The organism is Bradyrhizobium iriomotense (assembly GCF_018130765.1).
Taxonomy (GTDB): Bacteria; Pseudomonadota; Alphaproteobacteria; order Rhizobiales; family Xanthobacteraceae; genus Bradyrhizobium; species Bradyrhizobium iriomotense_A.
Map to the genome: position 1 here is coordinate 52,279 of NZ_JAFCJZ010000003.1, position 54,667 is coordinate 106,945.

The following is a 54,667-nucleotide window of genomic DNA, read 5'->3' on the forward strand; positions in this document are numbered from 1 at the left end:
CCGCTCCGCCCATCCGCTGGTGAAGGACGCGGTGCTGTCGATGATCTCGCTCGACTATGACGACACCATCATGGCCGCCGCCGGTCACCAGGCCGAGGCGATCCTCGAGGAGACCCGGGCCAAGTACAAGGGACAATATGTTCTCGCGGTCGAAGGCAATCCGCCGCTGAACGAGGGCGGCATGTTCTGCATCGACGGCGGCAAGCCGTTCGTCGAGAAGCTGAAGGTGATGGCCGAGGACGCCATGGCGATCATCGCCTGGGGCGCCTGCGCCTCCTGGGGCTGCGTGCAGGCAGCCAAGCCCAATCCGACCCAGGCGACCCCGATCGACAAGGTCATCACCAACAAGCCGATCATCAAGGTGCCGGGCTGTCCGCCGATCGCGGAAGTCATGACCGGCGTCGTCACCTACATCACCACCTTCGGCAAGCTGCCCGAGCTCGACCGGCAGGGCCGGCCGAAGATGTTCTACTCGCAGCGGATCCACGACAAGTGCTACCGGCGCCCGCATTTCGATGCCGGCCAGTTCGTCGAGGAGTGGGACGACGAGGCCGCGCGCAAGGGCTATTGCCTCTACAAGATGGGCTGCAAGGGGCCGACCACCTACAACGCCTGCTCGACGGTGCGCTGGAACGGCGGCGTATCGTTCCCGATCCAGTCGGGCCATGGCTGCATCGGCTGCTCGGAGGACGGCTTCTGGGACAAGGGCTCGTTCTACGACCGCCTCACCAACATCAAGCAGTTCGGCATCGAGAAGAACGCCGACCAGATCGGCATGGCGGCGGCCGGCGCCGTCGGAGCCGCGGTCGCGGCGCATGCGGCGGTGACAGCGGTGAAGCGGCTCGCCAGCAAGCGCGAAGACACCAAGCAAGATCATTAATCGATTTCAGGAAGCGCAAACGATGGGCATCCAGACACCTAACGGGTTCAATCTCGACAATTCCGGCAAGCGCGTGGTCGTCGATCCGCTCACCCGGATCGAAGGTCACCTGCGCGTCGAGGTCAATGTCGACGCCGACAACGTCATTCGCAACGCGGTCTCCACCGGCACGATGTGGCGCGGTATCGAAACCATCCTGAAGGGCCGCGATCCGCGCGACGCTTGGGCGTTCACGGAGCGGATCTGCGGCGTCTGCACGGGAACGCACGCGCTCACCTCGGTGCGTGCGGTCGAGAACGCGCTCTCCATCACCATTCCGGACAACGCCAACTCGATCCGCAACATCATGCAGCTCTGCCTGCAGGTGCACGATCACCTCGTGCACTTCTACCACCTGCATGCGCTCGACTGGGTCGACATCGTGTCGGCGCTCAAGGCCGATCCGAAGGCGACGTCGGTGCTGGCGCAGTCGATTTCGTCCTGGCCGTTGTCCTCGCCCGGCTATTTCAAGGACCTGCAGATCCGGCTCACCAAGTTCGTCGAGTCCGGCCAGCTCGGTCCGTTCAAGAACGGCTATTGGGGCCATGCCGCCTACAAGCTGCCGCCCGAAGCCAATCTGATGGCGGTCGCGCATTATCTCGAGGCGCTCGATTTCCAGAAGGAGATCGTGAAGGTCCACACCATCTATGGCGGCAAGAACCCGCATCCGAACTGGCTGGTCGGCGGCGTGCCTTGCGCCATCAACGTCGACGGCACCGGTGCGGTCGGCGCCATCAATATGGAGCGACTCAACCTCGTCTCCTCGATCATCGATCGCTGCATCGAATTTACCGAGAAGGTGTACTTGCCCGATGTCGTCGCGATCGGCTCGTTCTACAAGGACTGGCTCTATGGCGGCGGTCTGTCCGGCAAGAGCGTGATGTCCTATGGCGACATCCCCGAGACGGCCAACGACTACTCCACGAAGAGCCTGAAGCTTCCGCGCGGCGTGATCCTCAACGGCAACCTCAACGAGGTGCTGCCGATCGATCACGGCGATCCCGAGCAGATCCAGGAGTTCGTCACGCACTCCTGGTACAAATACCCCGACGAGTCCAAGGGACTGCATCCCTGGGACGGCGTCACCGAGCCCAACTACGTGCTCGGCCCCAACGCCAAGGGCACCAAGACCGACATCAAGGAGCTCGACGAGGGCGGCAAGTACTCCTGGATCAAGGCGCCGCGCTGGCGCGGCAACGCCGTCGAGGTCGGGCCGCTGGCCCGCTACATCATCGGCTACGCCCAGAACAAGCCCGAGTTCAAGGAGCCGACCGAGAAGCTGCTCAAGACGCTCGGCCTGCCGGTGTCCGCCCTGTTCTCCACGCTCGGGCGCACCGCCGCGCGCGCGCTGGAATGCGAATGGGCCGCGCACCAGATGCGCTACTTCCAGGACAAGCTGGTGGCGCGCATCAAGGCCGGCGACAGCTCAACCGCCAATGTCGAGAAGTGGAAGCCGGAGAGCTGGCCGAAGGAAGCCAAGGGCTACGGCTTCACCGAGGCGCCGCGCGGCGCGCTCGCGCACTGGATCAAGATCAAGGAGACCAAGATCGACAATTACCAGTGCGTTGTGCCGACCACCTGGAACGGCTCGCCGCGGGATCCCAAGGGCAATATCGGCGCCTTCGAGGCCTCGCTGATGGATACGCCGATGGCGAATCCGGAGCAGCCGCTGGAGATCCTGCGCACCATCCACTCCTTCGATCCGTGCCTGGCTTGCTCGACCCACGTGATGAGCCCGGACGGTCAGGAGATGGCGACCGTCAAGGTCAGATAGGGAGGGGGACACCATGATGGATGCAGTTGCTCCGACCTCCGAAGCCAAGCCGGACCTGACGGCGATTGCTGCCGACGCCGCCGGAGAACAGGCGGTGGGCCGGCCCACCGTCTACGTCTACGAGGCGCCGGTGCGGATCTGCCACTGGGTGAACGCGGTCTCAATTCTGGTCCTGATGGTGACCGGCTATCTGATCGGCACGCCCTTGCCGACGGTCGCCGGCGAGGCCTCCGACAACTTCGTGATGGGCTATATCCGCTTCGCCCATTTCGCGGCGGGGCAGGTGCTGGCGGTGTTCTTCCTCGCCCGCATCCTGTGGGCCTTTGTCGGCAATCATCATTCGCGGCAGATCTTCTACATTCCCGTGCACCGCAAGCAGTTCTGGAAGGAGGTCCTGCACGAGATCCGCTGGTACGCGTTCCTGGAGCGCGAGCCGAAGATGTATGTCGGCCACAATCCGCTGGCGCAGACCGCGATGTTCACGGGCTTCACGCTGTTCGTGGCCTTCATGATCGTCACCGGCTTTGCGCTCTATTCGGAGGGCACCGGGATCGACAGCTGGCAGCACAGACTGTTCGGCTGGGTGTTCGCGATCTGGCCGAACAGCCAGGATGTGCACACCTGGCATCATCTCGGCATGTGGGCGCTGGTGATGTTCGTCTTGGTGCACATCTATGCCGCGATCCGCGAAGACATCATGTCGCGCCAGAGCATCATCTCCTCGATGGTCTCGGGCGAGCGGCAGTTCCGCGATTGACAAGAGAAGTGAGACCGATGCCGACATCCTCGCAAGCGAACCGTATCCTGGTGCTCGGCATCGGCAACATCCTGTGGGCCGATGAAGGTTTTGGCGTGCGCGCGGTGGAGGAATTCCACCGCCGCTATGCCGTGCCCGACAACGTCACCATCCTCGACGGCGGCACGCAGGGGCTTTACCTCGTGAACTATCTCGAGGAGGCCGACTGCCTGATCGTGTTCGACGCGATCGATTACGGGCTCGAGCCGGGACGCTTGAAGCTCGTGCGCGACGACGAGGTGCCGCGCTTCACCGGCGCCAAGAAGATGAGCCTGCACCAGACCGGTTTTCAGGAGGTGATCTCCGCGGCCGACCTGCTCGGCCGTTGCCCGAAGCATCTGGCGCTGATCGGCTGCCAGCCGCTCGACCTTGAGGACTGGGGCGGGCCGCTGACGCAGCCGGTGCGCGACCAGATCGCGCCGGCGATCGCGCTCGCCTGCGAGGTGCTGGCCGGGTGGGGCATCGCGGTGCCCCCGCGCAGCGAGCCGTTGCCGGCCTCCGAGCGCCTGCTCGCCAACGACATCGATCATCTCAGCTACGAGATGCGGCCGGCCTGACCACCTTCGGAGACAAGCGCGATGTGCCTCGGCGTGCCGATGACGATTGTCGAGACGGATGGCGTCTCCGCGCTGTGCGAATTCCGCGGCGAGCAGCGTCGTGTCTCCATGCTGCTGCTGTCCAATCCTCCGGTCGGCGCCAAGGTGCTGGTCTATATCGACACCGCGATCCGGCTGCTCGATGAGGCGGAGGCGCGCCTGATCGCGGATGCGATCGAAGGCCTCGGCGCGGCACTCAACGGCGAGGATTGCGACCGCTTCTTCGCCGACCTCATCGACCGCGAGCCGCAACTCCCCGAGCACCTTCGGCTCGACTAGCAGCCGCCCCGCTTCAAGCGCCACGACAGCAGCACTCGGACCGGGCTTGCGCGAGCCGCAACGCGGCTGGAAGGTGGCTTTCTATATGCAAAGATAGTTCTCGCTCGATATGCAAAGTATCTTTTCATTGAAACTTGCGTTGCCGCCCGCCTCGGAAAATATCTGATCCAGATCAATGAGATAAATCCGGAAAGACGGTAGTCGATCCTGGCACGTGCCTTGCTAACCTCTAATCCGAGCGGAATCATAAGCTTGTCAGGGGGAGGTCTGATGGAATTCCAGGAGGGAAGGCAGGATCTGGCGCGGCGCGGCCTGCCCGAGATCGATGTCGCGACGGTCGATGGGTTTCTCGGCGCGGCCGACGAGGCCGACGAGGCCGGCGCAGTCGCGGTGCTGCTGTCAGCGGGTGACCCCAAACGCTTCCCGGAGGCCGTCGACGTTGCGGTGGTGCTGCCGGAGCTGATCGACGCCTTCCAGGGGCGGCTGCGCGGTGCGGTGATCGCGCGCGCGGCCGAGAGCGAGCTCGGCCAGCGCTTTGGCGTGCGCGTGCAACCAACGCTGATCTTCGTCGCCAAAGGCGAGACGCTCGGGCTGATCGCCAAGATCCAGGACTGGTCGGTCTACATCGATCGCATCACCAAGCTGATCGACCGCCCGCGCGGACACAGCGCGGCCGTGGCGGCCACCATCATTCCTCAGCATCGCGGACAGGGTGTCGAACTATGAAAGCCGGTTTCTGGACTGCGCCGGAAGGCGCCGAGCAGCCGATCAGCGTGTTTCCGATCGGCGAGGAGAGTCTCAATGCCGCCAGCGGCAGCCTGACGGCGGCCGGCGCCCTGGCCAAGCTCGCCACGCTGGATAGCGCCGAGCTCGCCAGGAGTTGCCCCAATGCGGTGGAGCTGCTGTCGAAGGTGGCGGATGTGATCGCCGGGCAGAAGGCCGATGCGCCGACGCAGCTGTTCCGGCTTGGCAATCTCAACGATCTCGAGCGCCGTCTGATCGCCGACGTGCTCGGCGAGGGCGAGGTGGCCGGCGTCGTTGCGCTGCCGGACGGCTCGCTTGCGCAGATTCAGGAATCGGTGCTCGCCGGTCTCTGGCGTATCAGGATCGAGACCGACGGCCATCACGAATATCTCGAGGTCGGTGCGATCCCCGAGATCGTGAAGCGCGCGGCCGCCGATCTGACATCCGCCGATTTCGAGATCGGGCAGCCGCCGGAAGGCGCCATGAACGTGTTGCCGGTGCTCGCCGAGATCCGCGAGCGGGCGCTGGCATGGCGGCCCGGCACCCGCTCGCAGATCATCAATTTCACGCTGCTGCCGATGAGTCCCATCGACATGAGCTTCCTGCAGCAGACGATCGGGAACGGGCCGATCCAGCTCGTCTCGCGCGGTTACGGCACCTGCCGTGTGCTTGCGACCGGAATCCGCAATGTCTGGTCGGTGCAGTTCTTCAACGCCATGGACACCATCATCCTCGATACGCTCGAGGTCGGCGGCGTGCCCACGGTCGCGATCGCGGCGGACGAGGATTTCGAGGACTCGGCCGAGCGCCTCAAGGAAATCATCGAGGCCTATTTCAAATGAGCGGATTCGAGAATTTCGGTTTGCGCCAGGATGTCGCCGAGCTCACGCGGCTGGAATGCGGCATATGCTGGACCGTCTATGATCCCGTGGACGGCGACGAGGTGGCGCAGATCGCGCCCGGCACGCCCTTCGCGGCATTGCCGGAGGACTGGCACTGTCCGAACTGCGACGCGCCCAAATCCAAATTCATGGCGATCGAGTCATGATGGCCGAGGCGCACAGGCTGCCGACCGACGCCGATGCGCTCGCATGGGGTGCGCTTCTGGCCGATGCCTATCGCGAGATCGGCGCGCGGGCGATGCGTGATCTGCCGATCTACAACGATGCGCTCGGCGTCGAGGCGGTCGGCTTTCGCATCTTCAACGGACAGATCGTCGGCATCATGGTCACGCCGTGGTTCATGAACGTGGTGATGCCGGCGGACCAGATGGCGCTGGATGCCATGGGTGCAAGCTTGCGCGTCCATCTGCCCGCTGGCGACATCGAGTTCGCGCTCGGCGAGGTCGAGCCCGTGGGCCGCATCGCGAGCTGCTCGCTGTTCTCGCCGATGTTCGCCTTCGCCGACATGGCTGCAGCGATCGCAACGGCCGAGGCCGCGCTCGCCGAGCTAATGCTGCCGGCTGACAGCGAGGAAGCGGTCCGCCGCCGCGCCTCCGCAACGCCCGCGATCGACCGGCGCAATTTCCTGCGTGGTGTTCTGACGGAGCGGGGCGGATGAACCTGGCCTTCCGTAACGAGATCGCCATCACCGTGCTGCTGTCGGGCGGTGCGATCGCCGACGTCAAGGTCGAGCCACGGAGCCGGCCGCCGTTGACGCGTCTGTTCGCGGGAAAGCCGGCCGCCTCGCTGCTTCCGGTGCTGCCGCGGTTGTTCTCGCTCTGCTCGGTGGCGCACCAGGTGGCGTATCTCTCGGCGGTCGAAGCCGCGCGCGGCGATGATGCCGCGCCCATGACGATGCGACGCCGCATCACGGCCGTCATTGCCGAACGGCTGACGGAATTGTTGCGAAGCCTGTTCATCGGGCGGCTCGCGCTCGACGGCGCGCGGGCGGCATCCGTGCGCGCGATGATGCAGGCGGGCGCGGTGCTCTGCGCCGGCGCCGACGAAAGCGGGCCGGAGACGCCGCGGCGCGAGGCGGTGCTTCAGATCAAGTCCGCTCTCGGCGAGCTCGGGATCGCGGGTGAAGATCCCGCGCCCGGCAGCATGATCGCCGCGTATCTCGCCGGCCTCGACGCTGAGGCATTGACGTCGCCGCTGGCCGAGCCGTCATTCCTGACGGCGGCCGATGACCTCGACATCGTCACGCGGCTGTCGCGTGACGGCGCGGACTTTTCCGATGCGCCCGACCTCCATGGCCGGATTCCCGAGACCGGCGTCTGGGCCCGCAGGATTGGGCGGCAGCCGGTCCCGCCGCCGGGCGCGGGCCCTGCCGAGCGTTTCAAGGCGCGGATCGCCGAAGTCGCCCGGCTCTGCGCGTGGCTTGAGGGCAGCGGGCAGGATCACGACGATAGCGCCGTCGCGGCGTATCGTCTCGGCAGTGGCAAGGGCGCGGCCGCGGTCGAATGCGCGCGCGGCCGGCTCCATCATGCCGTCGAGCTCGACCGGGATGACCGCATCGTCCGCTTCGAATTCCTGGCGCCGACCGAATGGAATTTTCACGGCCGCGGGCCGCTGGTTCGCAGCCTCAAGGGTGCAGTGCTCGCGTCCGGGCGACGGGGGCAGGATGCCGTGCGCGCGCTGGTCGATTCCTTCGATCCCTGCGTCGGCTTCAGTCTGAGTTATCGCGAGGCCGGCCATGCATGAAATGGCGTTGTGCGAGGGCATTATCGGGATCGTGGAGGACGAGGCGCGCAAGCGCTCGTTCTCGAAGGTGAAGGTGGTGTGCCTCGAGATCGGCGTGCTCAGCCACGTTGCGCCGGAAGCGATACAGTTCTGCTTTGAGGCCGTTGCTGCGCGCACCATCGCGCGAGACGCAAAGCTCGAGATCATCGAGACGCCGGGGACGGCCTGGTGCATGGCCTGCTCGACCAACGTCGAGATCAGGCAGCGTTACGAGCCGTGTCCGTCCTGCGGCAGCCATCAATTGCAGGTGACCGGCGGTGAAGAGATGCGTGTGAAGGAACTGGAGGTCGATTGATGTGCACGGTCTGCGGCTGTAGCGACGGCAAGACGTCCATCGAACATGCGCATGATCATCATCATGGGCATGACGGGCATCACCATGATCACGACCATGTGCACGATGGGCATCACCATGATCACCATCACGGTCACGGACATCACCATGGCCCGGTCCATGATCAGGCGCCCGCGGACGCCGGCCTGCTCGATCGCGGCGCCAATCCGGCCGGGCAGACGATTGCCGGTCTGAGCAGCGACCGCATCATCCAGGTCGAGCGCGACATTCTCGGCAAGAACGACAGCCTGGCCGCCGCCAATCGCGCCCGCTTCCGCGCCGACGAGGTACTCGCCTTCAACTTGGTGTCGAGCCCCGGCGCCGGAAAGACCTCTCTCCTGGTCCGCGCCGTGTCGGAGTTGAAGGACAGTTTTCCCGTCGGGGTCATCGAGGGCGACCAGCAGACCTCCAACGATGCCGAGCGCATCCGCGCCACCGGTGTCGCGGCGATCCAGGTCAACACCGGCAAGGGCTGTCATCTCGACGCGGCCATGGTCGGCGACGCCTACGACCGTCTGCCCTGGCTGAACGGCGGGCTCCTCTTTATCGAGAATGTCGGAAATCTGGTTTGTCCCGCGGCGTTCGACCTCGGCGAGGCCTGCAAGATCGTGGTGTTCTCGACCACCGAGGGCGAGGACAAGCCGCTCAAATATCCCGACATGTTCGCAGCATCATCCTTGATGCTGATCAACAAGATCGATCTCGCGCCGGTGCTTGATTTCGATCTTGCCCGGACCGTCGAATATGCGCGGCGGGTCAATCCGAAGATCGAAGTGCTGACGGTGTCGGCGCGCACAGGCGAAGGATTTTCCGCCTTCTACGCCTGGATCCGCAGGCGCTGGACGAAGCTGAAGCAGAGCGGAATGGTGGCGCAGGGATGATGAGCGGCGCGGCCACGGCACGAGACGGCAAGAGGCTGCGTCTGCATGTGCGCGGCGCCGTGCAGGGCGTCGGCTTTCGTCCTTACGTCTATGGTCTCGCCACACGCTACCGCCTCGGCGGCTTCGTCGCCAACGATCCGCACGGCGTCGTCATCGAGATCGAGGGCGAGCGCGCCGCTGACTTCGTCGCGGCGCTGCCGCTGGAGAAGCCGCCGCTCGCCCGGATCGACGAGATTTCAGTGCAGCCGATCGGCGCCGTCGCGAGCGGCGCGTTCTGCATCCGTGCCAGCGAGCAGGGCAGGGTGTCGACCCGGATCGTCGCGGACGCCGCGACCTGTCCGGACTGCCTGGGTGAGCTGTTCGATCCGGCCAGCCGCTTCCACCTTTATCCCTTCGTCAACTGCACCCATTGCGGTCCGCGCTACACCATCGCCGAGCGGCTGCCCTACGATCGTGCGGCGACCGCCATGAAGCGCTTCGCCATGTGCGCGGCCTGCGCCGCAGACTATGCCGATCCGGCGAGCCGCCGCTTCCATGCCGAGGCGATTGCCTGCCCGCAATGCGGCCCGCGGCTCAGCCATGGCATTGCGGAGATCGCGGCTGCGATCGCCGCGGGCAGCATTGTGGCGATCAAGGGGCTCGGCGGCTATCAGCTGCTCTGCGATGCCCGCGATGATGAGGCGGTAACACGACTGCGCCAGCGCAAGCACCGCGACCAGAAGCCGTTCGCCGTGATGGTGGGCTCCAAGGCTGTGGTCGCGGAGATCGCCGAGGCCAGTGCTGCCGAGCTTGCCTTGCTCGAAACGACGGCGCGGCCGATCGTGCTGATGAATTCGCGCCGGCGCCTCGCGCCCGCGATCGCGCCAAAACTGACGCGAATTGGTGTCATGCTGCCGGTCAGCCCGCTGCATCGCCTGATCTTCCATGCCCTGCAATCGGCGCATCCCCGCAGCGGCGAGAGCTGGGTCATCGTTGCGACCAGCGCCAATCCCGGTGGCGAGCCGCTCCTGATCGACAATGGCGAGGCCGAGCGGCGCCTTGCCGGCATCGCCGACCTCATCGTCACCCATGACCGCGACATCGTCACCCGCGCCGATGATTCCGTCGCGTCCGTCGTGGCGGGCCGGACGCAATTCATCCGTCGTGCCCGCGGCTATGTTCCCGAGCCGGTGCGCCTGGCGCGATCGGTCCCGCCGGTCCTTGCCGTCGGCGGCGCGCTGAAATCGACCGTGACGGTGACGCGCGGCAACGAGGCCTTCGTCTCCCAGCACATCGGCGATCTCGACACCGCCGAAGCCGTCCGCTTCTTCGAGGAGACGGTGCGGCATCTGCTCTCGACGCTGGACGTCGATCCCGTCGTCGTCGCCCACGATCTGCATCCGAACATGGCTTCGACCCGCTTTGCCGAAGCCAGCGGAAAACGGCTGATCGCCGTCCAGCATCATCACGCCCATGCGGCCTCCGCGATGGCGGAGCACGGCGTCGAGGGGCCCGCGCTCGCGCTGGTGCTCGACGGCTTCGGCCATGGCAGTGACGGCGGCAATTGGGGCGGCGAGCTTCTCGCCTGTGAAGGCACGCGCTTCCGGCGTCTCGGCCACCTCGCCCCGCTCAGGATGCCTGGCGGCGACCGCGCCGCGCGCGAGCCATGGCGGATGGCCGCGAGCGTGCTGCATGACCTCAGGCGCGGCGCCGACATCGCACACCGCTTTGCCGCGCAGCCGCAGGCGATGCGCCTGGCCGCCTTGCTCGACCAGCGCGACGTGCCGACGACGACCAGCGCCGGCCGGCTGTTCGACGCAGTGGCGGGACTGCTTGGAGTCCAGGCCGTGCAGAGCTACGAGGGCGAGGCCGCCATGAAGCTGGAAGCGCAGGTAGGCCGGCCGCGCGTCGAGGCGGGCGGCTGGGCGATCGAAAATGGTGTGCTCTCGCTTCTCCCGCTGCTCGGACGTCTCGCCGATGGCCTCGATCCGGTCGATGGTGCCGAACTCTTCCACGGCACATTTGCCGCCGCCTGTGTCGACTGGATCATGCGCGCGTCGCGCCAGACCGGGATCACGACCGTCGCCTTGAGCGGCGGCTGCTTCCTCAACGCGATCCTCAGCGCCGAGATCGAGCGCGGCTGCATCGCGGCCGGCCTCACGCCGCTGCTGCCCCGCCAGGTGCCGCCCAATGATGGCGGCCTCAGCCTGGGGCAGGCCTGGGTCGCCGCTCTCCAACTCCTCGAACACCAAGGCCTGGAAGGAAACGTCTGATGTGTCTCGCCATACCCGCGGAGGTCACGAAACTCCTGTCTGACGAGATGGCCGTCGTCTCCATCGACGGCGTCAGCAAGGAGATTTCCGTCGCCCTGATCGAGGATCTCGCCGTCGGCGACTATGTCATCATCCATGTCGGCTACGCCCTGACCAAGATCGACCCGGAGGAAGCGCGGCGGACACTGGAGTTGTTGCGCGAGCTCAGCGCCGAGGGACAGGGGGCCGTGCCATGAAATATGCCGACGAGTTTCGCGACAAGGAGATCGCGCTGGGGCTGTCGAAGGCGATCCGCGCCGAGGCCGCTCCGCAGAGATCCTATCGGTTCATGGAGTTCTGCGGCGGCCACACCCACGCGATCTCGCGCTATGGCCTCGAGGACATGCTGCCGAAGAACGTGCGGATGATCCATGGGCCAGGCTGCCCGGTCTGCGTGCTGCCCGCTGGGCGTATCGACATGGCGATCCGCCTTGCGATGCGGCCCGACATCATCCTGTGCGTCTATGGCGATCTGATGCGGGTGCCGGGCTCGCAAGGTGCCTCGCTGCTGAAGGCGAAGGCGCGCGGCGCCGACATCCGCATGGTCTACTCCACCATCGATGCCTTAGGGATCGCGGAGGAGAACCCCGCACGCGAGGTCGTGTTCTTCGCCATCGGCTTCGAGACCACGACGCCGCCGACGGCGGTCATGATCCGCCTCGCCGAGAAGAAGCAGCTTTCGAACTTCAGCGTGTTCTGCAACCACGTGCTGACGCCGCCAGCGATGCAGAACATCCTGGAGAGCCCCGACATCCGCAATATCGGCCGGGTCGAGATCGACGGCTTTGTCGGCCCCGCTCATGTCTCGACCATCATCGGCACGGCGCCGTACGAGTTCTTCGCCGAGGAATTCGGCAAGCCGGTCGTGATCTCGGGCTTCGAGCCGCTCGACATGATGCAGGCGATCCTGATGCTGGTGCGTCAGGTCAACGAGCACAGGCACGAGGTCGAGAACCAGTACAGCCGCGCCGTCACCCGCGACGGCAATCTGCGCGCCAAGGAGGAGGTCTCCGACATTTTCGAGCTGCGCGACCAGTTCGAATGGCGTGGGCTCGGACAGGTGCCGTACAGCGGGCTGAAGCTGAAGCTCGGTTACGCCAGATACGACGCGGAAGTCCGTTTCAAGATGAATGAGCTGCGGGTCGACGACAATCCGGCCTGCGAATGTGGCGCCATCCTGCGCGGCGTGAAGAAGCCGGTCGATTGCAAGCTGTTCGGCACCGTGTGCACGCCGGAGACGCCGATGGGGTCATGCATGGTCTCCTCGGAAGGCGCCTGCGCTGCGCACTGGACCTATGGCCGTTTCCGCGATCATCAGCAGAGGCGGGCGTCATGAAGGCCTATCAGCGCAAGCTCGACATCAGGAACGGCTGCGTCGACCTGTCCCACGGTTCCGGCGGCCGCGCCATGGCGCGGCTGATCTCGGGCCTGTTCCACGAGGCCTTCGGCAACGAATGGCTGGCGCGCGGCAACGACCAGTCGGCGTTCGACGTGCCGGCCGGACGGATGGTGATGACGACGGACGGCTATGTCGTCTCGCCGCTGTTCTTCCCCGGCGGCAATATCGGCTCGCTCGCCGTGCACGGCACCGTCAACGACATCGCCATGGCCGGCGCGCGGCCGCTCTACCTCTCGGCAAGCTTCATCATCGAGGAAGGCTTCCGCTTCTCCGACCTCAAGGCGATCGCGGAATCGATGGGCGAAGCCGCCCGGGCCGCGGGCGTCCACATCATCACCGGCGACACCAAGGTGGTCGAGCGCGGCAAGGCCGATGGCCTGTTCATCTCCACCGCCGGCGTCGGCGTGGTGCCCGACGGGCTCGATCTGTCGGCCGAGAAGGCCCGTGTCGGCGATCGCGTGCTGATCTCCGGCACGCTCGGCGATCACGGCGTCGCCATCATGTCGAAGCGGCAGAACCTCGCCTTCGAGACCGAGATCGTCTCGGATTCGGCCTCGCTGCACGATCTCGTGGCGAAGATGGTGGCCGCCGGCGGCAAGGGGATCCGCTTGATGCGTGATCCGACCCGCGGCGGGCTTGCCGCCACGCTCAACGAGGTTGCCCAGCAATCGGATCTCGGCTTCGGCTTGCAGGAGGAATCCATTCCGGTGAAGCCGGGTGTCGCGGCGGCCTGCGAGCTGCTCGGCCTCGATCCGCTCCATGTCGCCAATGAAGGCAAGCTGGTGGCGGTCGTGGCGCCCGAGGTTGCCGACACCGTGCTCGCGGCGATGCGGGCGCATCCGCTCGGCCGCGATGCCGCCGACATCGGCGAGGCCGTGGCCGACGACCATCATTTCGTGCAGATGGCGACGACCTTCGGCGGCGGGCGGATCGTTGACTGGCTCTCCGGCGAGCAACTCCCGAGGATCTGCTGAGGCCCACGATGCGCATCCTGCTGCTATCGCATTCCTTCAACAGCCTGACGCAGCGGCTGCATGTCGAGCTGCGCGAGCGCGGCCACGAGGTCTCGGTCGAGCTCGATATCCATGCCGACGTCACGCGCGAAAGCGTGGCGCTCTATCGACCGGATCTGGTGATCGCGCCGTTTCTGAAGCGGGCGATCCCCGACGACATCTGGCGAAGCGTGCGTTGCCTCATCGTTCATCCCGGCCCGCCCGGCGACCGCGGACCGGCCGCGCTCGATTGGGCGATCCTGGAGGGGGCTTGCGAGTGGGGCGTCACCGTGCTGGAGGCGGATGGTGAGTTCGACGCCGGTCCGGTCTGGGCGTTCCGCACCTTCCCGATGCGGCGCGCGCCCAAGTCCAGCATCTATCGCAACGAGGTGACGTCATGCGCGGTCGCTGCGGTGCTCGACGCTATCGCGGCGATCGAATCCGAATGCGCGGCTCCGCAGCCGATGCGCAGCGACGATCCGCGCATTCGCGTGCGCGGACCTTGCCGGCAGGCGGACCGGACCATCGACTGGCAGCACGACACGACGGCGACCGTCCTGCGCAAGATCGACAGCGCCGACGGCATGCCGGGGCTCGCCGACAGCCTGTTCTTTCAGGACGTCAGGCTGTTCGATGCGCACGAGGCGCACGGCATTTCCGGCGTGCCCGGCACCGTCGTGGCACAATGCGACGGCGCCCTCGCGCGTGCCACGGTCGATGGCGCGGTCTGGATCGGCCATGTCAGGCGGCTCGCGCCGAGAAGCCTGAAGCTGCCGGCCGCAAAGGTCTTCGCGACCGAGGCGACCCATCTGCCGCATCGGCCCGGTTGCGGCTACGCGCCGATACGATATCGCGAGCTTGGCGAGGTCGGCGAGCTCGCGTTCTCCTTCTACAACGGCGCCATGAGCAGCGCCGATTGCGAAGCCCTGCTCGGCGCCTATCGCGCTGCGCTGGCGCGCCCTATCAAAGTGCTGCTGCTGACCGGCGGCCGCGATTACTGGTCCAACGGCATTCACCTCGCCGAGATCGAGGCGGCCGAAAGCGCGGCCGATGAGTCCTGGCGTAACATCAATGCCATCGACGATCTCGCCCGCGCGATCATCGAGACCACCGATCGCCTTGTCGTCTCAGTCATTCGCGGCAATGCCGGGGCGGGCGGTGTGTTCCTCAGCCTCGCCGCCGACGAGGTCTGGGCCAGCGACCAGGTCGTCCTCAATCCGCACTACAAGGACATGGGCAATCTCTTCGGCTCGGAGTACTGGACCTATCTGCTGCCGCGGCGCGCCGGTGCTGCGAATGCGACCCGGATCACACAATGCCGGCTTCCCATGGGCGTGATGGAGGCCCAGCGTCTCGGCATCGTCGATCGCGTGCTGTCGGGCGGGGAGCTTGCGGACGCAAGCCTCGTTGAGCGCGGCGCCGCCATGGCGTCGGATGCCGGCCTTGCCGCGCGTCTTGCCGGCAAGCAGGAGCGGCGAGCGGCTGACGAGGCCGAGAAGCCCTTGCAGACCTACCGCGATGAGGAACTGCGGCGGATGAAACAGAATTTCTACGGCTTCGATCCGAGCTACCACGTCGCGCGTTACAACTTCATTCACAAGGTGCCGAAATCGCGCACGCCGCTGACCATCGCGAACCACCGGTCAAGGCGGGTGCCCGAGCGGCCCGTTGCCATGGCGGTGCCGTCATGAGCGCTCAGGGAACCATTCTCGTCGTTGACGACGAGGTCCGCTCGCAGGAGGCCTTGCGGCGCGTGCTCAGGGAGGATTTCGAGGTGCTCTGCGTCGGCAACGCGGCCGACGCGGAGAAGCTGCTGGAGGGCGAGATCGTCCACGCGATCCTTTGCGACCAGCGGATGCCGCATGAATCCGGCGTGAGCTTTTTGAAGCGCGTGCGCGAGCTCTGGCCGGATCCGGTGCGGATGATCATTTCGGGCTATTCCGACTCCGAGGACATCATCGCAGGGCTGAACGAGGCCGGCATCTATCAATACATCACGAAACCCTGGCAGCCGGACCAGCTGGTCGAGACCGTCAAGGAGGCGGTGCAGCTCTATCGGCTTCAGAAGGAGACCGAGACCGCCGGCGTGGACGTCAAGGCGACGTCGGGGCATATCAAGAAGGTCGTCTCGGTCAAGCGCGGGGCGGTCAAGCAGCTTTATGATTTCGACCGCATCGTGCATTCGGCGGAAAGCCCGATGCACAACGTCATCGAGCTCGGTAAGCGTGCCGCCGACTACGACATCTCGGTGTTGATCACCGGCGAATCCGGCACCGGCAAGGAGCTGCTGGCACGCGCCATCCATTACGGCTCGGCGCGAGCCAGCAAGGCCTTCGTGGTCGAGAATTGCGGCGCGCTGCCGGACGAGCTTCTGGAGAGCGAGCTGTTCGGCTGCAAGAAGGGCGCTTTCACCGGCGCCTATCAGGATCGCATCGGCCTGTTCGAGGTTGCCGATGGCGGCACCATCTTCCTCGACGAGATCGGCGAGACCTCGCCGGCATTCCAGGTCAAGCTCCTGCGCGTGTTGCAGGAGGGCGAGATCCGGCCGCTCGGCGCACAGCGCGTGCGCAAGGTCGACGTGCGCGTGGTCGCTGCCACCAATCGCGATCTCGAAGCGGAGGTCGAAGCCGGTCGCTTCCGGCGCGATCTCTACTACCGTCTCGCCGCGTTCCCGGTGCATATGCCGGCGCTGCGCGAACGTCCGATGGATGTCCCGTTGATTGCGGAGGGCGTGCTGGCGGTGGTCAAGACCTCGTTCAACCGGCCGAGCCTGCGGTTCGCGCGTTCGGCACTGGACGAGTTTGCCAAATATCACTGGCCAGGCAATGTGCGCGAGCTTCAGAACGAGATCCAGCGCATGGCCGTGCTCGCCGACGAGGATGAGCTGCGTGCCCCGCCGCTGCTCGGCCGCCGTAATGGAAAGCGGCCCGTGCCCGGCCCCGCCAACGGCAAGCTGAACGGATCGGCCTCCCTGAAAGACAAGGTGGAGGATCTCGAGAAGTCGGTTATCATGACCTATCTGGAGAGGTACGACGGAAATATCAGCCGCGTCGCCAGCGAGCTCGGGTTGTCGCGGGTCGGCCTCAGGAACAAGCTGTCCAGGTATGACTTGAGAAAAAATGTCAAAGGCGACGCATTCTCCTGACGCAAGCGAGGCGGATTCGCTCCTCAAGCTGGTGACGAGCCGCGGCGCGATCGAGTTCGATCACGAACGCGAGGGCGCGTGGATCGAAGTCATCCGCAAGATGGACGAGGTCTATTCCGACCTGCTGCGCTACGAGGTCGACCTCGAGCACAAGAACGCCGAGCTCGAGGAGGCGCAGGCGTTCGTCACCAACGTCATCGAGTCCGTCTCCGATATCCTCATTGTTTGTGACGCAAAAGGGCTGGTGCAGCAGGTCAATTCCGCGTTCCAGCGCACGCTTGGCCGCGGCAATGACGAGATCGTCGGCAGGAAGATGGCCGATATCATCGACGCCGCCGACACCGCCAAGCTGGCATCGCTTCTCAAGCCGCGCGCAACATCCGATGTGGTCGACGGCGAGCTGCGCTTTTCGGCCGATGGCGGCAGCTCGGACCTGTTTGCGATCAACAGCTCGCCGAGGCACGACCATCGCGGACGCTTCATCGGCGTGGTCCTGACCGGGCGGCCGATCGGCGAGCTCCGCCGTGCCTACGAGGCGCTGCACAAGGCCCATCATGAATTGCAGCGCGCGCAGCGGCAATTGGTCGAGCAGGAGAAGATGGCGAGTCTCGGCCGCCTGGTCGCAGGCGTGGCGCACGAGCTGAACAATCCGATCAGCTTCGTCTACGGCAACATCCACGCCCTGACGCGCTATCGCACGGCGATCATGACCTATCTCGATGCGATCCATGGCAATACCGAGGCCGGCGATCCCGCCGCGCTGAGGAAGAGCCTGCGCATCGACGACATCCTGGACGACTTCGGTCCGTTGATCGAGGGCACGATGGAAGGTGCCGTTCGCATCAGCGAGATCGTGAAGAATTTGCGTCGTCTCTCCTTCAGCAAGCTCGGCGAGGTCGAGCGCGTCAACATCGAGCGGCTGATCAACACGGCCGTGCTGTGGGCCGTCCGGACCAGGCACGTGCGCGCGGACGTCCAGATCGAGGTCGAGCCCGGCCTGTGGATCTCGGGCAATGAAGGGCAGCTGCATCAGGTGATCGTCAACCTCGTCGAAAATGCCATCGATGCAATGCGGAACACCGAACAGCCTCGGTTGGTCGTCTCGGCCGCGCGCCGGGGCAACGAGATCCTGTTCAGGATCTCCGACAACGGGCCGGGGATCCACAAGGACCATATCAGCCATATCTTCGAGCCGTTCTTCACCACCAAGCAGGTCGGCGAAGGCACCGGGCTCGGCCTTTGGATCAGCTACGGCATTGTCCGCGAGCATGGCGGCGAACTCTCCGCCGTCAACGAGTCGGATGGCGGAGCGACGTTCTCGTTTGCGTTGCCGGCGGCCTAGTTCCGGGTCAACATGTCCGGCCGGGCCCTAAAGCATCGGCTCGAACTGGCAGTGCACGAGCATCTCGGAGACCGAGGCGTTGTTCGGCAGCATGAGTGCAGTCTCCGCCAGGCGGGCGATGTCGCCCGGCTGGCTCATCTCGTGGCGGGGGATCTCGTCGTCGTTCAGCGTCATGTCGGTGGCAACGTAGCCCGGGCAGATCACCGTCGCCCGAATGCCGGCCGCGCGTCCTTCCCGGCGAATGCCGTGGGTGAGGGCGACCACGGCGAACTTGGTCATGGCGTAGCCGACATTGCTTCCCACGCGCTTTCCGGCGAGGGATCCCAGATTGATGACCCGGCCATGACCGCAGACGGCCAGATGGGGGAGGGTAGCTCTGACGAGGCGCAGGGGACCCTTGACGTTCACCCGCCACATCTCATCCAGCGCGGTCTCGCCTTCGTCGGAGACACGGACCTTCGGATTGATTCCGGCCGCGTTGACGATGGCATCGACGCCGCCCCACCGCGCGACCGTTGCGTTGACCCAGGAGATCGGGCTCTTGGCGTCTTCGGCGTCATAGCGGTGCGTCATCAGCCTCTCGCTCTCGGCGAGACGGCTCGGGTCGCGAAGCCCCGCCGACACGCGGAAGCCCGACGCCAGCAGCCGGTCGACGACCGCGCGCCCGATGCCGCGCGAAGCCCCGGAGACCATGACGATCCGATTGCCGACTTCCAACATCTGGTCCGTCTCCCATGGCTGAGCGAAGCGCACCCCAAAATGTAAGGGGATGCGGGCGGCGGCGAGTAAGAGAAATTCACTCTGCCTGCATCGGGTGTGCTTATGGCTCGCGCCCGACGACTTTTGGCCCGGGATATTGGATGTCCTTATGAGGGCAGAACAAATCCGCTGTATGCGTGCGCCAATCTCCGCACGTAACTTTCCGCCGCTCTGGCTGACGGCAAGAGAGCCTTGCGGATGGGATTTTCGGACTACCGAACGGCGTTGGTGACAGGCGCGTCCTCAGGTATTGGGGCCGCGACGGTGCGGCGCCTCTGCGCCGAGGGGCTCGAGGTTCATGCGCTGGCGCGCGACGTTGGCCGGCTGGCCAGCCTGTCGGCCGAGACCGGGTGCCACGCCTGCGCGGTCGATGTGAACGATCTCGACGCCTTGAAGCGCCTTGCGAGCTCGGCCGAATTCGATGTTCTCGTCAACAATGCCGGTCAGTCGCGACGCGGTACCATCCTGGAGACAGCGCCTAACGACGTCGACACGCTGGTCGACGTCAACCTGCGCGCGGTCCTGCACCTGACGCGGCTGATTGCACCAGGCATGGCGCGGCGCAACCGCGGCCACGTGGTTAATGTCTCGTCGATCGCCGGCCACTACGCCTTCGGCGAGAACGCCACGACATTCAATTCATCCGTGGCCTATCATGCGACCAAGGCCGGCGTTCATTCGCTGTCGCAGCAATTGCGCGTCGATCTCTATGGCACCCGCGTTCGCGTCACCGAAATCTCGCCCGGGCGCGTGGCGACGAGCATCTTCCAGAACCAGAACGCCGCCGACAATCCGGATGCCCGCTTCGTCGGCGCGTTCGAGACCCTCCAGTCCGAGGACATCGCGGATGCCATTGCGTTCGCGGTGGGATCGCCGGCGCGGATGAACGTCGCGACGATCGAGGTCGTGCCAACATTCCAGGTCGTCGGTGAATTGCGATTTGCAAGCCGATCCGAGACCGCACGTTTGAAAGACATGAGAAGTGGAGCTGATAATGCCTGAACTCGCAAACCGCCTCAAGACCGTGAAGGTGTCGGCCTCGGCGGCGATGACGGACAAGGCGCGCGAGCTCCGGGACGCGGGCGTCAAGATCGTCGGCCTGTCGTCCGGCGAGCCCGATTTTCCGACGCCTCCGCACGCGATCGAGGCCGCACATCGGGCCGCCCTCGCAGGCGATACCAAATATCCGGCGCAGCCGGGAACCGTCGCGCTGCGGACCGCGGTCCAGCGCAAGTTCAAGCGCGAGAACAATCTCGACTACGCCCTCGACGAGATCCTGATCGCCAATGGTGGCAAGCAGATCATCTTCAACGCGCTGTTCGCGACCTGCAATCCCGGCGACGAGGTCGTCATTCCGGCCCCGGGCTGGATCACCTATGCGGACATCGTTCTTCTGGCGGAGGCGACGCCCGTCGCCGTGCCTTGCCCGGAGAACAACCAGTTCAAGCTTCGTCCGGCGGACCTGGAGGCGGCGATCACGCCCAAAACGAAGTGGCTGATCCTGAATTTTCCCAACAATCCAACGGGCGCTGCCTGCACGCGCGAGGAGATGCGAGCGATCGCCGACGTCATGCTGAAGCACCCCGACGTCTGGATTCTCACCGACGACATCTATGAACATCTTACCTACGATGGCTTCGAGTTCTGCACCATCGCGGAGGTTGAGCCGAAACTGAAGAATCGTGTCGTGACCGTGAACGGCGCGTCCAAGGCCTACGCCATGACCGGCTGGCGGGTCGGCTATTGCGGCGGCCCCAAGGACCTGATTGCGGCGATGAACAATGTCCACGGTCAGGCGACCGGCGGAATCTGCACGCTGAGCCAGGCGGCGGCGGTCGCTGTCCTGGACGGTCCGCAGGATTACCTCAAGGAGCGCGCGGACATTTATCGCGATCGGCGCGATCTGGTGGTCAACCTCCTCAATCAGATTCCGGGTATCACCTGCCACAAGCCGCAAGGGGCTTTCTACGTGTTTCCGAACATCGCCGGCTGCATCGGCAAGACCACCAAGGGCGGACAACGGCTGGAAACCGATGCCGACTTCATCTCGGCGTTGCTGGAGGAGCAGCATGTCGCGGCCGTACCGGGCGGCGCTTACGGTATGAGCCCGTACTTCCGGATTTCCTACGCGACCGATACCGAATCCCTCAAGGAGGGCTGCCGGCGCATCGCGAGCTTCTGCGAAAGCCTGCGCTGACGCGTCGATATGTCAGGGGGCTTGGCCCTCGGCGGAGAATGAAAGATGCAGCCAGCGGCATTTGTCGACCAAGATCGGAGCAGGATGCCGAACCAATTGTCATAATCGTTCTTAATGCCCCTAAACGAAGATGTTCTTGGTCCTGTAGGATGCCGACGCATAAGCTTTGTGCAAAGAGGGGTATTGCCTTGGTATCGAGCAGTCGAGGACGGCCAGCGATGACCACCAGCGACGATGCGGTGGCAGTCTTAGGTGTTCAGGCTCCACCGGCAACCCGGCGGGCATCGCGGTGGCGCCTGGCATTGCCTGTCGGGCTTCTCGCCGTCCCCATGCTGGCATTTCTGACGTACTTCTTCTTCTATCCGGCGCTCGGGCTTTTGCTCTCGAGCATCCAGACCCAGGACAGCCGTGGCATCATCGGCCGCCCGTTCACGCTGGCGCACTACGCCCGTCTGGTCAACGTCGAGCTCTATGCACGCGTGCTCTGGACGACGCTGCGGATCAGCATCGTCACCTCGGTGCTTGCGACAGTGCTCGCCTATCCGGTCGCCCTGGTGATGGTCAAAAGCCGTCCGATGGTCACGCGGATCATTACCCTGATCGTCATCGCGCCTCTGATCGTGAGCGTGGTGGTTCGTGGATACGGCTGGCAGCTCGTGCTCCAGAACGGTCCGAAGGGCATGCTGAACTGGATCCTGATGACGCTGCACATCGTCGATGCCCCGATATCGGTCCTCTACACCGAGGCCGCCGTCGTCATCGGATCGCTGCACGTGTTCTACCCGATGATGGTTCTGCCGCTGGCCTCGGCGCTCGGCAAGATCGATCCCAACCTCGAGGATGCGGCCCGCATGCTCGGCGCGCCCTGGTGGAAGGTGTTCCTGCGGGTGACGCTGCCGCTGAGCATGCCCGGCTTCGTCGCGGGCTTCACCCTGGTCTTTTCGCTCACTGCCGGCTCCTTCGTCATTCCGGCGATCCTGGGCGGCGCCTCGGCGGTGATGCTGGGCAATCTGATCGAGCAGCAAATCTTCGTCGTCTACGACTGGCCGTTCGGTGCCGCGATCGCTGTCGTCCTCGTCGGCCTCGTCCTCGCGGTGAACGGCGTCTCGATGTGGCTTCTGGAAGGCCGGCGCCTCAGGAGGGCCGAGTGATGGACGAGCGGTTTTCCGGCTTCGGCGCCATCATCCTCTACACCATCACCGCCGGCATGATGCTGTTCATCCTGGCGCCGCTGCTCCTCGTCATGGCGGTGTCGGTCTCCGATTCCTATTTCGTGACGTTCCCGCCGCAAGGCTTCACGCTGAAATGGTACGCCAAGGTCCTCCAGGACCGCGACTTCCTCGAGGCGATGAGGCTGAGCATTCTGCTCGCGCTCGGCACGACGGCGGGCTCGCTCCTGTTTGGCGTGCCCGCGGCCTTTGCGCTGGTCCGTGGCAGGTTCTTCGGGCTGGCGGCGATCAAGGGGTTCCTGCTGTCGCCGCTGATCTTCCCGGCGCTGGTCACCGGCCTGGCGCTGCTTCAGGTCCTGACCAAGCTCGGCTCGCAGGATGCGCGGCTCAATCTCCTGATCGGGCACGTGGTCGTGACGTCGCCCTATGTCATCCGCACCGTCGTCACCAGCCTCCAGCTCGTGGACGAAAACCTGGAGGATGCCGCGCGCACCCTCGGCGCAAACCGGCTGACGACCTTCTGGCGCGTGACGCTGCCGCAGATCGCCTCGGGCGTCGCTGCCGGCGGGCTGTTCGCCTTCATGGTGTCCTTCGACAATTACCCGGTCACGATGTGGCTGGCGAACTCGGAATACTCGCCCGTGCCGCTCGTCCTGATGCGGCAACTGGTCAACGTCTTTGACCCTTCCGTGCCGGCGATGTCGACGATCATCATCCTGATGGCGATGGTCGGCGTGCTGCTGCTGGAGAAACTGGTCGGCCTTCGCCGCGCGCTGGCTGCCTGATGTGCATTGGTTAGATGGAGATTGGACCCATGAAGCTGACACGTAGGACTCTCATTAAGGCCGGTGCATCCGCGGTTGCGTTCCCGACGATCATCAGCCGGTCGTGGGCGCAGGACGCCAAGCAACTGCATGTCGGCGTCTACAACTCGGCGCTGGGCAAGCTGATCCAGAAAGAGGTCATTCCCAAGTTCGAGGCCGAGTTCAAATGCCGCGTCTTCACGATCGAAGGCGCAACACTTTCGAATATCGCTGCTCTCCGCGCCACCCGCGACACGCCGCGCTTCAGCATGATGATGATGGACGACGTCGGCATCCCCCAGGCCAAGCAGGAGGAGCTGATCGACAAGCTCGATGCGGCCAGGATTCCCAACCTTGCGAAGGTCTATCCGCGCTATCTCTTCGAGGACGGCTATGGCGTCGGCTTCTCGATCTCCAGCGCCGCCATGTTCATCAATCCGCAGGTGACGAAGCCGCTCGAGAGCTATGAGCAGATCTTCGATGCGAAATATCGCAAGCAGATTCTCTTGAACACGCCCAAGAACACCCAGAGCGTGCTGATGCTCATCGTGGCGACGGCGCTCGTGACCGGCAAGCCGCTGAAGGAGGCGCAATACCTGGTCGATAGCGGCTGGGACAAGCTCTCGACCCTCAAGCCCAACGTGTTGACGATCTACGACAGCGAGGCGCAGGTGCTCCAGGTGGCCCAGGGCCAGGCGACGATCGGCGGCATCGAATATTCGAAGGCGATCTATCCGCACACGGCCAAGGGCATGCCGATCGACATGACCTTCCCCAAGGAAGGTGCGTTCACCGGCATCAACAGCATGACGCTGGTCAAGAATGCGCCCGAGCCGGAGCTCGCCTGTGCCCTGATCAACCGCATTCTGGAGCCCTCGGTCGCCAAGATGCTGTCCGAGCAGACGCTCAGCGCGCCCTCGGTCGGCGGCATCGACTTCAAGCCGGAGACGGCCAAGTTCCTGGCCTATCCCGACACCAAGGCAACCGATCTCGGACTGTTCACGCCGGATTGGAAGTTCATCGTTCCGCGCCGCGGTCCGTGGCTGGAGCGCTATAATCAGGTGTTCACGAGCTAGGACAGGCTACCATGAGGTCTTCCGAAGTCAGGCTTGACCGCCTCAGCAAGGAATATAACCGCACCGTCGCGGTCGACGACGTCTCGCTCACGATCGAGCCTGGCCACATGGTGGCGCTGCTCGGTCCGAGCGGATGCGGCAAGACCACCTGCCTGCGCATGATCGCGGGGCTGATCCGCCCGACATCCGGCGACGTCTTCGTGAACGACAAGAGGATGACCGACGTTCCCGTGCATCGCCGCAACGTCGGAATGCTGTTCCAGAACTACGCGCTGTTTCCTCATCTGACCGTCGAGGAGAACATCGCCTTTGGCCTCGAGATGCGCGGCATATCCAAGGCGGATGCCGCGAGGAAGGTGGGCGAGGCCCTCAATCTGGTCCAGCTCTCCAGCTTCGGAAAGCGCTATCCGGCGCAACTCTCCGGCGGCCAGCAGCAGCGCGTCGCGCTGGGGCGCGCCCTCGTGATCGAGCCCGCCATGCTGCTCCTCGACGAGCCGCTCGGGGCGCTCGACAAGGGGCTTCGCGAGAGCATGCAGGTCGAGCTGCGCGCGCTTCAGCGCAGGCTCGGTCTGACCACCGTCATGGTGACCCACGACCAGGACGAAGCCCTGACCATGGCCGACAAGATCGTGGTCATGCGCGACGGCAAGCTCGAGCAGGTCGGTTCGGCGACGGAAATCTACCAGCGTCCGGCCTCGAAATTCGTCGCGCAGTTCATCGGCGCGTCAAATCTGTTTCAGGGGCCCGTCGAGCAGCGCAACGGCAGCGGAGCGGTCATTCGTGTCTCGCCCGAATTGAGCCTTCAGGTCGATCAGATCCCGTCGTCGGCCAGCGACGTGATGGTTTCGATCAGGCCCGAGGCGATCGTGGTCGAGCGCGCTGGCCAAAGCCCGGCGTCGCAACGCGCCAACAGCGTGACGGCGCGCGTCGACCAGGCCATCTATCGCGGGTTCGTCAGTCACTACTATCTCAAGACGCCGAGTGGCGGCCAGATCATTGTGTTCGAGCAGAACCAGTCGCAGCAGGCCGGGCTCCGATACGCGGTGGGCGAGGAAGTCGTGGCGCGGTGGGAGTCGCCGAGCAATCACGTCATTGCGCGTCACTGAAGCCGGAGGCGAGCGCAGCGTCTTGCGGGCAATCGACATCCCTTATACCCGCAGACGAACATCGTCTTGGATCGGCTTGCGTCGCTTGGCTAGATCTAAAGCATGATCCGGAAAAGTGCGAAGCGGTTTTCCGAAAAGATCATGCGTAACAACAACCTGGAGCGCGATGGCGATTCATCCAAATCTCATCGCGCTTTAGGGGTGGCAGCGCCACGGGCGTTCGACCAGCGAGGCCCTTTTGTCGATTAATCAGCCCAACGCTCCTTTTGTCGGCACGATCGAGAAAAGCCCGAAGATCAGCCTGATCGGCACGCTTGCGATGCTGGTCGAGGCACCGGGTGATTTCGACCTGGTGCAGCAGGGCCGCATCTGGGCCCTTGCGGATGCGGTTTCCACCTGGCCCAACGTCCAGGAGGCTGTCATTGGCGTCACCAATGTGATGCTCGTATTCGAGCAGCCGCCGGCGGATATCGGCATGCTCAGCGCTTCGATCGTTGAACTCTGGCATCGTGTGCCTGGCCGGAAGGCCGACGGCAAGCTCATCGAGATTCCCGTGGTCTATGGCGGTGAGCTCGGCTTCGATTTGCCGGCGGTTGCGAGCCGCGCCGGACTGTCCGAGCGCGACGTCATCAGGATTCACAGCGAAGGCGAATACACCGTCTGTGCGGTCGCGAGCTCGCCGGGGTTCGGCTATCTCCACGGCCTCGATCCACGCATCTACATGCCGCGCAAATCCGTGCCGTCGCTCAACATGCGCGCGGGCTCGGTGACGATCGGCGGGATGCAGACAGGCGTCGCGGTGCTGACAAGTCCGAATGGATGGAACGCCATCGGCTGGGCCTCGGTCGCGATGTTCGATCCGAATTCCGAACAGCCCTCGCTCATGCTTCCGGGCGACCGTGTCCGATTCAGGATCGATCGGATCGAACTATGATCGAGATCCTGACCAGCCCCGCCTTCAACACCATCCAGGACCTGGGCCGCCATGGCGCGCGCCGTTTCGGCGTGAGCACGTCGGGGGCCATGGATCCCGTCGCGCTCGCCGCCGGCAATGCGCTGCTCGGCAATGACGACAACGCGGCCGGCATCGAGATCCAGACCTTTCCGTTCCGCCTGCGCTTTTCGGCCGACACCGCATTTGCGCTCACCGGCGCCGATCACGACGCGACGCTGGCTGGATCGGCCGTTCGGCCGTGGTGGTGCACGCGGGCGAAGGCGGGCGACATTCTCGCGATCACCGCGCCGCGGCGTGGTGCGCGGGTCTACATGACGTTCGGCGGCGGCATCGATGTTCCGCTCGTGCTGGGCTCGCGCAGCACGCACATGCGCGGCGGCTTCGGCGGGCTCGAGGGCCGTACCTTGCAGGCGGGCGACGTCGTGCCGATTGGAAGTTCGTCGCATGGCAGCGACGGCCGCTGCGACTTCGGCGTCGCGCCGCCGGACGTTGCGATCGCGGGCACAGCTCCTGCGGATGACCGTGTGCTGCGGATACGCGTCATGCGGGCCGGCGAGTACGAGCTGTTCTCGGAGGCGATGCAGGCGACGTTCTGGTCGACGCGATGGAAGATCAGCGCCCAGAGCGATCGGGGCGGCTACCGTCTCACCGGCGGCAGGCTGACATTGGACGCGCCTGTCGAGATGCGCTCGCACGGTGTGGTGGCCGGCGTCGTGCAGGTGCCGCCGGCCGGTGAGCCGATCATCCAGATGAGCGATGCCAATACGGCCGGCGGCTATCCGAAGATGGCGGCCGTGATCCAGGCCGATCTCTGGCGCCTCGGCCAGGCGGCACCGGGATCGGTCATCGCCTTCAGTGAGGTGAGCTACCAGGACGCGGTCGCGGCCATGGCTCCCGTCAACGACTACCTCGCGAAGTTGCGTGCGACCGCGGATCTCTATCGAGCGCTTTGAGTGGACGTCAACAATAACAAGAGCAGGGTACGAACATGAAAATCGGCATCAATTCGGACATGGGCGAAGGTTTCGGCAACTATCGCATCTGCGACGACGAGGCGCTGATGGGCATCGTCTCGTCGGCCAACGTGGCGTGCGGTTTCCACGCCGGAGATCCCATCATCATGGATCGCATGGTGCGCCTGGCGAAGCAGAAGGGGGTCGAGGTCGGCGCCCATCCGGGCCTGCCCGACCTTCTCGGATTTGGCCGCCGCGTGATCCAGATGGACGCCGCCGAGCTCGAGAAGCACATGGTTTATCAGATCGGCGCCTTGCAGGCGATCGCGGCCAATGCAGGCCATCGTGTGACCCATGTCAGCTTCCACGCCGCTATGGGCAACATGGTCAATGCCGACCCCGACATGGCCGATGTCGTGGCCCGTGCGATTGCGACTATCAATCGCGATTTCATCGTGTTCTCGCAGCCTGATGCCGAGATCGTGCGCGCCGCGCGCAAGGTGGGCCTTCGCATCCTCACGCTGTTCCTGGCTGACCGCGCCTATGACGAGCACGGCCACCTGGTGTCCCGCAAGCTTCCCAACTCCGTCATCACCTCGACCGAGGCGGTGGCCGAGCGGGTCAAGCGCTTCCTCGACAGCGGAACGGTGCAGACCATCGAGGGCAAGTCGATCAAGGTCGACGCGCGATCGATCCTGATCCACAGCGACACGCCCGGATCGGTCAATCTCGCTGCCACCGTGCGGCGCGTGATCGAGCAGGGCGGCGGCGAAGTCACGCCGGCAACAGTGCTGCTCAACTGAGCGGGCGGATGCGCACAATTGGTGTGCCGTAGCCGACCGTTGCGCCGGTCTCCGCGATCACGGCATCGACGGTGCCGGCGGCCGGCGCCACGATGGGCGCATACAAGAGCCCGATCTTGACGAGGCCTACGGTCGTGCCGGCCTCGATGCGCTGGCCCTGTGCGACGAACGGCTGGTCCCGCCAGGGATGAGCGGCAAGGAAATGCCCTGCGACGTCGGCTTTGGCGATGACGGAATGGTCTATGGCAGGCGCGGCAGGCGCGGCGGGCGCGGCGGGCGCGGCAGACGCAGCCATTCGCGGGCCCGTGTCGACGACGAGTTTCAGGGACTGGCCGGGTTCCTCGATTTCGATCGTGTCGACGCCGGACTTTTCGAGGATCTGCGCCAGACGTGCGATATCGGTCAGCTTGATCGGCATATTCTGGTCTCCTCGACAAGGCGCACATTGGTCCTGAGCCGATCGAGATAGGCCGACATCTCGGCCTCGGCTGCCAACGCGTCGGTATAAGCAGTTTGCTCGAACCGCAGCCTGCTGCCAAGCCGCGCCTGCCCGACGCGCCACAGATCGGCGCCGATCACGGTTGCGATCTTCGGGTAGCCGCCGGACGTCTGCGCGTCGCGCATCTGGATGATCGGCTGTCCGTTCGGCGGAATCTGGATGACGCCGGGGACGATGCCGTGTGAGCGCTTCTCGATCGGCGCCTTCGGCTTCACGGCGGGGCCCTGCAGGCGGTAGCCGTAACGGTTGCTCTGCGGCGTGATCTTCCAGCTGCTGGACCAGAACAGCGCCTGCGTGGCGGCGTCGAACCCGTCATACTCGCCGGCAATCACGACCCTGACGATGGTCTCGTCCGCGGCGGTGTTCGGCCGCGCCAGCGTGATCTCGGCCGGCTCGACACCGAGCTCGCCGATGGTCGCGGTGGATGCCGCACAGGGCAGGATGTCGCCCACCTGGAGCGGCCGCCCGTGCCAGCCGCCGAACTCGCCGCGAAACTGCGTGCTGCGCGAGCCCAGCACCATGGGCACGTCGATACCACCGCCAACGGTCAGATAGAGTCGTGCGCCGCGGGGCATTGCCTTGATGGTCAAGACATCGCCGGTACGGGCGCGCGACCGCCACCATGGCGGGATCACGCGTCCCGAGATCTCGGCCTCGACATCGGCGCCCGTGAGCGCAAAGGCCATGTTGCGGTCGAAACGAAGCTTGAACGGCAGCATCGGGATTTCGATGCCGGCGGCGTTCTCGTCGTTGCCGAGAAGGATGTTGCCGGCGCGCAGGGCGACATCGTCCATCGCACCGGACGTGCCGACCCCGAAGCGATACTGGTCGAAGCGGCCGAGATCCTGGACGCTGGCGGGCCCTGTGACTGACAGGATCTCGATCACCGGATCACCCGTTCGATCACGAACCGGATCGTATCGCCCGGAGTCAGCGCGGCAGGTGTCGGCCAGGACGAATCGAAGAAGGTCCAGCTCGTGTGCCCGATGGCGTGCCAGCCACTGGGCCCGGGCGATGCGGAGACACCGGTCTGCGATCCGCCGATGGACACCGAGCCGCCCGCGGAGCGTTGCAGCGGCGTCTGCCGCCGCGGCATGGTGATGCGCGGGTCCATGCCGCCGAGATAGCAATAGCCGGGATGGCTGCCGAGCGCGAACACCGTGTAGAGCGGGGCGGCGTGGATCGAGACCACGTCGTCGGCGGACAGGCCGCAATGATCGGCGACGGACTGAAGCGACGATCCGATCTCGCCGCCATAGGTGACGGGCAGCCTGATCTCGCGGCCGCCGATTGCGAGGCCTTCCGCCGCGTCCCAGCCGTCGTTGAGCGCGGCGATCAGGGCGTCCAGCTCGCGCGGAGGGGTCTCGAAGGTCAGCATCATGTTGGTGATGCCGGGAATGGCCTCGCGGATGTCAGGCCATTTCGATGCAGTGGCCGCCAGCGCCCAGATGCGCCGCTGGTGCGGCAGGTCGAATGCGCCGGGCGCCTCGAACAGAAGGGCCGATGTCCCGAGCAGGCTGATCCGCGGCCGGTCCGGCGTCGTCATGGCGCGGCTACCTTCGCATTCATCCAGTGCTCGAGATGGTGGATGTCGTAGCCGCCACGGCAGAATGCGGGATCGGCGAGGATCGCCTGATGCAACGGCACGTTGGTCCGGATGCCTTCGGCGCGCAGCTCGGACAAGGCGACACGCGCACGCGCCATTGCTTCCTCGCGGGTGCTGCCATGGGCGATCAGCTTGCCGATCAGCGAGTCATAGTGCCGGGGAACGGTGGCGCCGGCGGTGATATGCGAATCGACGCGGATACCGATGCCGCCGGGAACATCCCAGCACGTCACCGTGCCGGGCGAGGGCGCGAAAGTGGCGGGGTCTTCGGCATTGATGCGGAATTCAATGGCATGGCCGATACGCGCGATGTCGCCTTGCGCGATGCCCAGCGGCTCGCCTTGCGCGATCCGGATCTGCGCCTTGACGATGTCGATGCCCGTCGTCATCTCGGTGACGGGATGCTCCACTTGGACGCGCGTGTTCATCTCGATGAAGAAGAACTGCCCGTCCTCGTAGAGGAATTCGAAGGTGCCGGCGCCGCGATAGCCGATCCGCCGGCAGGCCTCGACGCAGCTTGCGCCCACCCGCTCGATCAGCGCGCGGTCGATGCCAGGCGCGGGAGCTTCCTCGACAACCTTCTGGTTCCTGCGCTGGAGCGAGCAGTCGCGGTCGCCGAGCCAGAGATGGTTGTCGTGCTGGTCGCACAGCACCTGGATCTCGATATGGCGCGGTTTTTCGAGGAATTTCTCGATATAGACCGCAGCGTTCTTGAAGGCCTTGCTTGCTTCCGCGCGGGTCAGCGCAAGCGCCTCGTCCAGCGCGCCTTCGCTGCGCACGATCCGCATGCCACGCCCGCCGCCGCCGCCGGCGGCCTTGACGATGACGGGATATCCGATGCCTCGCGCGATCGCGCGCACCTCGGCCGGATCGTCCGGCAGGGCGCTGTCCGGCCCGGGCACGCAAGGCACGCCCGCCATCCGCATCGCGCGCTTGGCCGCGACCTTGTCGCCCATGGTCCGGATACAATCGGCCGGCGGGCTGATGAAGGTGAGACCGGCGCGCGCGACCCGATCGGCGAACTCCGCACTCTCCGAGAGGAAGCCGTAACCCGGGTGGATCGCCTGGGCGCCGCTGACCTCGGCCGCGAGCAGGATCGCCGCAACGTTGAGATAGGTGCTGCTTGCCGGCGCCGGCCCGATGCAGAGCGCCTCGTCGGCGAGTGCGACATAGCGGGCGTCGCGGTCCGCTTCCGAGTGAATGACGACCGTCTTGAGACCCATCGCCCGACAGGCGCGCTGGATGCGAAGCGCGATCTCGCCGCGATTGGCGATCAGGACCTTGTCGAACATCAGGATGAACCCGCAGGACCGATCCGGAACAGGGCTTGACCCGCCGCGATCTCCTCACCGTTCTCCGCGAGGACCGCGAGCACGACGCCGGGCGCCTCGGCGGCGATATCGATGAAGGTCTTCATCGCTTCGATGATGCAGATCTTCTGCCCGGCCTCGATCCGCGCGCCGACCTCGACCAGCGGCGGCTCGTCTGGCGCCGCGGCCCGGTAGAAGATGCCATGCATCGGCGCGGGCACGACAATGTCGGCGGCAGCCTCGGGAGCAGGATTTTCCTGGTGATGGTGAGCAGGGGCCTCGACCTCGACCCGGTTCGCAGGCTGTGCCGGGACCCCAGACGCGCCTGCAGACGCGCGCTTGAGGATGCGGATGCGGGTGCCGTCCTGCGTGAGGTCCAGCTCCGCGATGGAGGAGCGCGTAACGAGATCGACGAGTTGTTCGATTTTAGAGAGGTCCACAGTCACGTTCCGCGTTGACGGCCTGTCGAGTTCGGGGCGTTCATGCGTCACTCCGCAGGCGGCCGGCTCTTCTGTGCAAAATTGAGGCCGCCGACGACCTGCTGGGTCGGCAGGACTTCCATGAAGGCGACATTCATGCGCGCCGGCGATCCAACCGCGAACGCGATCGAATTCGCGATGTCCTCGGGCTGAAGCGAATCATAGTCGTCGAAGAAGCGGCGCTTGGCTTCGGCGAGATCACCCAGCAGCCGGCCGAAAACCTCGGTCTCGACCCGGGCCGGCGATATCTCGGTGACGCGAACCCTGGTCCCGTAGAGATCGACGCGCAGTTGCTGCGACAACGAGTGAATGCCCGCCTTCGTGGCGTGATACACGGTGTTGCCGCCGCCAAACGCGTAATGGCCGGCGATCGAGGAGATGTTGACGACATGGCCGCGGTCGCGGCGCGCCATGCCCGGCACGACCAGCCGCGTCAGATGCAGGACCGCGCGCAAATTGACGTCGATGAGGGCGTCGACATCCTCGGGCGTGGTGTCCAGGATATTGCCGCGCCGGGACTGGCCGGCATTGTTGACCAGGACGTCGAACTCGGCTGACTTCGCCAATGAGGCAAGCGCATCGAGGTCGCTGATGTCGACTGCGCACGGGCGGCAGCCGGTCTCTGCGGACAGGGCGCTCAGGCGAGCGGCGTCGCGGGCGACGGCGTAGACTTCGAGCCCTTCCGCACTCAGGCGGCGAACCGTCGCAGCCCCTATTCCGGAGGATGCGCCCGTCACCAGGGCCGTCCGATAGTCCGAAAATCCCATCCGCGTGGGCTCCTCTGCTACCGTCCAACCCGCTGGTGGCGTCGGCTGCAACGCGAGCGGCGGACGAGTTTAGCACTAGCTATAGGCCCCTCAGGTTCCCGGTGGTAAGAACAATTCCTTCTGATCCCATAGCTTCAGCCTATTGCTGCTGCATTGCTCCCTGACTGGATATCCGGAGACGCCGTATTGGATACGAAACGTTTGGAGGCCTTCATCAAGGTCGTGGATCTCGGAAGCATGACGAGCGCGGCGAAGGTGCTGAATGTCGCGCAGCCGGCCCTGAGCCAGCACATTGCGAGCCTGGAGGCGGATTTCAAGTGCAAGCTGCTCGACCGCAGCGCCCGCGGGGTCAAGCCCACCGAAGCCGGACGAATCCTCTACCGCTATGCCAAGTCGATCCAGCGGCAGATCGAAGAGGCGAGGCGCACCATTCTGGACAACAAGCCGGAGCTGACCGGCAACGTCACGATCGGTCTGGCCCCGCTCAGCTCGGCGGCATTGCTGGCGACCCCGCTGCTGATGCAGATCCGCGAACGCTATCCCGGCATCGTGCCCCACATCTACGACAGCTCCGGGGTCATGCTCAGCGAGATGATGCTGAAGGGGAGCATGGATATGGCCGTCCTCTACGGCGAACGCCCCGTGACCGGTCTCGATTACAAGCCGCTGATGCGCGAGTACTTCTATCTTGTCGCGCCCCGCAGCATGTATCCGGAGCAGATGCCTTCGGAGGAGGTTTCGGCGGCGGAGGTCGCGCAATTCGACCTGCTTCTTCCATATCGGGAATCCTTCCTGCGACAGACGGTCGAGCGGGTCTGCGCCGAGGTGGGACTCCGCCCGCGCATCGTCGCCGAGATCCATTCCCAATCGACCCTGTCTTCGGCGATTGCCGCCGGAGTGGGGGCGGCAGTGCTGCCGATGTCGATCGCAAGGGAGTTGCCGAACCTCGACGAACTCTGCATCCGGCGGATCAACGCGCCGTCGGCCTCGCAGCAGATGTCGCTATGCATTTCCGATAACGCTGCGTTGTCCGACGCCGCATTCGCCGTCTACAAGATCCTGCTCGAGATCATCGTCAAGACCTGGGGGCCGTTCGATGCCCAGCTCGGCTCGGCTGCCATCGCCGCGGCTGGCCCAACGTCGCCTCCGGATGGGCCGAAGGACGAGCCATAACGAAACACGATGCGGCAATCCTAAAATCTGAATTTGCCGCCCCAGGGCGGTTGGTTATGGAGGTGTAACGGAGATCGCGACCGCAAGGAGGTTACCATGGTGCATGTAATCAGGACATTCGATCGGCCCGCCGCCGAGCTTGTCGAGCGCATCAAGAAGTTTCCTCCGTCCACCCTTCACGAGGCGCAGGGGCGATCGGGCGCGCTGACCTCCCGCATCAAGCCGATCTATTCCGGGATGCGCGCCTGCGGGCCGGCACTGACGGTGAGCTGCCATCCAGCCGACAACATGATGCTGATCACGGCGATCTCGCTGGCCAAGCCGGGCGACGTGCTCGTGGTGAGCGCGGGCGATCATCCCGAGCAGGGCGGCTTCGGCGAGGTGCTGGCGACGGCCTGCGTGGCCAAGGGTATCGTCGGGCTGGTCACGGATGCCGGCGTTCGCGACGGTCTTGCGGTGCGTGACACCGGCTTCAACGTCTTCTCCTACGGCCTCTGCATGAAAGGCACCGTCAAGGAGACCCTCGGCACCATCAATCAGCCGATCGTCATCGGTGGCATTGCCGTCCGCCCCGGCGACATCGTCAGCGCCGATGACGACGGCGTCGTGATCGTGCCGAAGGAGAACATCGCCGACGTCTGCGCCAAGTCGGCGGCGCGCGAGGACAAGGAAGCCGGCGTGATGAAGGCGCTCAAGGCCGGCGGCGACATTCTCGAGCTCTCCGGCATCGGCAAGGTGCTCGAATCCAAGGGCTGCACGTTCGGCTAAGCCATCCCGCATCGCGCGCTTGCAATGATGGGAGATCAGGTGTCAGCCATTCTCGGCTCGGGGGAGCATCGCTACCGCGTCGTCGACAATTGGGCGAAGCTGCCGGATGGCTGGCAGCTCACCGATGTCGCCTCCGTCGCGGTTGACAGCAAGGATCGCATCTACGTCTTCAACCGCGGCGCCCATCCGATGGTGGTGTTCGACCGCGACGGCAATTTCCTGCGCAGTTTTGGCGAGGGGCTGTTCTCCCGCGCCCACGGCCTGCACATCGATGCCGACGACAATCTCTACTGCACCGACGACGGCGACCACACCGTGCGCAAGTGTACGACGGACGGCAAGGTCCTGCTGACGATCGGCGTCCCCGAAAAGCCCGCGCCGTTCATGAGCGGCGATCCCTTCCATCGCTGCACCCACACCGCTTTGTCGCCGAAGGGCGAGATCTACGTTTCCGACGGCTACGGCAACGCCCGCATCCACAAATTCACGCCGGACGGCAAGCTGGTCAAGAGTTGGGGCGCGCCCGGTACCGATCCCGGCCAGTTCAACATCGTGCACAATATCGTCGCTGATGCTGATGGCTGGGTCTATGTCGCCGATCGCGAGAACCATCGCGTGCAGGTGTTCGACGGCAACGGAAAATACGAGACGCAGTGGAACAATCTGCACCGGCCGTGCGCATTGTGCTGTTGCGGCGGGGCTAAGAACCCCACCTTCGTTATTGGCGAGCTCGGCCCCGCCATGCCGGTCAACCGCAAGGTGCCCAATCTCGGCCCGCGGCTGTCGATCGTGGACGCAAAGGGCAAGCGCATCGCGCGGCTCGGCGGCGAGGATGGCCCAGGTCTCGCAAGCGGCAAGTTCCTCGCGCCGCATGGCATCGCGCTGGACTCCAGAGGCGACATGTATGTTGGCGAGGTCGGCGTCACCGACTGGAAGACGAACTTCCCGGACGAGGACATGCCGGAATTGGTCCGCACCTCGCGTTGCCTGCAGAAGCTGGAGCGGGTAGCCGAGATTGCTCGCTAGGGGCTAGCCTTGACGACTGGCCGGGGCTTCCCGACGCCGGCGCCGCGTCCGGCTACAGGGTTGTCCTGTGCCGTGGATATACTGACGCTCGGTGGGGCAGGGGTTCTTGGCGCCAAGCGAACCATTTTCGATTTGCCTTGATCTTCTCCGCGGCAGTTAGCTCTCTCCGCCGTAGTTCGGCCCCTCCGCCGTCGGCGGAACCGGCAGATGGTCGGTGACGCAGAAGGCTTCCGGATCGGGCGGTGCTGACCTGGATGGCTCTGCGTTGCCGACGGGTGACGACGTCGAACCGGTATGACGCCTATCTCAATGCGACGCAGGTGGTGGTGTCGACGCCGGACGGGTTCAGCAAGGTCAGCACCCGGCCTTCCCTGCGCCCTCTTGGCTTAGAGGGCAGAGCGAGGATGCAAAGCTCGGGCGAAATCCGCCGCGAGAATGCAGAGGTGTGTCAGCAAGCATTGAACGTTTATATGGATCATTTTTTCCGTTCCCAGCGGGTATCCTCTGCGAATTCCCAGCAGTCGGCGGTCGGGTGGAATAGCAACTGGCCTTCCGGATCCGGATGCGTTCCCTTCGGAATCGGCTTGCCGTTGGCGTCCAGCGGGTTGCCGATGCCATCCCCGCCGCTCGACTGGCCGTCATAGTGGATGCGCGACCATTCGACCGAGAGGTCGTTGCTCTGGCTCTGGTTGAACTGGAGATCGAGATATTCGTCAGCGTCTCCTGCGCGGGACGGCTTCGCTGGCTTGTAGTGGTAATCCTGCATCTTGACGGGAAAGCTCGGATAGTTCGGTGCATCAAAGGTTCGCTCCGAAATCTTCTCTCCGCGTGGACCCAGCACCGCGTAGCGGACCTCCGCCGCGCTATATTTTTGGCGAACGGCCTTCGAGCTCGCGAAGGCATTGAAGAATGTCCGATAGTCCTGAGTCTTGCAGGCGTTGCTCACCATATCGAGCGAAATCCGGTCAGACTCGCTGAGGGGCTGCGTCGGAGTGGCGGTGTGCTTGGACCGCGCGGCGCTCGTGTTCTGAGCCAGTATCACAAGCCGTCCAGGTTCGCTGGAGCCGGCGTGGGAATTACCGCAGGCGCCCAGCACGCAGACCGGCAGCAGCAAGGTCAGCGCGAAGGCGCGGGCATGGGCAGGGATCACTATGGGCCACCTCGCTGGTCGGACAAATCATCAGCGCTTTCAAACTACAAGGAGGCCGCGGACGCCACTTGCGAAAGCGTACCGGTGCATCGCCTTCGTTGACGGAAGCCGGCGACGCTGGCCACAGATGGGCTGGCGGTTCAGGAGAGATGCCGGATGGGAAATGCGACGCGTCGGGCAAGTTTGGCCATTGGCTGGGCGGCCGCGACTCTGTGCCTGCCGACTCTGGCTCATGCCGGCGGACGCCTGCCGATTTCGCCCGTGACGAAGAGCTTCAAGTCGCATCGGGCATGTGTTGCGTCGCTGGAAGCGACCTATGCGGAGGATCGCAGGCAGATCGTCCCCCGAGCCATCGATGCGAACGGCAACACGCGGGAGACCAACCTTCTGACCAAGGGGATCGAGCGGCTCGGCCCCAAGACGGCGCGCTACGACGCCACGATTTGGTATCACAACGGTGGACTGCGCGCTGACCTGCCAGGGCAACAGCTCGAAACCAGCCACAGCTACAGACATCGCATCCGGCAGTGCGAGGGCAGGGTCATGACGACTTCAGGGGGCGATGGTTACACGCTCAGCACGTTCGATGCCGCCGACACGCCGGATCGCCCGAAACAATGAGGCGTCTGGCATTGGTTCTCCTGGCAATCTCATGCGGGCAATCGACCGCATTGCTGCGCGCCGAACCGGCCGCGCGGGTGGAATCCCGCTTGTCCCCGGATTTCGGCAAATGCGCCTCACGGAGCGGCGGAGAAACGGCTGCGATGCGCGACTGCGCGGCACAGGAATATGAGCGCCTGGATCGCAAGCTCAACGATGCCTGGCGCGAGACCATGTCTCGCATGGCGGGCAACGAAGCCCGGTCGCGGCTGCGGCAGCTTCAGCGCGAATGGATCAAGGTCCGTTGGGCTGAATGCGACGAACAGGTCGCGCAGTCCGGCATGGCCGGTGGAACGGGCGGTCTCCTCATCTACGACACCTGCCAGCTCGAGGTGGTCGCCCGGCGGATTTCCTGGCTTGAAGCCTACCATCCCTGACTGGCCGGAGACGGTCATCGCGCTACGACACTAGTGGTGCTCTCTGACTTGCAGGCGAGTAGCGACAATGGCCGAAGCGAACAGCACGACCGAAACGAGCGGGATGATTTCGGTGATGTGCAGGCCAAGGATGTTCCGTTCAAGACCGCCGGGGTAGGTCAGCGATCCTCCGTAGAGGCTGGAAAGGGCATGCGAGGCGAGGATGCCGCCCATCACGCAAAGACCGATGATGCTCGCCAACATGATCTGGCCGCGGCGCCAGACGAGCCAGAGGCTCAATGCGGCCAGCGCGCAGTTGGTGATGAGTTGCCAGACCTCGTGAAACCGCATGTGCGGCGTCCATTCGGGATTGAACACGTGTGTCACGCTGATCTCGAGGATCGGGATGACCGCCCCAAATATGAGCACCCCGATTGTCACAAGCATCTTCGGCATCTCGCCAAATTCCCGTTCCGTGTGCGTCCCGGCGAAATTCGACCAGGACCGACGCGGTATTGTTGGTGAATTTGCAACGGGGAGGGCAATCGCTTCCGTCGTACCGGTACACCGATCATTTCCGGCAAACCTCGCTCTAAAGCATGATCCGGAAAAGTGCGAAGCGGTTTTCCGGAAAGATCATGCGCAAACAACAACCTAAAGCGCGATGACGATTCATCCAAATCTCATCGCGCTTTAGGCCGGCCGAGCGATGCTGGCTCTTATTCCGGAGGCATAGGTTCGTCCGACGCGCACTTCGGTGCCGTCGGACAGCACGGCGATCAGGGCGGCGAAGGGGGCCGTCTTGATCCGTGCAATCGCGCTTCGGCGCACGATCGTGCTGCGGTGGATGCGCAGGAAGTCGGTCGGGTCGAGCCGGCGTTCAAGCGAAGCAAGACTTTCCTGATAGAGATAGTCGGCGTCGCGGACGTGAATTCGCACATAGTCGCGGTCAGCCTGGAAGCGGACGATGCTTTCCGGCGCGATCCGCAGATACTCCCTTTGTGACTTTACCCAAAACTCGCCGGCACGCTTGTCCCGGCTGTTCAGGGCTCGTTTGAGCGATGTGACCGTTTCCTGCAACTCCGCGATCCTGTCGCTCTGTCGGCGCGAACCGGCGGCGTTGCGCGCCCGGTCCATGGCGATGCGGAACCGGCCCGGCTCGATGGGCTTGGTGACGTAGTCGATGGCGCTGGCCTCGAAGGCACGCAGGGCGTGGTGATCGAAGGCGGTGACAAACACGACCACGGGAGGGGGATGGGGGAGGCGTTCCAGCACCTCGAAGCCCGTGCCGCCCGGCATCTGGATGTCGAGCAACAGAATGTCGGGCCGGTGTTGGTCGGCCCGCTGACAGGCCTGGGCGACGTCGCCGGCTTCGTCGATATGACTGACCCACTCCATCTTGCCGAGCAGCCGGGTCAGCCTGCGCCGCGCGAGCGGCTCGTCGTCGACGACGAGGACAGACATTCCGCTCATGCAAGTCTCCATGGCAGATCGATCGATGCGCGATAGCGCCCGGGCGCGGCCGGTCCGGAAGAGAACGATCCCTCCTCCTGGAATCTCGCCCGCAGGCGTTCGGCAACATTGCGCAAGCCAACCCCCATGCCGGCAGGTTTGACGCCTTCGTCCCGGACCGGCATGTCGTTCTCGACCGTGACGCGGAGGCGATCGGCCTCCCGGCGTGCGCGAAGCGCAATCTCCACCTTGCCGACGGTTGCACCGACGCCGTGCTTGATGGCGTTCTCGATCAGGGGCTGGAGGATGAGGCTGGGCACAAGCGCGCTCCTGACCTCCTCAGGCATGTCGATGGTGAACTCCATTCGGTCGGAAAAGCGCTCCCGCTCGATTTCCAGATATTCCTCCTGCAGAGCCAGCTCGTCGGCCAGGGGCACGTCATGCATCGGGTCGAGCGACAAGGTCGCGCGCAGGAAGGTCGAGAGTGAGAGCACCATGCGCTCGGCACGAGTGGCCGATCCCTCCTCGATCAGGCCGGCGATGGAGTTCAGCGTATTGAACAGGAAGTGCGGATTCACCTGATAGCGCAAGGCGCGCATTTGTGCCGTCAACGCTTCCTCGCGGACGACGGCAAGACTGCGTTCACGGTCGCGGACCTCGAAATTGTAGAGCAATGCCACAAATAAGCATAACCATCCGAAGAACGCGGAGCTGCCATAGGTCAGAGTGTTTCCCGCAGCGTTGAAATCAATTTCCAGAGGATCTGGATATTTTTGAATGGCATCCATCAGCAATTCGACGGAAAGGTAGACAGGAGAGGCCAGCATCGAAATCAAAAGGCACAAAAGTACCTTGTGAAGGATCGGTATGTATCTAAATCTGAGCAACAGGAACGTCATTCCGAAGGTCGTGACGGCTGCGGAGGAATTTAGGATGAACTTCTTTGGCGCCAACTGCGTCAGGTCCATGCCCGACAACTGCCAGAGTATGCTGCATGCGAGGAAATCAGCGAGCCAGTAGACGATGCACAGCCACCCGACGGCATGGCGGAGCTTGTTGGTGAAGTATGCAGCGTCTCTGGTGTCTTGCCGGTCGTTGGCGTCTGCGAGACTTTCATCATGTGAATTGGAAGAATCGACCAATCGCGATGTCACCAATTCGTAAAATGTTTCGGATTGAGACGATCTTGCCATGATGTCACTCGAACGCTTGGGTTGTCATGCCAATGGCGAGCCAAAGGACGAGATCTTTGGCAGTTCCAGGGGCGGGGGCTCCGTTCATGCAAGCCTCCAAGGCAGATTGATTGATGCGCGGTAACGTCCAGGCGCAATTGGGCCGGAAGAAAACTGTCCGTCGTTCTGGAAGCGCGCTCGCAGGCGTTCGGCCACGTTCCTGAGGCCGACGCCCATTCCGGCCAGCCGGGTTGTTGCCGTTTCGTTCGGCATATCATTTTCAATCGTCACTCGGAGACGATCGGCTTCGCGGCGCGCGCTCAGAGCGATCTCAACGCGGCCCACCGTGGCACCAACGCCGTGCTTGACGGCGTTCTCGATCAGAGGCTGGAGGATGAGGCTTGGCACGAGCGCGCCTCGCACTTCCTCGGGCATGTCGATGGTGAATGCCATCCGGTCCGAAAAGCGTTCGCGTTCTATTTCCAGATATTCCTCCTGCAAGGCCAGCTCATCCTCCAGTGGCACGTCATGCATCGGGTCGAGCGACAGGGTCGTGCGCAGGAAGGTTGAGAGTGAGAGCACCATGCGTTCGGCGCGCGTAGCGGATCCTTCCTCGATCAGTCCGGCGATGGAGTTCAGCGTATTGAAGAGGAAATGGGGGTTCACCTGATAGCGCAGTGCGCGCATCTGGGCCGCCAACGCCTCCTCGCGGACGGCCGCAAGGCGGCGCTCCCGGTCGCGGACCTCGAAATTATAGAGCAGCGCCACGAACAGACAGCTCCAGCCAAAGAGCATGGAGGCGCCCTCGATCAGGGTGTAACCGGAATAGACGGGATCGAATTTCACGGGCTTGGGGTATTGGCAGAGCATGTAGTTGAGGAAATCGATCGTGGTGAAGATCGGCGCCGCCACCGCCGTCATCACAAAGCAGAGCAGTGCTTTTCGGGTGAAGGACACGCTCCGCATTCGGAACAGCAGCATGCTCATAACGTAGGTCATGAGCGCACTTGATCCGAACATGATGAGTTTGAGTGGCGCTGACTCGACTGGATCGATGCCGATGAAGTAGCCCAGGATGCTGTCAGCGACGAACATGCAGGCCCAGTAGATCAGGCTGAGACGCAACGTCGCCCTGCGCAGGTCGGTCTTGAAATCCCGCGGGTCGTCGATTGTGGTCGCGTCCGCCCGTTCCATGGGCCTGTCCCTCCGTTCCGGATGTTCATAGCGTGCCGCTCGTCCCCCCGGAATAGCCATTGGTAGAATTGTTCAGCCATCCGCCGCCGGATTTTCGCCATCTGCAAGTTAACGGATACGACGCAACTGTGGGCAGCACTAACCTGTCCCGCATGAGTAAAATCAGGTCATCCAGAGCCTCTTTTCGAGAATATCGCAATCCGCGCCAGAGGGCTGACAGGCACGGCGCGTTGCGGGACCGACACGCGGTTGCGCCATGGCGGCTGAACGGGCTTGGTGGGAAAACAATATTGCATTTGACTATCGAGGCCGATGACATGAGCGTTCTGGGGCAGATCCGCGCGGTGCTGCCGGAAGGATGCCGGCTACAGGTCCGGTTCGCGCAAGACCTCCCTCCGGCGCATTCTCCTCATGCGCATATGGCGAGAGCGAGCCGAGCCCCGGCCGAGATTCCCGAGTTGACGACGCGACAGCGCGATATCCTTGGGCTGCTGGCGCTCGGCCTGTCGAACAAGGAAATCGGGCGCAAGCTCTCGCTGTCCCACTTCACCGTCCGCAACCATATCTCGCAGGTCATGCGTCTGCTCGACGTCTCCACCCGTCAGGAGGTGATTGCCAGGCTGGAAGGGCTGGCGTTTGATGCCCTTCCTGTCGCGGACTGCATGGCGAAGTAGAAGCGTGGTCGGCATGGAGATTCATCGCGCGGCGGCGCCGCCGTGTCAGCAGCGGGCGCGGCACCGGTACATCGTGAGCGTTCTGAGCGGGGCAACGTACCGGTGCCCCGCACGGTCTTGTCCCTGAAGCCTTCCTGAGCGACGCCAAATTCTTCGTTGCTGGAAGCGACCGTACCGGAGAGACAATGCGCCGCAGATCCTTGATAGTTCTGGCGTCAATCGCGCTGGCTTTGGCCGCGGGTTCGCTCGGGCGGTCGTCAGCGGCCTCCCAACAGGTTCGTGACACCGTTCGGTCGGAATATTTCACCGCTCGCGTGCTCAAGGTCGAGCGCGATACGGATCGCAGCAGGTCGGTCACGGTGGAGTTCGTTGCCGGCCCGCTGTCCCAGGTGGAGGCCGTATCGATCCGGTTGAATGAAGGTCATTGCACCCATCCGGCCCGTGTGACGGATGCGCTGGGGAACGGCTTCATCTCGGCTCATTGCGGCGGCGGGGTACCATACTCCGGGGAGGGTGATTTCTGGCTGGATGAGCCCGGCAGAGCACTTGTCCGTCGCTATCGCTTCGTTGGAGCGGCGAGCGGGGGCGATGGCCCCTACGATGTCGTCATCCCGGTCCTCTATTCCCTGTCGGGCGAGGAAGACCGGAAGGCGCCACAAACTGCCCAGGCGCTGTCATTCTTCGGAGTGAAATGACGGCGGTAGATGCCCATGGCACGCCGGGCGCAGATGACGATCATGAGGGTACGGCGATCATCGCGGTCGTCACCTGCCGAAGAGTACGACGACATCGCCTGCGCCTCCTTCGTCGCAGGACTGCCTGAAGGGGTGCGGACCTGGATCGAAGCCGCAACGGAAGCAACTGACTTTCAGGCTCGCAGCAAATATCATCTGGCGGCGGGCGCGTGGCTGCTGAAGCAGCCCAATATGCAGCTATTGCCCGGCCGTGATGCGGATGCGGCACTCGAGATGATCCTGAAGCAGCACGCCCGGACTTCTTGAATTGCAGGGGACTCCACCATTTGGCGTCCGGGGCCTCGCCGCGACGAAGTACCGGTGCATCTGCGTTATTGACGGTGCGACGCCTGATACGGCTTCTTTCCAGCGATGATCTGGAAACCCGTCCTCACGCTGTTCAGCGCCTTCACCCTGTCCCTGACCTATGCACCCCTCGTGCACGCTCAAAGCGGCTCTCGTCTCACGCTTCAATCCTTGGAGGCGTGGAAGGTCGAGAACGCCGTTCCCGATGGGAAGGTCTCTCTCTCGGGACGCAGTCATGAGGGCTATTACCGGGCTTATGCCTGTCCCCGGTTTGATCTGGCGGAAGCTGTCGTTGCCGCCATCCCGGATCGGGGCAAGATCCGAACGACCGTCAAAAGGCGGGACGCCGTGATGGCTGCGGCTCTCCACAACAACAACTGCGTACCCGCGAAGGGCCTGTATCGGGTGACTGCAGTTGGCCATGAGATCGAAATCGATCGCGGCTCCGAAGCTCAGGAATATTGGACCGCCTTGACGGCAGTTGACGCATCCGGCCGGACCATTGGCCTCGTTTTCGATTCCAGCCCCTTTGCCATCACCGACTGAGCAGTCGCGTCGGTGTACCGGTTCCTCGAAGGCTTTGATCGGGTTGGTGCTATTTGCCCTAGTGTTGAGCATTCATGTAGGAAACGGAACATCAGGATGTTCGGCCCATTTCGCCACCGTCATGCAAACCTCGCGATTTTGGGTGGCGTCCTGCTGGTGATCGCGTCGGCGCCTGTGCAGGCAAAGGAAATGCGTTGCGGCTGGCTGCACAATCCGACCCCCGCCAATTGGTATCTCGAAGACAGGGATGGCCGGTGGGTACTGGGCGAGCAGGGCCGCTACCAGGCGCCGGGGCTGCTGGGCATGCCCGATTTCACGCAAGGCGAATGGGTGAAGACGAACACCGGCTCGTATGGCTACGGCTGCGCCTGCGCGACGGTGAACACCAACCGGACAGGCATGACGGTCACGCGGCTGTTCTCCGCAAAGCAAAAGCCGCTTGCGGACTGCCGGGCGGACAAGAGCCTGGCCGCGCCATGATCTGCTGGCGGCCGCTTGATTCCTCTCAACGCGCATCTCTGCCGGAGTGACAGAACGACAATGAAATATTCCAACCTTCTCCGGCGGTTGCTCGTCGTTTCGATCTTTTCCGCTGCTGCGCTCGTCATGGTGCCGGCGGAATCTCATGCGCAAGCCTATCCCTGCGGCAGCCCCGGCCCCGGCGAACAGGTCGTTGGCATGACACAGGGCGGCAACGGAGTCGCCTCGGTGCCCCTGTGCCAACGGGTCGACAGCGGCGATAGCGGTGGAAGCGGTGGCTCCAAGCAGGCGCGGCCCGATCCGGTCCAGAACGGGATCGGCGCATTGATGCAAATCCAGCGGACCGAGCTGGGCATTCTGGGGCGGATCGATCAGTTGAAGAAGGATCCCCGCTATGCGCCGATCATCGCCGGGAAATGGGATTTCTATCAGGATCGCAGTTCCGACCGCCCGGGCGAATATTGCTCGGCGCTCTTCACCAATGCGGCGGGCATGGTTCGCGTCTCCGGTCCGGGAAGCCATTATCCGGGCGCGATGATAACCTTCTGGGGGCCGGACATCCCGAAACCGGGCGCGCAGCAGATCATCAAGGTCGCGCTCACCCAGTCGGACGACAACCAGCCGCAGACCGTCCGCGCCTACAATTATACGCAGCCTGGTCTCGACTATGGAGCGATCGCGCTGGCCATTCCGGCCGCCGGCGCGCTGATCGACAACATGCTCGACCGGCTTTCCTTCACCCTCGAGGTCGATGGAAAGCGTGTCCTGTTCATCGGCTGGCACAGTGGCCTGAAGGCGCGAGACAGGCTGCGCCAGTGCATGAACAAGCGAAGCTAAGCGATGCTCCGGAGGATGGTATTGGCGATCGCGTTGGGGGCGGCGCCTGCGGTCGGCAGGGGGGGCGTTTCAGGCCGGTGAGCCGGATGTTGCCTTCGCGATCGCCCATGGAAGAGCCTTGCGCATGTTCGAAGCAGAGATATTCGGATTGGACGTCAACGTGCAGCATCTGGTGCTGGCGGTCGTTGGCCTCGCCCTCGTTACGACCTATGTGCTCGACCGAGCAACTCGTCTGAAGCCCATAGCGACGGCAGTGATTTCAATCCTGATCACGCAGGCGCTCGCCGGGTTGCTGTTGGTGCTGCTGCTTTCAAAATCCGCGCAGCCGGTTCGTGACGCGCAAAGCTGGATTGCGCACTATCTCGCATATTTCAACGTCGTCGTGTTCTGGTTCCTGTGCCCGGTATTCGCGGCTCCCGTCGCAATTCTCGTAACGATGCTGTCGAAGAGAGGGAAGTCCGCAGAGGAATAGCCCGGCGTTCTCCTGGCCGGGCAGCGGTCCCGCGGGCTGCTGCGCAGGGCTTTATGGTCCTTGCTTGCAGCGATAGAGCCGCGTCACTGGCCCCGGATCGGGCTCGAGGCGCTGCCATTCGATGACCTGACCGTCCTTTGACAAAGTGAATTCCTCCTGCGAATCCCATTCCTCTCCGCCGCCCGAGTTATGCGCGTTCACGGAAATCTGCCCGGGATTGTCGCGCGCCTGAAGAATACTGATGACGACCAGACTGCCTTCCGCCTGGTTCAGACCCCTGGCGTCGATCGTCAGGGGCGCGGGGGAGGTGCCGGCGCGGCAATCGGCAGCGGTGTAGGCCCAGCGCCCTTGAAACCCCTGCGGAAACTCGTGGAACGGCCGCCTCTGGCGCGGTGAGCTGCTGGCCACCTTGTCCGCGGGTGCGCCATCGGAGGTCGCGATGTCGGAAAGCTGCTGCCCCGTGCTGCTCACCCTGTCCACATCGGCAATCGTCGCGCCATATTCGACGACATGCTCCAGATTGTCGTCGTGAGCCGCCGTTTGAGCTTCCGCGCGGTTGGCAACCGGAATGACCGATGCCAGGTTCAAGGCCAGGAGAATGCGTGGCAGTGGCGTCATCGACAGGTCGCTTTCGTTGAATGTAGCGATTGAGTCAGCTTCTGCCTTATCTTGATGGCTCCGCGCCCGGAATCGCATGGCTCACCAGGGCATTGATGTCTGCGGTCCGCTTTGTCTTGAGCGATTTCAGAAACTCACCGGCACCGGCGCCATAATGTCGCCGGCTGATGGCGAACAGAATGACCGCGTTCTTCCCATCGGGCATCGCCACGGACACGTAGCGATACGCATCCCATTCCACGATGAGCGCGCCGGTGCTCTCATCGCTCATCAGGAAATCCAGAACGACCTGGCTGTTGTTCGGATTCTGGAGAAGTTGATAATTGGCGAGGGGATCGCTGCCTTTGCGCTTGTCGAGCTTGGTAGTCTGGGCCCTGGCCGCATCAGCAACGCTGATGCCCGAAGTCAGAAGCTCCACGCTCACCATGTCCGCGTAAGATGCCGGTTTTTGGCCCAAAGGCAGATATTCATGCTTGATGTAGTCGGCCGAAGGCTGCGCGCTCCATGCAAGATGATACTGCGTTCCGGCGAACTCGATCGGGCCGGGAATGCCTAGCCGATCGATTGGGGCAGGCGATTGAGCGAACGTCGGCACGGGAGCGGCTGCCAGATATGTGCCGGCAAGCGCAGCGCATATGAATTTGCGGACCCGGCTCGTAGACATTCGACAATCCTCTGGCTCTTGGAATTTGTGTCTCCAGCGTCGCGGAATGCCCGGCGCCGATGCCTTGGCGGTCTTGTCAGCGGCGGAGACAGTATGCCGAGAACGCGGGCGGAGATCGTGCCTGCACTGTTCTGCGCTTTTGAAGAACACGGCAATGGAAGGCGGTGTACCGGTGCATCGCACCCGGCAGCGGCTTCAACGGGATCATCCCGGCATTCCCGACGCCTGTGTCAGCGCCTGATGGTCCAGACCAAACGTAGGTGCGCCGCGGCGGCGGGCGGCGCATCTGTTCCGGCTAAGTCAAATGACTTGCGACGGCGCCATAGAAGCGCCCGACATTCCGAACCCTTGTCTCGCGCGGCAGAACAGGTCGACTTCGCCCACCTGTCCGCCCTTCAGCGCGATCTCGATTCTCGCATGCGCGCGATCCGATGATGCGCGGCAGAGCGGTGCCCCCTCCGCGAGCGGGGCGATCGCAGTTAACGCATAGATGCCCATGGCCTGTAGCACGTGGCCGGATGTGTCCCCGCCGGCGACCACGGCGCGTTGGAGTCGCGCGGTTTCAAGAATGGAGTCCAGCGCCTGGCCCAGCCCGGCGCCGATGCGGTCGTTCACCGCGGCTGCCGTTGCGCCGCTCGCCTTGATCGCCGCGTTGAGTGCGCCGATCGCCGGATCGTCGGGGCCGCTTGCGGTGATCAGGAGCGCATCGCGCCCGGAGGAGAGCGCTGCCAGCCCACGCTCGATACCTCGGCCGATTTCCTTGGCCCATTCCGCCGCGTCGACGGCGCGCGCAGCATCGAGCCGCTCGATCTCAAAGCCGTTATCTGCGGCATGTGCGATCTGTGCCGCGGTGACCGGTGAGCAGGAGCCGGAGACGCAGGCGATGCGTTCGACGCCGGCAAGGCTCAGTTCGGGCTTTCTCTCGGCGATCAGGCCCGCTGAGCGCCAATAGGCGACCAGCGCCTGCTCGACGCCTTGAGAGCCGGCGACAAAGAGCCGTTTCCCGCGATGTTCCCAGATGAGGCGGCCGGCTTCGATCAGCGATGCCTGGTCGAGCACGTCGAGCGAGATGATCTCGGTGCCAGCGGCTCGCGCGCGCGCCAGCGCTTGATCTGCGCCGCCATTGGCCATCGTGACGAAGTCAATCAGCCCGATCGATCGCGCGGTCTGGCGCGCGAGGTGCCGGCCGAGATCGGACTCGTCCATCGGCGTCACCGGATGGCGCGACATCGTCGGGTGACGGTCGAGGCGATGGCCGACGCCGTTCACCGTCGCGAACAGATGTCCGAACATCTGATAGCGGCCCATTGCCGGCGAGCCGACGAGGAGCGGATGCCAGGTGCCGCCAAGCTGCGGCACCGCGAGATCGATCGCGCGCCCGATCGAGCCGATCTGCGGTGCGGAATCGAAGGTCGAGCACACCTTGTAATGCGCGATCGGCGCCCCGATGCCGGCGAGCACGTCGAAGGCCGGTGGAAGGTTTCGCTCCATCCAGGCCGGATCCTTCGCCCGCGCGGTGCCGGCAATGCCGATGCCGCGGTACTGCCCGATAGAAGCGAGACGGTCAGGCGTCGGCGGCTCGAGGAACAGAATTGTCGGAAGGCCCGCGAAGGTGAGGGCCTCCATCGCCGCGGACGATCCGGTGTAGTCGTCGCCATAGAATGCAACGAGTGGACCATCGGGCAGGGCTGGTGCGCCGCTCATGGCTTGCCTTCGATCGCCGCGTCCCACGCCGCGCGCAGATCGGCGACGCCTGCGGCCGGACCGTTGGGATGAGCGAGAATGCCGCCGCCGGCGGCGAAGATCAGATCGGTCGAGCCCAGCGCGCGCCAGGTGGGCGCGGCCTGCGCCGGTGACTGGCCTGACGAAAACACAGGCATCGCGATGCACGGCTTGTGCGCGAACATCGGCGTCAGCGCGGCCTTTGCGGAAGTGACCACGCTGTCATCGGTCTCGCTGAACTTGTTGCCGATGCCGTTGACATGCATGTGGTCGGCGCCGGCAAGCCGCCAGATCTTGTGCCACGCCGTATAGTCCCAGCCAAGCGCGGGATGGCGGTTCAACGCGCCCCAGCCGTTGCGATGCGCATGAACGGGAAGCTGCGTGTGGCGGCCGAGCTCGATCATGCCGGCGAGTCCAACCGAGTTGATGCTCGCCATCACGCAGGTGCCGCCCTCGCTGAGCACCAGATCGTGGCGGCGGCGCATCTGGTCGATCTCGCCGGTCAGGTTGAAGGCGATCATGACCTTCTTGCCGGTGCGGTTCGCGTGGTCGTTGACGACGCGCATCACGGCGCGCACCCGCTCGTCGAATGGGCAATAGGCGCCGTCTGATTGCAGCTCGTCATCCTTGATGAAGTCGATGCCGGCCTCGCACAGCGTGGCGACGAGATTGGCCGTCTCGACCGGGCTGAGCCCGATGCTCGGCTTGATGATGGTGCCGATCGGCGGACGGCCGCTGACGCCGGAGAGCTCACGCGTCCCGGCGATGCCGAATTTCGGCCCGGGATAGGCGGCGGCGAAGGCGGGCGGAAGCCGCAGGTCTAGCAGCCGCAGGCCCGTGAGCTGGCGCAATTCCCAGAGATTGCCGGCGATTGCGGTGACGAGATTGGGCAGCGAAGCGCCGATATTGTCGAGCGGCCATGACAGGGTAACACGCGCCCGTTGCCAGGGACCGTCGGGGTTGATCGGGCGGGCGACCGGGAGCGACGGCACCGTCACTGTGTCGAGCAGCTCGAGGTTCTCGACGCGGGCGGCCGAACGCGCCTTCAGCTCCGGCGTCTCGCCGGGGACCGCGACGAACGTTCCGCTCGACTGCTCGCCCGCCATCGTTTCCGCGGCAAGACGTGGATCGCTAGGTGTTTCGATCAGGTAGTCGGCTTCGATGCGAACAGGATTTGCCGTCACGGGATCACAGACAATCTAGAGCTTTGTGAGATCGGGAAATGGCCGCACGGGGTCGCGTCCGTCCCAGTCCTTGGCCGCTTCGCGGATGAGGTCGAACATCTTGCCCTTGGGGCCCGCGACTTCAGACAATTCGATCACCGTTCCCGGATGGTATTCCGTGTCGAAATAGACGAAGCGTCCGCGCGCGCCGACTTCGCCGCTCATGACCGGCTTGAAGCCTTCGGCTTCGAGCCGCGCCAGATCCGCGTCGTAATCTTCGGTCCAGTAGGCGACGTGCTGCAAGCCCTTGTTCCCGGCCTTCAGGAAATCGGCATACATCGACGGCACGTCGTTGCGGATCTGGATCAGCTCCATCTGCAACGGTCCGGAATTCGCCAGCGCCACCGAATTGTGCGGCTCATAGGCCTTGCCGCGATAGTGGTAGTTCACGATCGGCACGCGTGGATTATAGAACCACGGCCCGATGCCGAGCTCGCGACTCCAATAGTCCATCGCCTTTTCGATGTCGTCGACGACGTAGCCGGCTTGCCGGATCTCGCCAAAAAAACGGCTCATTGCATGATTCCCATTGTCTTCAGAATTTGAGGAAGCCGATCGACAGCCACGGTATTGCGGCGACGACGGCGAGGCCGATGAAGAGCGCGGCGACATAGCCCCAGATGTGCTTGAGGCCTTCGTCCGGCGATATCTTGCTGATGGCGCAGGCGCCGTAATAGCCGACGCCGAAGGGCGGCGCGAACAGGCCGATGCCCATCGCGAGGATCACGACCATCGCATAGTGCACTTCATGCACGCCGGCCTGCTTGGCGATCGGAAACAGCAAGGGGCCGAACAGCACGATGGCCGGAATGCCTTCGAGCACGCTGCCGAGCACCACGAACGCAACGATCGAGATTGCGAGGAAGCCGTAGGCCCCGCCGGGGATCGCCGCCATCGCCTTCGCCAGCTGCTGCGAGAAGCCGGATTGCGTCAGCCCCCAGGCCATGGCCGTGGCGCAGCCGATGATGAAGATGATCGCGCCCGTCAGCGAGGCCGTCTCGACCAGCATGGATTTCAACCGTCGCCAGGGAAACTGGCGGTAGACCAGAAGGCCCATCAGCACGGCGTAGGCAATGCCGATGGTCGAGACCTCCGTGGCGGTGGCAACGCCTTCGACCACGGCGGTGCGGATCACGAAAGGCAGCAGGATGGCGGGCAGGGCGACCATCGTGAGTTTGGCGATCTCGCGCTTGGAGGCGCGCCGCACATGGCTGAGATCCTCGTGCCGGTAGCGCCGCCACACCACCACGCAGAGCGCGGTGCCGACGACCAGCGCCGGCAGCAGCCCACCGGTGAAGAGCGCGGCGATCGATACGCCGGTCACCGAGCCGATGGTGATCAGCACGATGCTCGGCGGAATGGTCTCGGTCTGCGCACCCGTGGCCGACAGCAGCGCGACGAGGTCGCCGGGCTTGGCGCCGCGCCGCTGCATTTCCGGCAGCAGCACCGGCGCGATCGCGGCCATGTCGGCGATCTTCGAGCCTGAGATCCCGGAGACCAGATACATGGCGCCGATCAGCACGTAGGACAGTCCGCCCCTGACATGGCCGAGCAGGCTTGCCAGGAACTGAATCATGGCCCGCGCCATGCCGGTCATCTCGATCAGCGCGCCGAGAAAGATGAACAGCGGTACCGCGAGCAGGATCAGGTGCGACATGCCTTCATCAAGCCGGCCGACCATCACCATCATCGGCACGCTCGTGGTCAGTGCCAGATAGCCGAAGGTCGCGAGCGCAAAGGAGAAGGCGATCGGCACGCCGGCGAACACGTTGGCTGCGACCACGCCGACGAAGAAGATGATGAGGTTATAGCGTCCGAGCGGGGCGAGCAGTGGTCCGGCAAGCCAGAATGCGGCGATCAGGATCGCAGTGGTGATGAAAGCCGCAACGATCAGCGCGGGGCGATGGTGCGTCGCGAGCCGGATCGCGGCGACGACGGCCATCAGCGTCATCCCGACGGGGATTGCGGCTGCGCGCCAGGCATTGCTGATCTCCAGCGCCGGGGTGACGATGATTTGTTCCTCGCTCGCATAGTCGAAGGCTGGATGCAGCATCAGCGCCAGCAAGGCCAGCGGCGCCACCGCCGCGACCGTCTCGAGGAAGGCGCGCGCGCCCGGGCCGACATGGCTGACGAGTCCCGTCATGCGCATGTGCTCGCCCCGGCGCAGCGCGATCACCGCGCCCAGCATCGAGAGCCAGAGAAACAGGATCGAGGCCAGTTCGTCCGACCAGACCAACGGGCGGTGGAAGACGTAGCGCATGACGACGCCGGCGAGCATGATGCAGATCTCGGCCAGCACCAGGCCGGCAGCAATGGTCTCGACCATCGCGCTGAGCCAGCGATCGACCGTGCCGACGGCACCCGCGGACGTGCTTTCGCCGGCATCGGAAGCAGGGTGAGCGGCTGCCTCCAGATAGTCCGTCATCTGATGCTCTGCGATCGTCATCGCGCTCAGGCCAGCTTGCCGACGGCGCCTTCGAGCAGGGCCCAGGTCTCGTCGCCGAAGCGACCCTTCCATTCGCCGTAGAAGCCGGAATCGCGCAGCTTGGCGCGGAACGAGTCGGGCGAAGGCTTGGTGAAGTTCATTCCCTTGCTCTGGAGATCGGCCTGCACGGTCGCATTGAACGCCTTGATGTCCTCGCGCTGCTTCAACCCGGCATCGTTGATGGCGTTGCTGACGATGGTCTTGAGGTCGGCGGGAAGGGCGTTGAAGGCGCGGGCATTGGCGATGAACCAGAAGCCGTCCCAGATGTGATTGCTGATGGCGCAGTATTTCTGCACCTCGTAGAGCTTCGCCACCTGGATGATCGGCAGCGGGTTTTCCTGTGCGTCGACGATGCGGGTCTGGAGCGACGAATAGACCTCGCTGAATTGCAGGCTGGTCGGCGCGGAGGAGAGCGCCTTGAACATCGAGATGCTGAGCGGAGACACGGGCACGCGGATCTTGAGCCCGTCCATGTCCTTGGCGCTCTCGATCGGCTTGGCGCCGCTGGTGATCTGGCGAAAGCCGTTGTCCCACATCTTCTCGAAAGTATGGAGGCCGACCTTGGCCATGGCGGCTCGGACATGTCCGCCAAGCGCGCCGTCCATCGCCTTCCAGACCTGGTCGTAATCGGCAAAGGCAAAGCCGACCGCGTTGATGGCGGCGACCGGCACCAGGGTCGCGACCACGAGCGCGGAGGGCGTGAAGAAGTTCAGCGCGCCGCTGCGCACCTGGGCGAGCATGTCGGTGTCGCCGCCGAGCTGGTTGTTCGGGAAGATGACGATCTCGACCCGGCCGTTGCTTTCCTTGGCGACGCGGTCGGCGGCTTCCTGGGCGCGGATGTTGAGAGGGTGCGTGAGCGGCAGGTTGTTGCCGTATTTCAGCGAAAATTCAGCCGCCCGGGCCGGGCGCGCGAGGCCGCCGATCAGGCCCGCCGCGGGAAGGGCGGACAGGGCTTGCAGGGCGCGCCGACGGGTCAGGGACATGGGCTTTTCCTCCAACAGAGATTTGATGTTATTTGATGTTTCTGAGACAATGTTGATGCGAAAATTGCGAGTTCGAGCTACCGTGTCAAATGATAAAGATGATGGTTTTTGATGTATCTGGTGTTTGAGCCCTGAGATGGACAAGCCGGTAGCACCCTCGCTGAGCCGCATCGTCGACGTGGCGCGCCGGGCCGGCGTCTCCACGGCGACGGTCGACCGCGTGCTCAATCGCAGGCCCGGTGTGCGGGCGATTACGCAGCAGCGCGTGCTCGCCGCCGCGTCCGAGCTCGACTACATGCCGGCCGAGGATCTCCTGGCGGCGATGCGGCCGAAGCCGATGCGGCTCCTGTTCCTTCTGCCGGCGGGCACGAACCGCTTCCTGTCGACGCTTGGGCAGCTGATCGCGCATTCCGACGGCCGGCTCGCCCCTTTCAATGTCCATTGCCAGGTCGACACCATCAAGAGCTTCAATCCAGAGCTCCTGGCACGCCGGCTCTGGCAGTCCCGCGACAAGGCCGACGGCATCGCCTTCATGGCGCTCGAGCATCCCGTCGTGAGGGAGGCCGTCGACAGGCTCGCGGAGCGGGGAGTGCCGACGGTGACGCTGATCTCGGATATCCTGAACGCGCGCCGCGCGGCCTATATCGGGCTGGACAATCGCTCCATCGGGCGCACCGCCGGCTATCTGATCGCGCGCTTTCTGGGCAAGCGTCCGGCCAAGGTCGCAATGATCGCGGGCAGCCTCAGCTACCGCGCGCATGAAGAGCGCGAAATGGGCTTTCTGCACGTATTCGAAGAGTTGTTCCCAACCATCGAGGTCGTGGGCCTACGCGAAGGCCACGATGATGCCGACCGCAATTATCGTCAGACCCGCATGCTGCTCGGCCAACATCCGGATCTCGCCGGCATCTACAACATCGGCGGTGCCGCCGACGGTGTCGCCCGTGCGCTGAAGGAAATGAACCGGGCGCGCGACGTGGTCTTCATTGGTCACGGCCTGACTTCGGATACCCGCAGCTTCCTGCTCGATGGAACGATGGACGCCGTCATCACCCAAAATCAGCTCAACACGATGATGAGCTGTGTCGGCATCTTCGATAATCTGCGCGCCGGCCGCAGCGCCATGCACGGCATCGAGGCGCCGCGCAGCGAGATCATTTTTCGCGAAAACATTCCTGCGCTGGGGAGCTAAGATCCAACGGGGCTGTGCATGCACCCCCGCATTTTCGGGCTCGCCAATTCGAGCCACGATGCCGGCAGTTCAGTCGAGTGTGAAGGCAGAACTGTAGTCACGCTTGAGTGCGGGATCCTGCT

61 protein-coding genes (2 of these 61 running past the window's edge) are annotated in these 54,667 nt (G+C 64.3%); 41 read left to right on the plus strand and 20 right to left on the minus strand.

Going from position 1 to position 54,667, the window contains the following annotated elements; translation table 11 throughout:
• From JQ635_RS06415 to JQ635_RS06505, 19 genes are all read left to right on the plus strand, one after another.
• Positions 1-880 carry the 3' portion of a hydrogenase small subunit gene (locus JQ635_RS06415; protein WP_211409030.1) on the plus strand. The gene continues 212 nt to the left of window position 1, outside the view, so only the last 880 of its 1,092 coding nucleotides appear in the window; its start codon lies beyond the left edge, outside the window; the stop codon is at positions 878-880.
• Between the two features lie 22 nt (positions 881-902).
• Positions 903-2,693, plus strand: a complete 1,791-nt coding sequence (locus JQ635_RS06420) for a nickel-dependent hydrogenase large subunit (RefSeq protein ID WP_211409031.1) — start codon at positions 903-905, stop codon at positions 2,691-2,693.
• A 13-nt stretch (positions 2,694-2,706) separates the two neighbouring features.
• On the plus strand, positions 2,707-3,450 hold the full coding sequence (gene cybH, locus JQ635_RS06425) for a Ni/Fe-hydrogenase, b-type cytochrome subunit (RefSeq protein ID WP_211409032.1): 744 nt from the start codon (positions 2,707-2,709) through the stop codon (positions 3,448-3,450).
• A 17-nt stretch (positions 3,451-3,467) separates the two neighbouring features.
• A complete protein-coding gene (locus JQ635_RS06430; protein WP_211409033.1) occupies positions 3,468-4,046 on the plus strand; it encodes a HyaD/HybD family hydrogenase maturation endopeptidase in 579 nt (192 codons plus the stop codon).
• A 21-nt stretch (positions 4,047-4,067) separates the two neighbouring features.
• On the plus strand, positions 4,068-4,364 hold the full coding sequence (locus JQ635_RS06435; RefSeq protein ID WP_211409034.1) for a HypC/HybG/HupF family hydrogenase formation chaperone: 297 nt from the start codon (positions 4,068-4,070) through the stop codon (positions 4,362-4,364).
• 270 nt (positions 4,365-4,634) lie between these two features.
• A complete protein-coding gene (locus JQ635_RS06440; protein WP_211409035.1) occupies positions 4,635-5,090 on the plus strand; it encodes a hydrogenase accessory protein in 456 nt (151 codons plus the stop codon).
• A complete protein-coding gene (locus JQ635_RS06445) occupies positions 5,087-5,950 on the plus strand; it encodes a hydrogenase expression/formation protein (protein ID WP_211409036.1) in 864 nt (287 codons plus the stop codon). The genes JQ635_RS06440 and JQ635_RS06445 overlap by 4 nt, the downstream gene beginning before the upstream one ends.
• Positions 5,947-6,156 carry a rubredoxin gene (locus tag JQ635_RS06450; RefSeq protein ID WP_211409037.1) on the plus strand — a complete coding sequence of 70 codons (210 nt, stop codon included), beginning with the start codon at positions 5,947-5,949 and terminating at the stop codon, positions 6,154-6,156. Before JQ635_RS06445 ends, JQ635_RS06450 begins: the two co-directional genes overlap by 4 nt.
• A complete protein-coding gene (gene hybE / locus JQ635_RS06455; protein WP_211409038.1) occupies positions 6,153-6,668 on the plus strand; it encodes a [NiFe]-hydrogenase assembly chaperone HybE in 516 nt (171 codons plus the stop codon). Before JQ635_RS06450 ends, hybE begins: the two co-directional genes overlap by 4 nt.
• Positions 6,665-7,753 carry a nickel-dependent hydrogenase large subunit gene (locus JQ635_RS06460; protein WP_211409039.1) on the plus strand — a complete coding sequence of 363 codons (1,089 nt, stop codon included), beginning with the start codon at positions 6,665-6,667 and terminating at the stop codon, positions 7,751-7,753. Before hybE ends, JQ635_RS06460 begins: the two co-directional genes overlap by 4 nt.
• Positions 7,746-8,087, plus strand: a complete 342-nt coding sequence (hypA, locus tag JQ635_RS06465; RefSeq protein ID WP_211409040.1) for a hydrogenase maturation nickel metallochaperone HypA — start codon at positions 7,746-7,748, stop codon at positions 8,085-8,087. The genes JQ635_RS06460 and hypA overlap by 8 nt, the downstream gene beginning before the upstream one ends.
• Entirely contained in the window at positions 8,087-9,007 is a 921-nt protein-coding gene (gene hypB / locus JQ635_RS06470; RefSeq protein ID WP_211409041.1) for a hydrogenase nickel incorporation protein HypB, read from the plus strand. The genes hypA and hypB overlap by 1 nt, the downstream gene beginning before the upstream one ends.
• Positions 9,007-11,259: a carbamoyltransferase HypF gene (hypF, locus tag JQ635_RS06475; RefSeq protein ID WP_211409442.1), complete on the plus strand. Its 2,253-nt coding sequence runs from the start codon at positions 9,007-9,009 to the stop codon at positions 11,257-11,259. The genes hypB and hypF overlap by 1 nt, the downstream gene beginning before the upstream one ends.
• Positions 11,259-11,495: a HypC/HybG/HupF family hydrogenase formation chaperone gene (locus tag JQ635_RS06480; RefSeq protein ID WP_211409042.1), complete on the plus strand. Its 237-nt coding sequence runs from the start codon at positions 11,259-11,261 to the stop codon at positions 11,493-11,495. The genes hypF and JQ635_RS06480 overlap by 1 nt, the downstream gene beginning before the upstream one ends.
• Positions 11,492-12,634: a hydrogenase formation protein HypD gene (gene hypD, locus JQ635_RS06485; RefSeq protein WP_211409043.1), complete on the plus strand. Its 1,143-nt coding sequence runs from the start codon at positions 11,492-11,494 to the stop codon at positions 12,632-12,634. Before JQ635_RS06480 ends, hypD begins: the two co-directional genes overlap by 4 nt.
• Positions 12,631-13,671 (plus strand): hydrogenase expression/formation protein HypE, encoded by a 1,041-nt coding sequence (hypE, locus tag JQ635_RS06490; RefSeq protein WP_211409044.1) that lies wholly within the window; start codon positions 12,631-12,633, stop codon positions 13,669-13,671. Before hypD ends, hypE begins: the two co-directional genes overlap by 4 nt.
• An 8-nt stretch (positions 13,672-13,679) precedes the next feature.
• On the plus strand, positions 13,680-15,380 hold the full coding sequence (locus JQ635_RS06495) for a hydrogenase maturation protein (RefSeq protein WP_211409045.1): 1,701 nt from the start codon (positions 13,680-13,682) through the stop codon (positions 15,378-15,380).
• Positions 15,377-16,834 (plus strand): sigma-54-dependent transcriptional regulator, encoded by a 1,458-nt coding sequence (locus tag JQ635_RS06500; protein ID WP_211409046.1) that lies wholly within the window; start codon positions 15,377-15,379, stop codon positions 16,832-16,834. The genes JQ635_RS06495 and JQ635_RS06500 overlap by 4 nt, the downstream gene beginning before the upstream one ends.
• Positions 16,809-18,176, plus strand: a complete 1,368-nt coding sequence (locus JQ635_RS06505) for a sensor histidine kinase (RefSeq protein ID WP_211409047.1) — start codon at positions 16,809-16,811, stop codon at positions 18,174-18,176. The genes JQ635_RS06500 and JQ635_RS06505 overlap by 26 nt, the downstream gene beginning before the upstream one ends.
• 27 nt (positions 18,177-18,203) lie before the next feature.
• Here the strand turns inward: JQ635_RS06505 and JQ635_RS06510 are convergent, their stop codons facing one another.
• Positions 18,204-18,896: an SDR family NAD(P)-dependent oxidoreductase gene (locus JQ635_RS06510; protein WP_211409048.1), complete on the minus strand. Its 693-nt coding sequence runs from the start codon at positions 18,894-18,896 to the stop codon at positions 18,204-18,206.
• Positions 18,897-19,133: 237 nt separating this feature from the next.
• Between JQ635_RS06510 and JQ635_RS06515 the strand changes: the two genes are divergently transcribed.
• From JQ635_RS06515 to JQ635_RS06555, 9 genes are all read left to right on the plus strand, one after another.
• Positions 19,134-19,937, plus strand: coding sequence for an SDR family oxidoreductase (locus JQ635_RS06515; protein ID WP_211409049.1), 804 nt, complete (start codon positions 19,134-19,136; stop codon positions 19,935-19,937).
• Positions 19,930-21,132 carry a pyridoxal phosphate-dependent aminotransferase gene (locus JQ635_RS06520; protein ID WP_211409050.1) on the plus strand — a complete coding sequence of 401 codons (1,203 nt, stop codon included), beginning with the start codon at positions 19,930-19,932 and terminating at the stop codon, positions 21,130-21,132. The genes JQ635_RS06515 and JQ635_RS06520 overlap by 8 nt, the downstream gene beginning before the upstream one ends.
• A 329-nt stretch (positions 21,133-21,461) precedes the next feature.
• Positions 21,462-22,283 carry an ABC transporter permease gene (locus JQ635_RS06525; protein ID WP_246583344.1) on the plus strand — a complete coding sequence of 274 codons (822 nt, stop codon included), beginning with the start codon at positions 21,462-21,464 and terminating at the stop codon, positions 22,281-22,283.
• Positions 22,283-23,086: an ABC transporter permease gene (locus JQ635_RS06530; RefSeq protein ID WP_211409052.1), complete on the plus strand. Its 804-nt coding sequence runs from the start codon at positions 22,283-22,285 to the stop codon at positions 23,084-23,086. Before JQ635_RS06525 ends, JQ635_RS06530 begins: the two co-directional genes overlap by 1 nt.
• Before the next feature lie 29 nt (positions 23,087-23,115).
• The gene (locus tag JQ635_RS06535; protein ID WP_246583345.1) at positions 23,116-24,180 is read left to right on the plus strand and encodes an extracellular solute-binding protein; all 1,065 of its coding nucleotides are present in this window, start codon (positions 23,116-23,118) and stop codon (positions 24,178-24,180) included.
• A gap of 11 nt (positions 24,181-24,191) precedes the next feature.
• Positions 24,192-25,286 (plus strand): ABC transporter ATP-binding protein, encoded by a 1,095-nt coding sequence (locus JQ635_RS06540; RefSeq protein WP_211409054.1) that lies wholly within the window; start codon positions 24,192-24,194, stop codon positions 25,284-25,286.
• Between the two features lie 238 nt (positions 25,287-25,524).
• Positions 25,525-26,220, plus strand: a complete 696-nt coding sequence (pxpB, locus tag JQ635_RS06545; RefSeq protein WP_211409055.1) for a 5-oxoprolinase subunit PxpB — start codon at positions 25,525-25,527, stop codon at positions 26,218-26,220.
• Positions 26,217-27,194, plus strand: a complete 978-nt coding sequence (locus JQ635_RS06550; protein ID WP_211409056.1) for a biotin-dependent carboxyltransferase family protein — start codon at positions 26,217-26,219, stop codon at positions 27,192-27,194. Before pxpB (JQ635_RS06545) ends, JQ635_RS06550 begins: the two co-directional genes overlap by 4 nt.
• 35 nt (positions 27,195-27,229) lie before the next feature.
• Entirely contained in the window at positions 27,230-27,997 is a 768-nt protein-coding gene (locus JQ635_RS06555; protein ID WP_211409057.1) for a LamB/YcsF family protein, read from the plus strand.
• Here the strand turns inward: JQ635_RS06555 and JQ635_RS06560 are convergent.
• From JQ635_RS06560 to JQ635_RS06585, 6 genes are read right to left on the minus strand one after another with little or no spacing between them, the layout of a single operon-like run.
• The gene (locus JQ635_RS06560; RefSeq protein WP_211409058.1) at positions 27,990-28,415 is read right to left on the minus strand and encodes an acetyl-CoA carboxylase biotin carboxyl carrier protein; all 426 of its coding nucleotides are present in this window, start codon (positions 28,413-28,415) and stop codon (positions 27,990-27,992) included. The two genes, JQ635_RS06555 and JQ635_RS06560, sit on opposite strands and share 8 nt — an antisense overlap.
• Positions 28,400-29,383: a biotin-dependent carboxyltransferase family protein gene (locus JQ635_RS06565; protein ID WP_211409059.1), complete on the minus strand. Its 984-nt coding sequence runs from the start codon at positions 29,381-29,383 to the stop codon at positions 28,400-28,402. Before JQ635_RS06565 ends, JQ635_RS06560 begins: the two co-directional genes overlap by 16 nt.
• On the minus strand, positions 29,380-30,042 hold the full coding sequence (gene pxpB, locus JQ635_RS06570) for a 5-oxoprolinase subunit PxpB (protein ID WP_211409060.1): 663 nt from the start codon (positions 30,040-30,042) through the stop codon (positions 29,380-29,382). The genes JQ635_RS06565 and pxpB (JQ635_RS06570) overlap by 4 nt, the downstream gene beginning before the upstream one ends.
• Entirely contained in the window at positions 30,039-31,394 is a 1,356-nt protein-coding gene (accC, locus tag JQ635_RS06575) for an acetyl-CoA carboxylase biotin carboxylase subunit (protein WP_211409061.1), read from the minus strand. Before accC ends, pxpB (JQ635_RS06570) begins: the two co-directional genes overlap by 4 nt.
• Positions 31,394-31,903 (minus strand): acetyl-CoA carboxylase biotin carboxyl carrier protein, encoded by a 510-nt coding sequence (locus JQ635_RS39330; protein WP_211409062.1) that lies wholly within the window; start codon positions 31,901-31,903, stop codon positions 31,394-31,396. Before JQ635_RS39330 ends, accC begins: the two co-directional genes overlap by 1 nt.
• The gene (locus tag JQ635_RS06585; protein WP_211409063.1) at positions 31,900-32,658 is read right to left on the minus strand and encodes an SDR family oxidoreductase; all 759 of its coding nucleotides are present in this window, start codon (positions 32,656-32,658) and stop codon (positions 31,900-31,902) included. Before JQ635_RS06585 ends, JQ635_RS39330 begins: the two co-directional genes overlap by 4 nt.
• A 186-nt stretch (positions 32,659-32,844) precedes the next feature.
• Here JQ635_RS06585 and JQ635_RS06590 point away from each other — a divergent pair, with 186 nt between their 5' ends.
• The 3 genes from JQ635_RS06590 to JQ635_RS06600 all read left to right on the plus strand — a co-directional run bounded on the left by JQ635_RS06590 (position 32,845) and on the right by JQ635_RS06600 (position 35,625).
• On the plus strand, positions 32,845-33,831 hold the full coding sequence (locus JQ635_RS06590; RefSeq protein WP_211409064.1) for a LysR substrate-binding domain-containing protein: 987 nt from the start codon (positions 32,845-32,847) through the stop codon (positions 33,829-33,831).
• Between the two features lie 96 nt (positions 33,832-33,927).
• On the plus strand, positions 33,928-34,599 hold the full coding sequence (locus JQ635_RS06595; protein ID WP_211409065.1) for a 4-carboxy-4-hydroxy-2-oxoadipate aldolase/oxaloacetate decarboxylase: 672 nt from the start codon (positions 33,928-33,930) through the stop codon (positions 34,597-34,599).
• A 39-nt stretch (positions 34,600-34,638) separates the two neighbouring features.
• Positions 34,639-35,625, plus strand: coding sequence for a peptidyl-alpha-hydroxyglycine alpha-amidating lyase family protein (locus JQ635_RS06600; protein WP_211409066.1), 987 nt, complete (start codon positions 34,639-34,641; stop codon positions 35,623-35,625).
• 475 nt (positions 35,626-36,100) lie between these two features.
• On the opposite strand, the gene JQ635_RS06605 is transcribed toward JQ635_RS06600, so the two are convergent.
• Positions 36,101-36,775 carry a hypothetical protein gene (locus JQ635_RS06605; protein WP_211409067.1) on the minus strand — a complete coding sequence of 225 codons (675 nt, stop codon included), beginning with the start codon at positions 36,773-36,775 and terminating at the stop codon, positions 36,101-36,103.
• Between the two features lie 156 nt (positions 36,776-36,931).
• On the opposite strand from JQ635_RS06605, the gene JQ635_RS06610 reads away from it, so the two are divergent.
• On the plus strand, positions 36,932-37,396 hold the full coding sequence (locus tag JQ635_RS06610; RefSeq protein WP_211409068.1) for a hypothetical protein: 465 nt from the start codon (positions 36,932-36,934) through the stop codon (positions 37,394-37,396).
• A complete protein-coding gene (locus JQ635_RS06615) occupies positions 37,393-37,812 on the plus strand; it encodes a lysozyme inhibitor LprI family protein (protein ID WP_211409069.1) in 420 nt (139 codons plus the stop codon). Before JQ635_RS06610 ends, JQ635_RS06615 begins: the two co-directional genes overlap by 4 nt.
• A 30-nt stretch (positions 37,813-37,842) precedes the next feature.
• On the opposite strand, the gene JQ635_RS06620 is transcribed toward JQ635_RS06615, so the two are convergent.
• From JQ635_RS06620 to JQ635_RS06635, 4 genes are all read right to left on the minus strand, one after another.
• Positions 37,843-38,247 carry a hypothetical protein gene (locus JQ635_RS06620; protein WP_211409070.1) on the minus strand — a complete coding sequence of 135 codons (405 nt, stop codon included), beginning with the start codon at positions 38,245-38,247 and terminating at the stop codon, positions 37,843-37,845.
• Between the two features lie 237 nt (positions 38,248-38,484).
• Positions 38,485-39,264 (minus strand): LytR/AlgR family response regulator transcription factor, encoded by a 780-nt coding sequence (locus tag JQ635_RS06625; RefSeq protein WP_211409071.1) that lies wholly within the window; start codon positions 39,262-39,264, stop codon positions 38,485-38,487.
• Positions 39,261-40,436, minus strand: a complete 1,176-nt coding sequence (locus JQ635_RS06630; protein WP_246583346.1) for a sensor histidine kinase — start codon at positions 40,434-40,436, stop codon at positions 39,261-39,263. The genes JQ635_RS06625 and JQ635_RS06630 overlap by 4 nt, the downstream gene beginning before the upstream one ends.
• A gap of 84 nt (positions 40,437-40,520) precedes the next feature.
• Positions 40,521-41,609 (minus strand): sensor histidine kinase, encoded by a 1,089-nt coding sequence (locus JQ635_RS06635; protein ID WP_211409072.1) that lies wholly within the window; start codon positions 41,607-41,609, stop codon positions 40,521-40,523.
• A 59-nt stretch (positions 41,610-41,668) separates the two neighbouring features.
• Here JQ635_RS06635 and JQ635_RS38930 point away from each other — a divergent pair, with 59 nt between their 5' ends.
• The 7 genes from JQ635_RS38930 to JQ635_RS06670 all read left to right on the plus strand — a co-directional run bounded on the left by JQ635_RS38930 (position 41,669) and on the right by JQ635_RS06670 (position 45,658).
• Positions 41,669-42,283, plus strand: coding sequence for a helix-turn-helix transcriptional regulator (locus JQ635_RS38930; protein WP_246583347.1), 615 nt, complete (start codon positions 41,669-41,671; stop codon positions 42,281-42,283).
• A gap of 185 nt (positions 42,284-42,468) precedes the next feature.
• The gene (locus JQ635_RS06645) at positions 42,469-42,978 is read left to right on the plus strand and encodes a hypothetical protein (protein WP_211409073.1); all 510 of its coding nucleotides are present in this window, start codon (positions 42,469-42,471) and stop codon (positions 42,976-42,978) included.
• Positions 42,979-42,987: 9 nt separating this feature from the next.
• A complete protein-coding gene (locus JQ635_RS06650) occupies positions 42,988-43,284 on the plus strand; it encodes a hypothetical protein (RefSeq protein ID WP_211409074.1) in 297 nt (98 codons plus the stop codon).
• Between the two features lie 105 nt (positions 43,285-43,389).
• A complete protein-coding gene (locus JQ635_RS06655; RefSeq protein ID WP_211409075.1) occupies positions 43,390-43,869 on the plus strand; it encodes a hypothetical protein in 480 nt (159 codons plus the stop codon).
• A gap of 96 nt (positions 43,870-43,965) precedes the next feature.
• Positions 43,966-44,349, plus strand: coding sequence for a DUF4087 domain-containing protein (locus JQ635_RS06660; protein WP_211409076.1), 384 nt, complete (start codon positions 43,966-43,968; stop codon positions 44,347-44,349).
• Between the two features lie 60 nt (positions 44,350-44,409).
• The gene (locus JQ635_RS06665; protein ID WP_211409077.1) at positions 44,410-45,186 is read left to right on the plus strand and encodes a hypothetical protein; all 777 of its coding nucleotides are present in this window, start codon (positions 44,410-44,412) and stop codon (positions 45,184-45,186) included.
• Positions 45,187-45,310: 124 nt separating this feature from the next.
• The gene (locus tag JQ635_RS06670; RefSeq protein WP_211409078.1) at positions 45,311-45,658 is read left to right on the plus strand and encodes a hypothetical protein; all 348 of its coding nucleotides are present in this window, start codon (positions 45,311-45,313) and stop codon (positions 45,656-45,658) included.
• 51 nt (positions 45,659-45,709) lie between these two features.
• On the opposite strand, the gene JQ635_RS06675 is transcribed toward JQ635_RS06670, so the two are convergent.
• From JQ635_RS06675 to JQ635_RS06705, 7 genes are all read right to left on the minus strand, one after another.
• On the minus strand, positions 45,710-46,276 hold the full coding sequence (locus JQ635_RS06675; protein ID WP_211409079.1) for a hypothetical protein: 567 nt from the start codon (positions 46,274-46,276) through the stop codon (positions 45,710-45,712).
• Positions 46,277-46,322: 46 nt separating this feature from the next.
• Positions 46,323-46,940, minus strand: a complete 618-nt coding sequence (locus JQ635_RS06680) for a hypothetical protein (RefSeq protein WP_211409080.1) — start codon at positions 46,938-46,940, stop codon at positions 46,323-46,325.
• Between the two features lie 300 nt (positions 46,941-47,240).
• On the minus strand, positions 47,241-48,644 hold the full coding sequence (locus JQ635_RS06685) for a four-carbon acid sugar kinase family protein (protein WP_211409081.1): 1,404 nt from the start codon (positions 48,642-48,644) through the stop codon (positions 47,241-47,243).
• Positions 48,641-49,846 (minus strand): ribulose-bisphosphate carboxylase large subunit family protein, encoded by a 1,206-nt coding sequence (locus JQ635_RS06690; RefSeq protein WP_349631840.1) that lies wholly within the window; start codon positions 49,844-49,846, stop codon positions 48,641-48,643. The genes JQ635_RS06685 and JQ635_RS06690 overlap by 4 nt, the downstream gene beginning before the upstream one ends.
• Positions 49,847-49,861: 15 nt before the next feature.
• On the minus strand, positions 49,862-50,401 hold the full coding sequence (locus JQ635_RS06695; protein WP_211409082.1) for a VOC family protein: 540 nt from the start codon (positions 50,399-50,401) through the stop codon (positions 49,862-49,864).
• Between the two features lie 19 nt (positions 50,402-50,420).
• Positions 50,421-52,310, minus strand: a complete 1,890-nt coding sequence (locus tag JQ635_RS06700) for a TRAP transporter large permease subunit (protein ID WP_433996552.1) — start codon at positions 52,308-52,310, stop codon at positions 50,421-50,423.
• A gap of 26 nt (positions 52,311-52,336) precedes the next feature.
• A complete protein-coding gene (locus JQ635_RS06705) occupies positions 52,337-53,353 on the minus strand; it encodes a TRAP transporter substrate-binding protein (RefSeq protein ID WP_211409084.1) in 1,017 nt (338 codons plus the stop codon).
• A 136-nt stretch (positions 53,354-53,489) separates the two neighbouring features.
• Here JQ635_RS06705 and JQ635_RS06710 point away from each other — a divergent pair, with 136 nt between their 5' ends.
• Positions 53,490-54,545 carry a LacI family DNA-binding transcriptional regulator gene (locus tag JQ635_RS06710; protein ID WP_211409085.1) on the plus strand — a complete coding sequence of 352 codons (1,056 nt, stop codon included), beginning with the start codon at positions 53,490-53,492 and terminating at the stop codon, positions 54,543-54,545.
• 69 nt (positions 54,546-54,614) lie between these two features.
• Here the strand turns inward: JQ635_RS06710 and JQ635_RS06715 are convergent, their stop codons facing one another.
• Positions 54,615-54,667: the final stretch of a carbamoyltransferase family protein gene (locus tag JQ635_RS06715; RefSeq protein WP_211409086.1), read on the minus strand. Its footprint extends 1,777 nt past the window's final position; 53 of the gene's 1,830 nt are visible here — the last part of the coding sequence; the start codon falls outside the window, past its right edge; its stop codon occupies positions 54,615-54,617.

What these genes read in the sequence shown, in the direction of transcription:
- JQ635_RS06420 (WP_211409031.1), top strand. Translation starts at nt 903, where the DNA reads ATGGGCATCCAGACACCTAACGGGTTCAATCTCGACAATTCCGGCAAG.
- cybH (WP_211409032.1), top strand. Translation starts at nt 2,707, where the DNA reads ATGATGGATGCAGTTGCTCCGACCTCCGAAGCCAAGCCGGACCTGACG.
- JQ635_RS06430 (WP_211409033.1), top strand. Translation starts at nt 3,468, where the DNA reads ATGCCGACATCCTCGCAAGCGAACCGTATCCTGGTGCTCGGCATCGGC.
- JQ635_RS06435 (WP_211409034.1), top strand. Translation starts at nt 4,068, where the DNA reads ATGTGCCTCGGCGTGCCGATGACGATTGTCGAGACGGATGGCGTCTCC.
- JQ635_RS06440 (WP_211409035.1), top strand. Translation starts at nt 4,635, where the DNA reads ATGGAATTCCAGGAGGGAAGGCAGGATCTGGCGCGGCGCGGCCTGCCC.
- JQ635_RS06445 (WP_211409036.1), top strand. Translation starts at nt 5,087, where the DNA reads ATGAAAGCCGGTTTCTGGACTGCGCCGGAAGGCGCCGAGCAGCCGATC.
- JQ635_RS06450 (WP_211409037.1), top strand. Translation starts at nt 5,947, where the DNA reads ATGAGCGGATTCGAGAATTTCGGTTTGCGCCAGGATGTCGCCGAGCTC.
- hybE (WP_211409038.1), top strand. Translation starts at nt 6,153, where the DNA reads ATGATGGCCGAGGCGCACAGGCTGCCGACCGACGCCGATGCGCTCGCA.
- JQ635_RS06460 (WP_211409039.1), top strand. Translation starts at nt 6,665, where the DNA reads ATGAACCTGGCCTTCCGTAACGAGATCGCCATCACCGTGCTGCTGTCG.
- hypA (WP_211409040.1), top strand. Translation starts at nt 7,746, where the DNA reads ATGCATGAAATGGCGTTGTGCGAGGGCATTATCGGGATCGTGGAGGAC.
- hypB (WP_211409041.1), top strand. Translation starts at nt 8,087, where the DNA reads ATGTGCACGGTCTGCGGCTGTAGCGACGGCAAGACGTCCATCGAACAT.
- hypF (WP_211409442.1), top strand. Translation starts at nt 9,007, where the DNA reads ATGAGCGGCGCGGCCACGGCACGAGACGGCAAGAGGCTGCGTCTGCAT.
- JQ635_RS06480 (WP_211409042.1), top strand. Translation starts at nt 11,259, where the DNA reads ATGTGTCTCGCCATACCCGCGGAGGTCACGAAACTCCTGTCTGACGAG.
- hypD (WP_211409043.1), top strand. Translation starts at nt 11,492, where the DNA reads ATGAAATATGCCGACGAGTTTCGCGACAAGGAGATCGCGCTGGGGCTG.
- hypE (WP_211409044.1), top strand. Translation starts at nt 12,631, where the DNA reads ATGAAGGCCTATCAGCGCAAGCTCGACATCAGGAACGGCTGCGTCGAC.
- JQ635_RS06495 (WP_211409045.1), top strand. Translation starts at nt 13,680, where the DNA reads ATGCGCATCCTGCTGCTATCGCATTCCTTCAACAGCCTGACGCAGCGG.
- JQ635_RS06500 (WP_211409046.1), top strand. Translation starts at nt 15,377, where the DNA reads ATGAGCGCTCAGGGAACCATTCTCGTCGTTGACGACGAGGTCCGCTCG.
- JQ635_RS06505 (WP_211409047.1), top strand. Translation starts at nt 16,809, where the DNA reads ATGTCAAAGGCGACGCATTCTCCTGACGCAAGCGAGGCGGATTCGCTC.
- JQ635_RS06510 (WP_211409048.1), bottom strand. Translation starts at nt 18,896, where the DNA reads ATGTTGGAAGTCGGCAATCGGATCGTCATGGTCTCCGGGGCTTCGCGC.
- JQ635_RS06515 (WP_211409049.1), top strand. Translation starts at nt 19,134, where the DNA reads ATGGGATTTTCGGACTACCGAACGGCGTTGGTGACAGGCGCGTCCTCA.
- JQ635_RS06520 (WP_211409050.1), top strand. Translation starts at nt 19,930, where the DNA reads ATGCCTGAACTCGCAAACCGCCTCAAGACCGTGAAGGTGTCGGCCTCG.
- JQ635_RS06525 (WP_246583344.1), top strand. Translation starts at nt 21,462, where the DNA reads ATGCTGGCATTTCTGACGTACTTCTTCTTCTATCCGGCGCTCGGGCTT.
- JQ635_RS06530 (WP_211409052.1), top strand. Translation starts at nt 22,283, where the DNA reads ATGGACGAGCGGTTTTCCGGCTTCGGCGCCATCATCCTCTACACCATC.
- JQ635_RS06535 (WP_246583345.1), top strand. Translation starts at nt 23,116, where the DNA reads ATGAAGCTGACACGTAGGACTCTCATTAAGGCCGGTGCATCCGCGGTT.
- JQ635_RS06540 (WP_211409054.1), top strand. Translation starts at nt 24,192, where the DNA reads ATGAGGTCTTCCGAAGTCAGGCTTGACCGCCTCAGCAAGGAATATAAC.
- JQ635_RS06550 (WP_211409056.1), top strand. Translation starts at nt 26,217, where the DNA reads ATGATCGAGATCCTGACCAGCCCCGCCTTCAACACCATCCAGGACCTG.
- JQ635_RS06555 (WP_211409057.1), top strand. Translation starts at nt 27,230, where the DNA reads ATGAAAATCGGCATCAATTCGGACATGGGCGAAGGTTTCGGCAACTAT.
- JQ635_RS06560 (WP_211409058.1), bottom strand. Translation starts at nt 28,415, where the DNA reads ATGCCGATCAAGCTGACCGATATCGCACGTCTGGCGCAGATCCTCGAA.
- pxpB (WP_211409060.1), bottom strand. Translation starts at nt 30,042, where the DNA reads ATGACGACGCCGGACCGGCCGCGGATCAGCCTGCTCGGGACATCGGCC.
- accC (WP_211409061.1), bottom strand. Translation starts at nt 31,394, where the DNA reads ATGTTCGACAAGGTCCTGATCGCCAATCGCGGCGAGATCGCGCTTCGC.
- JQ635_RS06585 (WP_211409063.1), bottom strand. Translation starts at nt 32,658, where the DNA reads ATGGGATTTTCGGACTATCGGACGGCCCTGGTGACGGGCGCATCCTCC.
- JQ635_RS06595 (WP_211409065.1), top strand. Translation starts at nt 33,928, where the DNA reads ATGGTGCATGTAATCAGGACATTCGATCGGCCCGCCGCCGAGCTTGTC.
- JQ635_RS06610 (WP_211409068.1), top strand. Translation starts at nt 36,932, where the DNA reads ATGGGAAATGCGACGCGTCGGGCAAGTTTGGCCATTGGCTGGGCGGCC.
- JQ635_RS06615 (WP_211409069.1), top strand. Translation starts at nt 37,393, where the DNA reads ATGAGGCGTCTGGCATTGGTTCTCCTGGCAATCTCATGCGGGCAATCG.
- JQ635_RS06620 (WP_211409070.1), bottom strand. Translation starts at nt 38,247, where the DNA reads ATGCCGAAGATGCTTGTGACAATCGGGGTGCTCATATTTGGGGCGGTC.
- JQ635_RS06625 (WP_211409071.1), bottom strand. Translation starts at nt 39,264, where the DNA reads ATGAGCGGAATGTCTGTCCTCGTCGTCGACGACGAGCCGCTCGCGCGG.
- JQ635_RS06630 (WP_246583346.1), bottom strand. Translation starts at nt 40,436, where the DNA reads ATGGCAAGATCGTCTCAATCCGAAACATTTTACGAATTGGTGACATCG.
- JQ635_RS06635 (WP_211409072.1), bottom strand. Translation starts at nt 41,609, where the DNA reads ATGGAACGGGCGGACGCGACCACAATCGACGACCCGCGGGATTTCAAG.
- JQ635_RS06645 (WP_211409073.1), top strand. Translation starts at nt 42,469, where the DNA reads ATGCGCCGCAGATCCTTGATAGTTCTGGCGTCAATCGCGCTGGCTTTG.
- JQ635_RS06650 (WP_211409074.1), top strand. Translation starts at nt 42,988, where the DNA reads ATGCCCATGGCACGCCGGGCGCAGATGACGATCATGAGGGTACGGCGA.
- JQ635_RS06655 (WP_211409075.1), top strand. Translation starts at nt 43,390, where the DNA reads ATGATCTGGAAACCCGTCCTCACGCTGTTCAGCGCCTTCACCCTGTCC.
- JQ635_RS06660 (WP_211409076.1), top strand. Translation starts at nt 43,966, where the DNA reads ATGTTCGGCCCATTTCGCCACCGTCATGCAAACCTCGCGATTTTGGGT.
- JQ635_RS06665 (WP_211409077.1), top strand. Translation starts at nt 44,410, where the DNA reads ATGAAATATTCCAACCTTCTCCGGCGGTTGCTCGTCGTTTCGATCTTT.
- JQ635_RS06670 (WP_211409078.1), top strand. Translation starts at nt 45,311, where the DNA reads ATGTTCGAAGCAGAGATATTCGGATTGGACGTCAACGTGCAGCATCTG.
- JQ635_RS06675 (WP_211409079.1), bottom strand. Translation starts at nt 46,276, where the DNA reads ATGACGCCACTGCCACGCATTCTCCTGGCCTTGAACCTGGCATCGGTC.
- JQ635_RS06680 (WP_211409080.1), bottom strand. Translation starts at nt 46,940, where the DNA reads ATGTCTACGAGCCGGGTCCGCAAATTCATATGCGCTGCGCTTGCCGGC.
- JQ635_RS06685 (WP_211409081.1), bottom strand. Translation starts at nt 48,644, where the DNA reads ATGAGCGGCGCACCAGCCCTGCCCGATGGTCCACTCGTTGCATTCTAT.
- JQ635_RS06695 (WP_211409082.1), bottom strand. Translation starts at nt 50,401, where the DNA reads ATGAGCCGTTTTTTTGGCGAGATCCGGCAAGCCGGCTACGTCGTCGAC.
- JQ635_RS06700 (WP_433996552.1), bottom strand. Translation starts at nt 52,310, where the DNA reads ATGACGGACTATCTGGAGGCAGCCGCTCACCCTGCTTCCGATGCCGGC.
- JQ635_RS06705 (WP_211409084.1), bottom strand. Translation starts at nt 53,353, where the DNA reads ATGTCCCTGACCCGTCGGCGCGCCCTGCAAGCCCTGTCCGCCCTTCCC.
- JQ635_RS06710 (WP_211409085.1), top strand. Translation starts at nt 53,490, where the DNA reads ATGGACAAGCCGGTAGCACCCTCGCTGAGCCGCATCGTCGACGTGGCG.